Source organism: Kribbella sp. NPDC006257 (assembly GCF_040613535.1).
In the GTDB taxonomy this organism is placed as follows: Bacteria; Actinomycetota; Actinomycetes; order Propionibacteriales; family Kribbellaceae; genus Kribbella.
In genome coordinates this window covers 1-42446 of the sequence record NZ_JBEXSJ010000058.1, presented here as the reverse complement: position 1 = coordinate 42446, position 42446 = coordinate 1, and the positions used below count along the sequence as shown (strand labels likewise).

Annotated in this window: 36 protein-coding genes; 24 read left to right on the top strand and 12 right to left on the bottom strand. The window is 68.2% G+C overall.

Going from position 1 to position 42446, the window contains the following annotated elements; all coding sequences use genetic code 11:
• The 10 genes from ABZ004_RS39120 to ABZ004_RS39075 all read left to right on the top strand — a co-directional run.
• A partial coding sequence (locus ABZ004_RS39120) for a toxic anion resistance protein (protein ID WP_355687152.1) occupies positions 1 to 1128 on the top strand: 1128 nt, incomplete at its 5' end.
• Positions 1129 to 1150: 22 nt separating this feature from the next.
• On the top strand, positions 1151 to 1735 hold the full coding sequence (locus ABZ004_RS39115; protein ID WP_355687150.1) for a hypothetical protein: 585 nt from the start codon (positions 1151 to 1153) through the stop codon (positions 1733 to 1735).
• A complete protein-coding gene (locus ABZ004_RS39110; protein WP_355687149.1) occupies positions 1732 to 3111 on the top strand; it encodes an AAA family ATPase in 1380 nt (459 codons plus the stop codon). The genes ABZ004_RS39115 and ABZ004_RS39110 overlap by 4 nt, the downstream gene beginning before the upstream one ends.
• Positions 3108 to 4424 carry a hypothetical protein gene (locus tag ABZ004_RS39105; RefSeq protein WP_355687147.1) on the top strand — a complete coding sequence of 439 codons (1317 nt, stop codon included), beginning with the start codon at positions 3108 to 3110 and terminating at the stop codon, positions 4422 to 4424. The genes ABZ004_RS39110 and ABZ004_RS39105 overlap by 4 nt, the downstream gene beginning before the upstream one ends.
• On the top strand, positions 4421 to 5377 hold the full coding sequence (locus tag ABZ004_RS39100) for a glutamate ABC transporter substrate-binding protein (RefSeq protein ID WP_355687145.1): 957 nt from the start codon (positions 4421 to 4423) through the stop codon (positions 5375 to 5377). The genes ABZ004_RS39105 and ABZ004_RS39100 overlap by 4 nt, the downstream gene beginning before the upstream one ends.
• A complete protein-coding gene (locus tag ABZ004_RS39095) occupies positions 5374 to 6540 on the top strand; it encodes a hypothetical protein (protein ID WP_355687143.1) in 1167 nt (388 codons plus the stop codon). Before ABZ004_RS39100 ends, ABZ004_RS39095 begins: the two co-directional genes overlap by 4 nt.
• Complete coding sequence (locus tag ABZ004_RS39090; RefSeq protein ID WP_355687142.1) at positions 6537 to 8879, top strand: tetratricopeptide repeat protein; 2343 nt, start codon at positions 6537 to 6539, stop codon at positions 8877 to 8879. Before ABZ004_RS39095 ends, ABZ004_RS39090 begins: the two co-directional genes overlap by 4 nt.
• Complete coding sequence (locus tag ABZ004_RS39085) at positions 8876 to 9937, top strand: PP2C family serine/threonine-protein phosphatase (RefSeq protein WP_355687140.1); 1062 nt, start codon at positions 8876 to 8878, stop codon at positions 9935 to 9937. Before ABZ004_RS39090 ends, ABZ004_RS39085 begins: the two co-directional genes overlap by 4 nt.
• 33 nt (positions 9938 to 9970) lie before the next feature.
• Entirely contained in the window at positions 9971 to 11248 is a 1278-nt protein-coding gene (locus ABZ004_RS39080; RefSeq protein ID WP_355687139.1) for a VWA domain-containing protein, read from the top strand.
• Complete coding sequence (locus ABZ004_RS39075; RefSeq protein WP_355687137.1) at positions 11245 to 11955, top strand: FHA domain-containing protein; 711 nt, start codon at positions 11245 to 11247, stop codon at positions 11953 to 11955. Before ABZ004_RS39080 ends, ABZ004_RS39075 begins: the two co-directional genes overlap by 4 nt.
• Before the next feature lie 71 nt (positions 11956 to 12026).
• Here the strand turns inward: ABZ004_RS39075 and ABZ004_RS39070 are convergent, their stop codons facing one another.
• The 4 genes from ABZ004_RS39070 to groL all read right to left on the bottom strand — a co-directional run bounded on the left by ABZ004_RS39070 (position 12027) and on the right by groL (position 17185).
• On the bottom strand, positions 12027 to 13934 hold the full coding sequence (locus tag ABZ004_RS39070) for a S9 family peptidase (RefSeq protein ID WP_355687135.1): 1908 nt from the start codon (positions 13932 to 13934) through the stop codon (positions 12027 to 12029).
• A 27-nt stretch (positions 13935 to 13961) separates the two neighbouring features.
• Positions 13962 to 14402, bottom strand: coding sequence for a hypothetical protein (locus tag ABZ004_RS39065; RefSeq protein WP_355687133.1), 441 nt, complete (start codon positions 14400 to 14402; stop codon positions 13962 to 13964).
• A 95-nt stretch (positions 14403 to 14497) separates the two neighbouring features.
• A complete protein-coding gene (locus ABZ004_RS39060; protein WP_355687131.1) occupies positions 14498 to 15430 on the bottom strand; it encodes a GNAT family N-acetyltransferase in 933 nt (310 codons plus the stop codon).
• 129 nt (positions 15431 to 15559) lie between these two features.
• Positions 15560 to 17185: a chaperonin GroEL gene (groL, locus tag ABZ004_RS39055; RefSeq protein ID WP_355687129.1), complete on the bottom strand. Its 1626-nt coding sequence runs from the start codon at positions 17183 to 17185 to the stop codon at positions 15560 to 15562.
• Between the two features lie 288 nt (positions 17186 to 17473).
• On the opposite strand from groL, the gene ABZ004_RS39050 reads away from it, so the two are divergent.
• Positions 17474 to 18037: a GNAT family N-acetyltransferase gene (locus ABZ004_RS39050; RefSeq protein ID WP_355687127.1), complete on the top strand. Its 564-nt coding sequence runs from the start codon at positions 17474 to 17476 to the stop codon at positions 18035 to 18037.
• Here the strand turns inward: ABZ004_RS39050 and ABZ004_RS39045 are convergent.
• The gene (locus ABZ004_RS39045; protein WP_355687125.1) at positions 18034 to 18462 is read right to left on the bottom strand and encodes a Rid family hydrolase; all 429 of its coding nucleotides are present in this window, start codon (positions 18460 to 18462) and stop codon (positions 18034 to 18036) included. The genes ABZ004_RS39050 and ABZ004_RS39045 overlap by 4 nt on opposite strands.
• A gap of 122 nt (positions 18463 to 18584) precedes the next feature.
• Between ABZ004_RS39045 and ABZ004_RS39040 the strand changes: the two genes are divergently transcribed.
• The 4 genes from ABZ004_RS39040 to ABZ004_RS39025 all read left to right on the top strand — a co-directional run bounded on the left by ABZ004_RS39040 (position 18585) and on the right by ABZ004_RS39025 (position 21597).
• Entirely contained in the window at positions 18585 to 18770 is a 186-nt protein-coding gene (locus ABZ004_RS39040; protein ID WP_355687124.1) for a hypothetical protein, read from the top strand.
• Positions 18746 to 19501 carry a helix-turn-helix domain-containing protein gene (locus tag ABZ004_RS39035; protein ID WP_355687154.1) on the top strand — a complete coding sequence of 252 codons (756 nt, stop codon included), beginning with the start codon at positions 18746 to 18748 and terminating at the stop codon, positions 19499 to 19501. Before ABZ004_RS39040 ends, ABZ004_RS39035 begins: the two co-directional genes overlap by 25 nt.
• 339 nt (positions 19502 to 19840) lie before the next feature.
• Positions 19841 to 20161: a PspC domain-containing protein gene (locus tag ABZ004_RS39030; protein ID WP_355687122.1), complete on the top strand. Its 321-nt coding sequence runs from the start codon at positions 19841 to 19843 to the stop codon at positions 20159 to 20161.
• A gap of 230 nt (positions 20162 to 20391) precedes the next feature.
• Complete coding sequence (locus ABZ004_RS39025; RefSeq protein ID WP_355687120.1) at positions 20392 to 21597, top strand: M48 family metallopeptidase; 1206 nt, start codon at positions 20392 to 20394, stop codon at positions 21595 to 21597.
• Here the strand turns inward: ABZ004_RS39025 and ABZ004_RS39020 are convergent.
• Entirely contained in the window at positions 21594 to 22559 is a 966-nt protein-coding gene (locus ABZ004_RS39020) for a glycerophosphodiester phosphodiesterase family protein (protein ID WP_355687119.1), read from the bottom strand. The two genes, ABZ004_RS39025 and ABZ004_RS39020, sit on opposite strands and share 4 nt — an antisense overlap.
• Before the next feature lie 186 nt (positions 22560 to 22745).
• Between ABZ004_RS39020 and ABZ004_RS39015 the strand changes: the two genes are divergently transcribed.
• Entirely contained in the window at positions 22746 to 24467 is a 1722-nt protein-coding gene (locus ABZ004_RS39015) for an ABC transporter ATP-binding protein (protein WP_355687117.1), read from the top strand.
• Positions 24464 to 26200 carry an ABC transporter ATP-binding protein gene (locus ABZ004_RS39010; protein ID WP_355687115.1) on the top strand — a complete coding sequence of 579 codons (1737 nt, stop codon included), beginning with the start codon at positions 24464 to 24466 and terminating at the stop codon, positions 26198 to 26200. The genes ABZ004_RS39015 and ABZ004_RS39010 overlap by 4 nt, the downstream gene beginning before the upstream one ends.
• A gap of 98 nt (positions 26201 to 26298) precedes the next feature.
• Here the strand turns inward: ABZ004_RS39010 and ABZ004_RS39005 are convergent, their stop codons facing one another.
• Positions 26299 to 26829 carry an rRNA adenine N-6-methyltransferase family protein gene (locus ABZ004_RS39005; protein ID WP_355687113.1) on the bottom strand — a complete coding sequence of 177 codons (531 nt, stop codon included), beginning with the start codon at positions 26827 to 26829 and terminating at the stop codon, positions 26299 to 26301.
• A gap of 141 nt (positions 26830 to 26970) precedes the next feature.
• The gene (locus ABZ004_RS39000) at positions 26971 to 28134 is read right to left on the bottom strand and encodes a CapA family protein (protein ID WP_355687111.1); all 1164 of its coding nucleotides are present in this window, start codon (positions 28132 to 28134) and stop codon (positions 26971 to 26973) included.
• 146 nt (positions 28135 to 28280) lie between these two features.
• On the opposite strand from ABZ004_RS39000, the gene map reads away from it, so the two are divergent.
• Entirely contained in the window at positions 28281 to 29048 is a 768-nt protein-coding gene (gene map / locus ABZ004_RS38995; protein ID WP_355687153.1) for a type I methionyl aminopeptidase, read from the top strand.
• A 52-nt stretch (positions 29049 to 29100) separates the two neighbouring features.
• Here the strand turns inward: map and ABZ004_RS38990 are convergent, their stop codons facing one another.
• Entirely contained in the window at positions 29101 to 30234 is a 1134-nt protein-coding gene (locus ABZ004_RS38990) for an Rv2578c family radical SAM protein (RefSeq protein ID WP_355687109.1), read from the bottom strand.
• Positions 30235 to 30341: 107 nt separating this feature from the next.
• On the opposite strand from ABZ004_RS38990, the gene ABZ004_RS38985 reads away from it, so the two are divergent.
• The 6 genes from ABZ004_RS38985 (at position 30342) to ABZ004_RS38960 (ending at position 37531) form a co-directional block, all read left to right on the top strand.
• Positions 30342 to 31229, top strand: a complete 888-nt coding sequence (locus ABZ004_RS38985) for a hypothetical protein (protein WP_355687108.1) — start codon at positions 30342 to 30344, stop codon at positions 31227 to 31229.
• 90 nt (positions 31230 to 31319) lie between these two features.
• A complete protein-coding gene (locus ABZ004_RS38980; RefSeq protein WP_355687106.1) occupies positions 31320 to 33107 on the top strand; it encodes an HSP90 family protein in 1788 nt (595 codons plus the stop codon).
• Entirely contained in the window at positions 33104 to 35758 is a 2655-nt protein-coding gene (locus tag ABZ004_RS38975; RefSeq protein WP_355687105.1) for a hypothetical protein, read from the top strand. Before ABZ004_RS38980 ends, ABZ004_RS38975 begins: the two co-directional genes overlap by 4 nt.
• A gap of 37 nt (positions 35759 to 35795) precedes the next feature.
• Positions 35796 to 36329: a sigma-70 family RNA polymerase sigma factor gene (locus ABZ004_RS38970; protein ID WP_355687103.1), complete on the top strand. Its 534-nt coding sequence runs from the start codon at positions 35796 to 35798 to the stop codon at positions 36327 to 36329.
• Positions 36330 to 36331: 2 nt separating this feature from the next.
• Positions 36332 to 37096, top strand: coding sequence for a hypothetical protein (locus tag ABZ004_RS38965; RefSeq protein ID WP_355687101.1), 765 nt, complete (start codon positions 36332 to 36334; stop codon positions 37094 to 37096).
• 15 nt (positions 37097 to 37111) lie between these two features.
• Complete coding sequence (locus ABZ004_RS38960; RefSeq protein WP_355687100.1) at positions 37112 to 37531, top strand: ASCH domain-containing protein; 420 nt, start codon at positions 37112 to 37114, stop codon at positions 37529 to 37531.
• A gap of 71 nt (positions 37532 to 37602) precedes the next feature.
• On the opposite strand, the gene guaA is transcribed toward ABZ004_RS38960, so the two are convergent.
• Genes guaA through ABZ004_RS38945 form a run of 3 tightly spaced genes read right to left on the bottom strand, consistent with a single transcriptional unit; the run spans position 37603 to position 42223 of the window.
• Positions 37603 to 39198 (bottom strand): glutamine-hydrolyzing GMP synthase, encoded by a 1596-nt coding sequence (gene guaA / locus ABZ004_RS38955; protein ID WP_355687099.1) that lies wholly within the window; start codon positions 39196 to 39198, stop codon positions 37603 to 37605.
• Positions 39195 to 41519, bottom strand: a complete 2325-nt coding sequence (locus tag ABZ004_RS38950; protein WP_355687098.1) for an FtsX-like permease family protein — start codon at positions 41517 to 41519, stop codon at positions 39195 to 39197. The genes guaA and ABZ004_RS38950 overlap by 4 nt, the downstream gene beginning before the upstream one ends.
• Entirely contained in the window at positions 41516 to 42223 is a 708-nt protein-coding gene (locus tag ABZ004_RS38945) for an ABC transporter ATP-binding protein (protein ID WP_355687096.1), read from the bottom strand. Before ABZ004_RS38945 ends, ABZ004_RS38950 begins: the two co-directional genes overlap by 4 nt.
• Positions 42224 to 42446 lie beyond the last annotated feature (223 nt).

Genomic DNA, 42446 nt, shown 5'->3' with positions numbered 1-42446 from the left:
GCGACCGCCGCGCCGAGCCTGGCGCCCGCGGTCGACCCGGCCGCGCTGCCCGGGCTGGACTCGAAGGTCGACTCGTTCCTGACCTCGCTGATGGAGGCCGCGCCGCGCTCCCCCGAGTTCGCACAGAAGGCCGGTGACGTCCGCAGCATGGGTGACGTGGACATCCGGCACGCCGCGGAGAGCTCGAACCGGCTGCTGCAGTCGCCGGTGAAGGCGTTGACCAGCGGTGGGCTGTCGGAGGGATCCACGGTCGGCAAGACGCTGCTGGAACTGCGCCGGACGGTCGAGAACCTGGACCCGAAGGAAGCGACGGGTGCGAAGAAACTGCTCGGGATGATCCCGTTCGGGGACAAGATCGAGGACTACTTCCGCAAGTACCAGAGCGCGCAGAGCCACCTCGAAGGCATCCTGCACTCGCTCCGCGACGGCCAGGACGAGCTCGGCAAGGACAACGCCGCGCTGAACATGGAGAAGCAGCAGCTCTGGGACGCGATGGGCCGGCTGAACCAGTACGTGTACGTCGCCGAGCGGCTGGATGCCCGGCTGTCCGCGACCATCGCGGAGCTGGAGGCGACCGATCCGGAGAAGGCCCGCGCACTGCGTGAGGACGTGCTGTTCTACGTCCGGCAGAAGCACCAGGACCTGCTCGTCCAGCTGGCCGTGTCGATCCAGAACTACCTGGCCATCGACATCGTGATCAAGAACAACATCGAGCTGATCAAGGGCGTCGACCGCGCCTCCACCACGACCGTCTCCGCACTCCGTACCGCGGTCATCGTGGCGCAGGCCCTCGGCAACCAGAAGCTGGTGCTGGACCAGATCACCGCGCTCAACACGACCACCAGCGGGATGATCGAGCGCACCTCGCAGATGCTCCGGGACAACTCGGTCGCGATCCAGCAGCAGGCCGCCTCGGCGACCATCGGGCTGCCCCAGCTGCAGGCGGCGTTCGCGAACATCTACGCCACGATGGACGCGATCGACACCTTCAAGGTGCAGGCGCTGGACAACATGGCCGCCACCATCGGCACGCTGGAGAACGAGGTGACCAAGTCCCGCAGCTACCTGGACCGGGTCGCCCAGCAGGACCAGCGGGTCGTCGCCGGCACCCTCGACCTCGGTCGCTAGAGCTTCCAGACAAGAGGATTGCATGGCATTGGGTGACTTCTTCGCGCGGCTGACCGGCCGCAAGGCGGAGCCCGAGCCTGCCCCGATCCCCCGCGCACCGAGCAACGACGATCTGCTGGCGGCGCTGGTCCGGGTCGAGCAACTGGTCGCCGACGGCGCGGTACCGGCCGTCGTCGCCTCCCGGGTCAACCGGGTCGTGCGGATCGTCCGGGAGACCATCCCGCGGCTCGGTAACCTCGGCGGCAGCGTCGAGGCCTACAACGTGATGGCGACCGCGACGGACTACCTGCCGGAGGCGATCGGTGGCTACCTCCGGCTCCCGCGGCACTGGGCGGACAGCCGGCCGGTCGACCGCGGCAAGACCTCGCTGATGATCCTGATCGACCAGTTGGACCTCTTGGGCGCAACGATGGACAAGGTGTTCGACGCGGTGAACCGGGCCGACGCGGCGGCGCTGATCGCTCATGGCCGGTTCCTGCAAGAGAAGTTCGGGACCGGTTCGACCGGTGGGAGTCTTGCCCTCGGCAACACGCCTTCCACGCCGGCACCCGACGTACTGCCGGGACCAGGACCACTAGAACCACCGCCAGGACGAGGAGGGGGATGACCAGCGTGGGGGGTACTTCACTGCAGGACGCGCTGTCGGCCCTGCTTTCTGTCGCTGCACGTGCTGGCGTGCCGGAAGAAGCTGCACGAGCAGAGGGCCTTTCACTCGCCGCTGCCTTGGCCGAGTCTGCTCCTGGCGCTCCGGCCGACTGGGCCGCCGTGACACCTGGCAGTGGCACACAGGAGTTCTTCGACGCCGCAGTGCGCGGCCGGAGATGGCGTGGCGCGCCTACCGCAGTACTGACTGATTTGATCGCGCAGGGCTCAGCAGAGAAAGTCCCGTACGCCGAGGCGCTGGCGGAGCTGGCCTCTGCGGCATGCAATCTCGGTGAGCCGACTATGCGCGTCGTGGGCAACGCCTCCGTCGCAGCAGCTGCCCAGCTTCAAGCCGCTGGTGCACGGCAGTTCCAGGTCGGCACCAGTCCGCTTGCCAAGCCGGCTGCGAGCACACCGGCGCCCGCAGTACAGGTAGAAGCCAAGGTCGAGACGGCGCCTGCTGAGCCAGAGCGGACAGTAGAAGAGCTGTTGGCCGAGCTGGACGAGCTGACTGGCCTAGCAAGCGTCAAGCGCGAGGTGCACCGACAGGTCGCCGTACTGCGGGTCGAGAAGCTCCGGGTCGAGGCAGGACTCAAGAGCCCGACCATCACCCGGCACCTGGTGTTCGTAGGCAACCCCGGCACCGGCAAGACGACTGTCGCCCGGCTGGTCAGCGGGATCTACAAGGCGCTCGGCCTGCTCTCCAAGGGCCAGCTGGTCGAGGTCGACCGCTCCGAGCTGGTCGCCGGCTATTTGGGGCAGACGGCAACGAAGACCGCCGAGGTGGTCGCGTCCGCGGCCGGTGGGGTGCTGTTCATCGACGAGGCGTACAGCCTGACCGCCGGTGAGCTGGGTGCGGACCAGTACGGGCGGGAAGCCGTCGACACGCTGGTCAAGGAGATGGAGGACCGGCGCGACGACCTGGTCGTCATCGTCGCCGGGTATCCCGAGCCGATGGAGGACTTCATCGCGGCGAACCCGGGCCTGGCCAGCCGGTTCCGGACCACGATCGCGTTCGAGGACTACACCGACGAGGAGCTGACCGGCATCCTGACCAGGCTGGCCGCGGCGGCCGACTACGAGCTGACGCCGAACGCGCTGGACCAGTTCAAGGTGATCCTGGCCTCGACGCCGCGGAACCGGTCGTTCGGCAACGGGCGGTTCGCCCGGAACACCCTCGAGGCCGCGATCGGCCGGCACGCCTGGCGACTCCGCGACGTGACGGCACCGACGACCGAACAACTGCGTCAGATCCTCCCTGAGGACCTGACCGATGAAGAACCGACCGAACCAGCCGAGCCCGAGCAGCCGGTCGAGCCCGAGCAAGAGGAGCAGGCGTGACACAGACAACGAGCGCGCCCCCAGCCACCTGGTCGCCGCCGGCTGCACAGCCGGCAGCCGGTACGCCGGCCGTCGCGCCGCGACGCACCACCCCACGCGGCGCGGTCCAGTCCTGGTTCGCCGGTACGCCGGGCCGCATGCGCACCATCCTCATCGTGTCGGCCGCGATCGCCGTGGTGTTCGGCCTGGCCGCGGCGCAAGGGTTCCGCGAGTCCGACGGCGCTCTGAAGCGGGCCGAGGCGAACACCGCCCAGCTGGTCCGGATCCAGGCGATCCACACCAGCCTGGTCAGCGCGAACGCCGACGCCACCAACGCCTTCCTGGTGGGTGGCCTCGAGCCGCCCGCGCAGCGCCAGCACTTCGTCGACTCGATGGCTCAGGCGGCGAAGCTGATCGCCGAGGCAGCCACCGCGCAGCCCGCCGACCAAGCGGTGCTCGGCCAGTTGAACACCACGCTGCTCACCTACCAGGGCCTGATCGAGCAGGCACGGGCGAACAACCGGCAGGGCCTGCCGATCGGTTCGCAGTACCTGAAGGACGCGAGTGCGACGCTGCAGGACGACTCACTGCCGTTGCTGGACCAGCTGGTCAAGTCCAACGAGGCCCGGGTCGACACGGAGTTCGACGGCATCAGCTACGGCAACTACTGGCTGATCATCGCCGGCCTCATCACGCTGGTAGTGCTCATCTACTCCCTGTACTGGCTGGCCAAGCGAACCCACCGCTACCTGAACGTGCCGATCGCAGCCGCGGCTGTGCTGGTGCTGCTGACCATGCTGGTCGGCGGAGCTTCGCTGGCGAGCGCAGGCAGTCATGCGAAGGACACCCGCAGCCACGCGTACGCCGACACGCTCGCGCTCTCGCGGGCCCGGATCGCGGCGTACGACGCCAAGTCCAACGAGAGCCTCACGCTGATCGCGCGCGGTTCGGGTGACGCGTTCCAGACGGCCTGGCAGCAGTCCGCGGCCGAGGTCGACAAGCAACTCGCGATCGTCGCTGGGACGACTCCTCAACTGCAGGCTCCTTGGGGTCAGTACAAGACCATCCACGGCACGATCCGCGACCTGGACAGCAAGCAGGGCAACTGGCAGAGCGCGGTGAACATGTCGATCGGCAACGCCTCGACGACCTTCGGTGCCTTCGACAAGGGATCCGCCGACAGCATCGGCGAGACCAGCAAGAAGGTCGGCAGTGAGCTGTCCGATGCCCGCAACGGCCTGCCACCGATCGGCTGGCTCGGACTGCCGATCGGCATCGTCGCCGCGCTACTCGTGGCCTGGGGCATGTCTCAGCGACTGGGGGAATACCGATGAAGAAGCAGCTGATCGCCGCCGGTATCGCGGCTGCCCTGTTGACCGTGGCCGCTTGCGGTTCGAGCACCTATGCGGCGACCCCGTTCCCGACGAAGCCGACGGAGGCGCCGGCCACGCCGGCCAAGCCCAAACCGCAGCCCAACTGTGGCAACCCGGTGGCGTCATTCGCTCCGGAAGGTCCACTCCCCTCACCTGACAACCTGCCGGCCGGTTCCTTCATGGAGACCATCAAGAAGCGTGGCCGGCTGATCGCCGGCGTCTCGGCCGACAGCCTGAACCTCGGTTCCCGCAACCCGATCACGGGTGCCATCGAGGGCTTCGACATCGACATGATCAACTACGTCGCCGCTGCGCTCGGCGTCGATGTCGAGCTGCGGGTCATCTCCAGCCCGCAGCGACTGCCGGTCATCATGAACAACTCGGTCGACATCGTCGCCCGCAACATGACCATCAACTGCGACCGGTGGAGCCAGATAGCCTTCTCTGCCGAGTACTACCACTCCGGCCAGAAGTCGCTGGTGCCACGCACCTCCGAGGTGAAGAGCCTGGGTGACCTGCCCAAGGGCACCACGATCTGCACCCCGACCGGCTCGACCAGCTACGCGAACCTGCGGGCGAGGTTCCCAGACCTCACGGCGATCACCGCTGACACCGACGGCGGCTGCCTGGCGCTCTTCCAGTCCGGCAAAGCCTTCGGCATCAGCGGCGACGACACCGTGCTGGCCGGCGACGCCGCGCAGGACCCGTACGCGCGGGTGATCCCGGGCGAGCAGTTCAGCCAGGAGCCGTACGGCCTCGGCATCTCGCTGCAGCACAAGGATTTCGTGCGTTTCGTCAACGGCGTACTCGAGCAGATCAAGAGTGACGGCCGCTGGAAGGCGTCGTACAACAAGTGGTTTGCGGCCGCGCTCGGACCGGCACCAGCACCGCCGAAGGCGGTTTACGGTCGATGACAGTTCGTACTCCGACGGCGGTCGCGCCGGCCCCGCCAGGGCGGATCGGCAGCAGCATCCCCGCGAAGGAGCTGCTGTCGTTCCTCGATGCCCTGGGGACCTGGCGGGACCGGCGGCGGGCCGAACTGGACGAGCTCGACCAGGCCGCCCTGCAGGCCGAGGACGCCGACGCGCTGAGCGGCGACGTGGTGCTGGCGATGGCGGTCTGGAAGGCGGTCTCGGACCGGTACGAGCTGATCCTGGTCACCTGGGACTCCGGCCGGGTCGGACCGACCGAGACCGAGCGGATCTCCACCCTGATCTGGGGCGGCCTGGACACCGGTGGCGCCAGCGGCTCGCTCGCGGTTTCGTTGCCTGAGGCATGCACTTTGTCGGATGCGCTCGCCGCCACGCTCCGGGCCAAGCTGGCGCTGGAGCCGGGCGACGCGGATCTGGCCGCGCGGCTGCGGCAGCTCCGGGCGACGGTGGAGCGGATCAGCGACCAGGTCAAGAACGAACCGGCGATCACCAGGAACGAAGCGATCGCGACCCATCACGACCTGGACCGCCGGGTCACCGATCTGACCGAGCGGGCCAAGCGCGGTGCGGATATCGGTGGGCTGATCGGCTCGCTCGAGATGGATGCCGCGCGCACCGAACGGGACCTGATCGTCGGCGGTGCCACCCGGCGGGAGCGTGCTGCCGACGTGGCTCGCGCCCGCGCGGTGCGGACCGAGCTGGAGGCGCAGGGCGTCGCAGTACGGGCTCTGGCCGATCGCTGTGTCGCTGCGGTCACCCCGGCGCCGCGCCTCGGCGTACCGGATGTCACTGCGCTCGGTCCGGTGCCGAACACTCCGGCTGAGCTGGAGAAGTACCTGACAAAGCTGGACGCAGTACGGCGTGCGCTCGGGCAGGCCCAGTCGGCGTACGGCGGCGCGCTGGAACGCCGGGACGAGCTGGCTGCCCGGCTGGACGCATACCAGGTGAAGGCTGGCAGCGTTGCCCGGACCAGCGGAACCACCGATGACCTTGCCGAGCTCTACCGGCGCGGCCACGACGTGATCGACACCGAACCAGTGGACCTGATCCGGCTCGGTGCACTCGTAGCGGCGTACCAGACCTATCTGGACACCAGTCTTGCCGCCGACCCGCACTCCGGTCGCGCCAAAGGAGGGACGACATGACGAACATCGCCTGCACCGAGCCGGGCTGCACCGGCTCGATCGTGGACGGCTACTGCGATGTCTGCGGAACACCTGCTTCCACATCTCCGAGTGCTGCGAGTGCTGCGACCGGTGCGCCGGCCACGGGTGCGTGTGCGCAACCTGGTTGCTCCGGCACGATCGTGGACGGCTACTGCGACGTCTGCGGTACGCCGGGAGGCTCAGCCGCAGCAGCGCACGAGCAGATCAGCTCGGTGTCGACAGTGTCGCGCGCCTCCAACCGCCTTGCCTCCACACCACTGGGCTCGGCTCGCGCGACCCAGGCCGGCTCGAAGCTGACCCGCAAGCTCGGTACTTCGTCCACCCGGCTGCGTGGAGCCCGACTGGGCGCCGGGCTGACCCACGTGCCGCCGATCCCGGCGATCGACGCCAGCAAGGCGATCCTGGCGAACCCGATGGTTCCCGAGGACCGCCGCAACTGCCCGAACTGCGGTAACGCGGTCGGCCGGTCCCGTGGCGACCAGCCGGGCCGCACCGAAGGCTTCTGCCCCAAGTGCCGCAGCCCGTTCTCCTTCTCGCCGAAGCTGAAGGCAGGCGACCTGGTCGGCGGCCAGTACGAGGTAGCCGGCGCCCTGGCGCACGGCGGCTTCGGCTGGATCTACATGGCCCGCGACCTGAACGTCCAGAAGCGCTGGGTGGTCCTCAAGGGTCTGCTGAACTCCGAGGACCCGGACGCCGTCGCGGCCGCGATCGCCGAGCAGCAGTTCCTGGCCCGGGTCGAGCACCCGCTGATCGTGGAGATCTACAACTTCGTCACCCACGAAGGCGCCGGCTACATCGTGATGGAGTACGTCGGCGGTACGTCGCTGAAGACCCTGCTCAAGCAGCGGATGGAGGCCAACGGCGGCCGGTACAACCCGCTGCCGATCGACCAGGCGATCGCCTACATGCTGGAGATCCTGCCGGCGTTCTCCTACCTGCACGACCTCGGCCTGGTCTACTGCGACTTCAAGCCGGACAACATCATCCAGGTCGGCGACGCGGTGAAGCTGATCGACCTCGGCGGCGTCCGCCGGATCGACGACATGGACTCGGCCATCTACGGCACGGTCGGCTACCAGGCCCCCGAAGTACCAGAGGTCGGTACGTCGGTCGCCTCGGACATCTTCACCCTCGGCCGCACGCTCACCGTGCTGGCGATGGAGTTCCGCGGCTACCAGTCGACGTACCTGTCCTCACTGCCTCCGGTCGCGGATGTCCCGCTCTTCCAGCAGCACGACTCCGTGTACCGGCTGCTACTGAAGGCCTGTGCGAAGGACCCGGCCGACCGCTTCGTATCGGCCGACGAGTTCCGCGTGCAGCTGCTCGGCGTACTGCGTGAGGTGGTCGCGTCGCAGCAGAAGGGCGGCGCTGCACAGCACTCGGCGTCGTCGCTCCTGTTCGGCAGCCCTGGCGACCTGTCGGCGAGTCTGGGCGAAGCCGCTCCCCCGTGGATGCGACTGCCTTCCCTGCTGCCGGACGAGACCGACAAGATGGCCGGCTGGCTCAAGACGGTCAGTGTTCCGGACCCGGCCGCGCGGCTGGAGCTGCTGGTCAACGCACCAGAGCAGTCGGCACAGGTGCTGCTGGAGATTGCTCTCGCCGCTCTGCAGTCCGGTCAGTTCGACATGGTCGACACTGCAGTCTCGGACTTGCTGGCGGAGGACCCGTGGGAGTGGCGCGCGGTCTGGATGTCCGGGCTGGTCGCTCTGGCACGTGACGATCACGCAGCTGCGCAGTCCGCTTTCAACGCGGTCTACGGCCAGGTGCCTGGTGAGCTGGCGCCCAAGCTGGCACTGGCGCTGGCCTGTGAACTCAGTGGCGAGTACGACGTGGCGGAGGGGCTCTACATCACCTGCGCCCGGACCGACGCCAACTACATCGCGCCGTCCGCCTTCGGGCTGGCCGCGATCCGCTCGTCCCGCAACGACCTCGACGGAGCCATCGCCGCGGTCGACCTGGTACCGCCGACCAGCGGCGCGTACATCCGGGCTCGCCGCCAGCGAGCCGGTCTGCTGGCAGGATCAGGGCGTGGACTCCCCGCCCTCGCGGAGGCCATGGGCAGTATCGAGGCGCTGACGATCGACCCGGCCGACCGGGCTCAGTTGTCGGCGAACGTGTTCCGGACCGCCTTGACCGAGGTACTCGGCAGTGGCCCGCAGCCCGGCGTACACATCGCCGGACGGGCCGCCACCGAACCGGAACTGCGGGACGGCTTGGAGGCGGCCTACCGTGAGCTGGCTGGGCAAGCGCCCAGCCGGGAGGAACGGATCGCCCTGGTCGACCAGGCCAACGAGGTTCGAGGATGGACATTGCGATGACGTCAACGACCGGCACGACGAGTACGGCCTGTCCGAGCTGCGGCGGGCCGATCTCCGACGCCGACCGGTACTGCGAGGCCTGTGGCGCCGAGCTGAATCCTGCTGCCGCGCCGGCCACGGCCGCGATCGACACCGACACCGAGCCGACGATCGAGCTGAACCCCTCGGCGGCCGCGGTGGCCGGTCCCTGTCGCTCCTGCGGAGGCAAGATCGGCCCCGACCAGTACTGCGAGACCTGTGGCACCAAGGCGACCAAGCCGCGCGATCACTTCAGTGAGCAGCCGGCACCCTGGGTTGCGGCCGTCTGCGATCGGGGGATCCGGCACAGTCGCAACGAGGACGCAGTAGCGATCTCTGCTGACCCGGAGCCGGGCAGTAGGGCGCAGCTGGTGGTTTGCGACGGGGTGAGCTCGTCGCTGGACTCCGATGTGGCCAGCCTTGCCGCTGCGCGGGCCGCTCGCGAAGTACTGGCTGCCGGTCATGCGCAGGGCATCGGGACCGAGTCGTCACGGATCAGTGCCGTCGTGGCGCGCTTGAAGGCCGCAGCGGATGCAGCTAGCGACGCAGTGCTGGCCAACACCAGTCCGGACAGCCCCAACCCGGCTTCCTGCACCTTCGTTGCTGCTGTGGTGGAAGGCGATCTGGTGGTAGCCGGTGTAGTCGGCGACAGCCGCGCGTACTGGTTGCCGGACAACGCAGAAGCAGTCGGGCTCACCGTGGACGACTCCTGGGCAGCAGAGCTCATCGCTACCGGCGTACCGCGGCAGCAGGCCGAGACCGGACCGCAGGCGCATGCCATCACCCGCTGGCTGGGCAAGGATGCTCCGGACCACACGCCCCGGACGACGACCCTCAAGGTCGACGGCCCGGGCTGGCTGCTGGTCTGCTCCGACGGCCTGTGGAACTACTGCTCCGAGGCGGCACCACTGGCCGACCTCGTACGTCAGACCGCTGCCGCCAACAATGGCGAGCCACTGGCCACCTCGTCCGCTCTGGTCGACTGGGCGAACGCCCAGGGCGGCCAGGACAACATCACCGTCGCACTGGCTCGCCTGTGATCGCCCGCCAGCACTGTAGAAAGGACGCCTGAGATGGCCGAGTTCTCCGCCACCGTGTACCAGAACGAGTTCCTGCCCGACGGCGGCACCGACGTGCACGCGATCGTGACGGTGACCTGCACCGGCGCGGGCGCGGCCGGCCAGTCGGGCAGCGGTGATGCCGGCGAGATCATCATCGTCGACACCTCCGGCTCGATGGGTGCCGACGGCATCCGGGCCGCCGTGCACGCCGCGCAGACCGCGATCGACCAGATCCTCGACGGGGTCTGGTTCGCGGTCATCTCCGGCAACGACCGGGCCCAGCTCGCCTTCCCGCCGTCACCCGAACCGGTGATGGTGAAGATGGACCAGTTCACCCGGCAGGCCGCCAAGGACGCGGTCGCCCGCTTCTACGCCGACGGCGGTACGGCGATGGGCACCTGGCTGCGGCTGGCCGCCCGGGTCTTCGCGACCGTCCCGTCGCTGTCGCAGAAGCACGCGATCCTGCTCACCGACGGCGAGAACCAGCACGAGACGCCCGAGGTGCTCTCGGCAACGATCCAGGCCGTCACCGGTCAGTTCCAGTGCGACTGCCGCGGTGTCGGCGTGAACTGGCAGGTCGCCGAGGTCCGCCGGATCGCCACCGCGTTGCTCGGCACGGTCGACATCATCCCGGCGCCGGACCAGTTGGCGGCCGAGTTCTCCCGGCTGATCCAGCAGGCGATGAGCAAGGGCGTTGCCGGTGCTGACATGCGGGTCTGGGCTCCTCAGGGCGCACAGGTGCTGTTCGTGCGCCAGGTGGCTCCGACGGTCGACGACCTGACTGCCCGGCGTACGGAGGTGAACGCTTTGACGAGCGCCTACCCGACCGGCTCGTGGGGCGACGAGTCTCGCGACTACCACGTCGCGATTCGCCTTGCAGCGAAGGGAATCGGGCAGGAGCAGCTCGCGGCCCGGGTGCAGCTGGCGATCGGCGACCAGGTCGTCGCGCAAGGTCTGGTGAAGGCGCTGTGGTCCAACGACGAGGCGCTCACCACCCGGATCAGCCCGGAGGTCGCGCACTACACCGGCCAGACCGAGCTCGCCGACGCGATCCAGGAAGGTTTGGCCGCGAAGGCTGCCGGAGACACTGCAACGGCGACCACCAAGCTCGGCCGCGCGGTCCAGCTCGCCGCCCAGACCGGCAACGAGGAAGCCACCTCGCGGCTGCGCAAGGTGGTCGAGATCGACGACCAGGAGACCGGCACCGTGCGACTCAAGCGCAGCGTCGAGAAGGCGGACGAGATGGCGCTCGACACGGCGTCCACCAAGACCACCAGGGTGAAGAAATGAGCTCAGTCACGTGTCCGAGTGGACACCCGTCCGTCTCCACCGACTACTGCGACGTCTGCGGCCTCCCGATCGGCGCCGCGGCCACCCCGGCTGCGGCATCGGTGCCCACGCCTGCTGTCGCTGCACCGGCACCGGCCACGCAGGCGTGCCCGAACTGTTCCGAGCCGGCCGCACCTGATGCCTTGTTCTGCGAGAACTGCGGCTACGACTTCACCACCGGCACCATGCCGCGGCCGGCCTCACCACTGGACCTCGGTACGCCGCCCCCGGTCCCACCCGCGCCGCAGGAGGTCGCCGACTGGGTGGTGGAACGCTGGGTCGACCCCGACTGGTACGCCGTACAGCAAAGCGACGACCCGTGCCCGTCCCCCGGGCTCCCGGTAGTCATCCCGATCACCGCCAAGAGCGTGCTGATCGGCCGGCCTTCGAAGAGCCGCGGCATCACTCCCGAGATCGACTGCGGCGACGACACCGGCGTCAGCCGCCGCCAGGCCCAGCTCACCACCGACGGCCAGCGCTGGTGGGTCGAAGACCTCCAGTCCTCCAACGGCACCTTCGTAGGCCAGGCCTCCGACCCCCTCCCCGACGACCCCATCCCGCCAGGCCAACGCCGAGAACTCACCGGCGACGACCGGGTCTACGTAGGCGCCTGGACCCGCCTGGTAGTCCGCAAATCCACCCCCGAAGAACAAGCAGGCCAGGCCTAGAACTGGGCCGGCCGCTGGCGCGATGTTCGGCCGATACCGCGAATTGATCCCGCCAGCGGCCGAAAACGCCGTCAGCCGCGAGGTTTGGTGAGGTACTTGGTTAGCCAGGTGGAGACTGTTTGGTACCAGAGGCGGGCGTTGGCGGGTTTGAGGATCCAGTGGCCTTCGTCGGGGAAGGAGAGGTAGGCGGACTCGACGCCGGCGAGTTGGAGTTCGGTCCAGAGCTGGAGGGTCTGGTTGATCGGGACTCGTTGATCGCGGCTGCCGTCGGTGACGAGGATCGGGGTGGTGATGCGGTCGAGGAAGCGGCGGGGTGAGCGTTCGGCGTACCGGGCGGGGAACTGTTCCTGCGGACCCCATTCGGCGCGGAAGTAGCCGGGCATGTCGCTGCTGGCCCAGAAGTCCTCCGCGTTCCAGACGCCGGCCATGGAGACGAGGCACTTGAAGCGGTCGGTCTGGCCGGCGATCCAGTTGATCATGTAGCCGCCGAAGGATGCTCCCATCGCGGCGGTGCGCTCGGCGTCGATCTCGGATCGGGCCGCGACCGCATCGGTGATCGCCATCAGGTCTTCGTAGACCACCTCGGCCCAGCGGTCCCACGCCCGTTCGATCATCTGCTGGCCGTAGCCGACCGAGAGAGCAGGATCGGGCAGCAGTACGGCGTATCCCTTGGCCGCCATCACCCATGGGTTCCATCGCCAGCTCCAACCGCCCCAGGAACTCAGTGGGCCGCCGTGGACCCACAGCAGCAGGGGCGCAGGCTCATCGGAACGCGGCAATACGAGCCAAGCCTCGACGGTCGTGCCGTCGGCGACTGTGGTCTGGACGCGTTTCAGGGTGCCAGGCAGTCCTGCTCCCTCGGGAAGCAGTCGCGTGACGTCGCCAGTGGCGAGATCGATCCGCACCGGATGCGGCGGCGCGTCGTACCCGGCCTGGATCGCGTACAGCGACGAACCGTCCGGTGCCACCTGCAAAGCACTGAAGGAGCCTTCGCTTACCTGGCTGACCTCGCCAGTCGCCAGCTCGAGCCTGAAGATCGGATGCCGGCCGTGATGGAAGGCACCGAAGAAGATGGCCTGATCGTCGGCGCTGAAGGTCGCCAGCTCCGGCCAGACATCGGGAGTGACCAGGTCGCGACTCTCCCCGGTCTCGAGGTCAACCAGCAGCAGCGAGACCGTGGGCAACCTGTCGTGCGCCTGGTCGTGCCAACGAGTGCTGACGGCGTACCGGCCGTTGTGCGACACAGCCGGTTCGGAGAATCCGGCGCCCTCGACGTCGGCCAGGACTCGCCGCTTGCCCGTCTCGACGTCGATGGCGACGAGCGTCGGCCGGTTCCAGCCGACCCGGCTGACCTCCCACTTGGCGATCACGGTCTTCCCGTCCGGCGTGACCACGAATTCGGTGTCATCGAGAGCGCGACCGGGCGTCGGCGTGAGGTCGAGCCCGTCGACGAGCTGGAGCCGGACCTCGTCGGGTCCGAGTTCGCTGTCCCAGAGCCGCACCGGCGAGGAGGTGTGCAGGATGCCGCTGACCCCGGCGTCCTTGCGCTCCTTGCGAAGTTTCTCGTCCTCGGCCGCATCCGTCGCGTCGGGCATGACGCTGGTGGCGACGACAACGGTGCCCGCAACGGCGGCTACGCGGACAGCCGAGATACCTCCCGGCGTACTGGCGATCTTCTCGGCCTCACCGTTGACCGGGAGGCGCCAGAGCGCGGGGATGTCCTCGTTCGAGCGACTGGAAACGAACAGCAGTGAGCCGTCCGGCGCGAACACCGGCTGGCTCTCGCCCTCGTCCGACCGGGTCAGCCTCCGCGGCTCGCCGGCGCCCGATGGGTCGAGCTCCCAGAGCGCACTGACCAGCTTCGCCTTCTCCTCGTCGTACTCCGCGATCGCGGCCACCAACCGGCTGCCGTCGAGCGAGAGGGCGAGGGCGTTGACCCGCGGAACAGCCAGGAAGTCGTCAAAACTCGAATAGTCCACGGCCGACCGTAACCCGGGATCAGGCCATCAGCTGTTCATCCAGGCAGTGGCCGGACGGAAGCAGAGCCACTCGATGACGACGGATCCGAGCACGATCGGGATGGCCCAGGTCCAGGGGTGATCCGGGAGGTTCACCACCAGGAACGCGGTCCACAAGGCGATCCAGCCGCCGCCGTAGCCACGCAGCACGCCGCGGTACCAGAGTCCGCCGGCCTCCTCCGCCGCGCGCTGGCCGAAGTACACGAAGAGGTACGTCGCGACGGCGATCGGCCAGAAGACCCAGAGCTTGGCCCAGTCGTACGGGACCATCACCAGCGCCGTCAGGCAGACCAGCGCGACGGCCCAGTGATAGGTCTCGCCGGCCCAGTTCAGACGTCGGCGGCGGAGGGCGAGGACGATCGCCAGCGGCCCGAACACGAGCGCGACGATGGAGGAGGCAACATGCAGAAGCAGAGCGATGTCACGCATCGCCGGCCCCCTTGCGCCCCTGACCTGTTCGGCCAGAGCTTTCTGACATGTCAGGGAAGCATAGGGGTCCGAGCGGCTGCCGTCTGTACCTCGGATCAGGCGATCGGGTAGCTGGCCACCATCCGTACGGCGTGGTTGCGGTATCCCTGCCGCTCGAAGCTGGCCGCCATCGGCCTGTTCGTCAGATCCGTATCGGCTCTGATCCGGTCGGCACCGGCCTCCACCAGCAGATGGGTGATCTCGGCCAGCAAGTCGTCGCTGTACCCGTGACCGCGCTGCTCCGGGACCACGCCGAGATAACCGACGACGGGTCCACCGTTGTTGGCCGAAGGCATGGCGAAGCCGACCAACTTGTCGTCGGCGTCATACGCCAGCCGCCACCAGGCGCGGTCGCCCGGCATCGACTTGTAGATCGCGAGTTCTTCCCGCGCGGTGCCCTCGACGCCGATCCGGGCGACATCGCGTGCGGTCGACGCGTCGAGGCTGCCCTCGATCACCCGGATGAACGCGTCGACGAATGCCTCGTCGTCGGCCGGCTCGAAGCGCAACCGGGTCGACCGAGGCGGCAACCCGTCGGACGGCGTCCATTCGTACCGCAGTCGCTCGGTCAGCCCGGACAGCCCGGCCGCCGCGGCCGCTTCGAGTCGCGGCTCCAGCTCGGCGACGATCTCCGGCTTCTCCCGCCAGCCGTTGGGCAGGAAGATGTGGTACTCCGGTTGCGCGGCCTCAGCGGGAAAGGTCGCCAGCGCAGCCCGGATCAGCTCGGTCCAGACGGCGACCCGGTCAACTTCCGGTACGGCGTACAGGCCATCGATGCTGAACGGGCGCTCCTGCTCCTCCATCCCCCACCAGATGGCCGCCCCGATGATCCTGCCGTCGACCTCGGCGACCCAGATCCAGTCGTAGCGGTAGGCCCCGGACGCCAGGTACTCGTCGAAGCGCGGCCTGGTGACGGTGTTGATCGACTGCTCTGCAATCAGCGCGTGAATGGTGTCGAGGTCAGCCTCAACGGCGGTACGAATCTTCAAATCTCCTCCATGCGGCGGACCCTAGGTCGCACATGAGGTCATAGTCCACCGAGTATTTTCGAGCCAACGCGAAGCGGTCCCAGCCTTTCGGCTGGGACCGCTTCTTTGTCTAGCTAGGACTTCAGGGGATCAGAAGTCCATGCCGCCCATGTCGGGGGCGCCGCCAGCGGCGGCACCGGCCTTCTCGGGCTTGTCGGCGATGACTGCCTCGGTGGTGAGGAACAGCGCCGCGATCGAGGCTGCGTTCTGCAGCGCCGACCGGGTGACCTTGGCCGGGTCGATGATGCCGGTCTTGATCAGGTCCACGTACTCACCGGTCGCGGCGTTCAGACCGTGACCCGGCTCGAGGTTGCGAACCTTCTCCACCACGACGCCACCCTCGAGGCCGGCGTTCACGGCGATCTGCTTCAACGGTGCCTCGACCGCGGACCGCACGATGGCGGCACCGGTGGCCTCGTCACCCTCGAGCTCCAGCTTCTCGAACGCGATCACCGACGCCTGCAGCAGCGCGACGCCACCACCCGCGACGATGCCCTCCTCGACGGCCGCCTTCGCGTTGCGAACGGCGTCCTCGATGCGGTGCTTGCGCTCCTTCAGCTCGACCTCGGTGGCCGCGCCGACCTTGATCACCGCAACGCCACCGGCCAGCTTGGCCAGCCGCTCCTGCAGCTTCTCGCGGTCGTAGTCGGAGTCCGACTTCTCGATCTCGGCGCGGATCTGGTTCACCCGGCCGGAGATCTGGTCGGCGTCACCGGTGCCTTCGACGATGGTCGTCTCGTCCTTGGTGACGACGATCTTGCGGGCCTGGCCGAGCAGCTCCAGGTCCACGGAGTCCAGCTTGAGGCCGACCTCCTCGGAGATCACCTCGCCGCCGGTGAGGACGGCGATGTCGACGAGCATGGCCTTGCGGCGGTCACCGAAGCCCGGCGCCTTGACGGCGACGGTCTTGAAGGTGCCCTTGATCTTGTTCACGACCAGGGTCGCCAGGGCCTCGCCCTCGATGTCCTCGGCGATGATGGCCAGCGGCTTGCCGGTCTGCATCACCTTCTCCAGCACCGGGACCAGGTCCTTGATGCTGGAGATCTTGCTGTTCACGATCAGGATGTACGGGTCGTCGAGGACCGCTTCCATCCGCTCGGTGTCCGTCACGAAGTACGGCGAGATGTAACCCTTGTCGAAGCGCATGCCCTCGGTGAGCTCGAGCTCCAGACCGAAGGTGTTGCTCTCCTCGACGGTGATGACACCTTCCTTGCCGACCTTGTCCATCGCCTCGGCGATGATCTGGCCGACCTGGGTGTCCGCGGCGGAGATCGAGGCGGTGGCCGCGATCTGCTCCCGCGTCTCGACCGGCTTCGCCAGGGCCAGCAGCTGCTCGCTGACAGCCTCGACAGCCTTCTCGATGCCCTTCTTCAGGCCCATCGGGTTGGCGCCGGCGGCGACGTTGCGCAGACCCTCGCGCACGAGCGCCTGGGCCAGCACGGTCGCCGTGGTCGTTCCGTCACCAGCGACGTCATCCGTCTTCTTGGCAACTTCCTTGACGAGCTCGGCCCCGATCTTCTCGTACGGGTCCTCGAGCTCGATCTCCTTGGCGATGGAGACACCGTCGTTGGTGATCGTGGGGGCGCCCCACTTCTTCTCCAGGACGACGTTGCGGCCCTTGGGGCCAAGCGTCACCTTGACGGCATCGGCGAGGGTGTTCATACCCCGCTCGAGGCCGCGGCGCGCCTCTTCATTGAAAGAAATCAGCTTGGGCATTCTCCGCGAGTCCTCCCGCGTCGAGTTTTTTGTTCAGCCGGCCGGATGCCCGCGACGGACGGTGCTTTCGGTGCGGCGGTCACGTCCCGCCACCTCTCCGGCACCTCATCGAGGCCGTCTATGGTCACACCGTCCGGGCGGCGAGCAGTTATCACTCTCGCCCTTCGAGTGCTAACCAAGTATTAGCACTCGACCCAACCGAGTGCAAGCCAGCCCTCCCCCGCACGCCTCACCTGACGCCCGCCCTCGCGTCCCGGCGCACTCCGCCCCTCGGGTTACCTTGGCGAGGTGAGTCTCGACGTGCGCCCCGCCACTGCGGACCGGTGGGACGACGTGCTCCAGGTGATGGGCGAGCGCGGCGACCCCTCGCGGTGCTTCTGCCAGTACTTCCGCCTCCGCGGCAAGCAGTGGTCCGATGCCTCCACCACTTCCCACCGCGACGCCCTCCGCTCCCAGGTCGAGCAGGGCCCGCCACCCGGCGTACTGGCGACCGACAGCTCCGGTAGGCCGGTCGGCTGGTGCGCCGTCGCGCCACGGTCGGCCTACCCGCGGGTGCTCGCCTCACCGAACTGGCGAGGCGGCGACCCCGACGCCTGGGTGGTCACGTGCTTCGTCGTACCGGTCGGCCACCGCCGCCAAGGCATCGCCGGCGGACTCCTGACCGGCGCGATCGACTTCGCTCGCAGCCAGGGCGCCACCACCCTCCAAGCCTGTGCCGTAGACACCGCCCAGACCGGCAAGACCCCATCGGCCGACCTCTACCGAGGCCCAATCTCCGTCTACCTCGACGCCGGCTTCACCGAACTCTCCCGTACGTCGCCGTCCTGGGTCCTGGTCAGCCGCCAGCTCTAGACCTTGGCGACGAACTTGATCTCGATGAGCTGCTCAGGGAACGCCAGCCGGGTCACACCGACCAGCGTGCTGGCGACTTGCGGATCCTCCCGGCCGTAGGCGTCCTTCCGCACGGGACCGGCCGCCGCGAAGGCCGCGTCGATGTCCAGGACATACAGCACCTCCTCGACCACGTCGTCGAGCGAGGCGCCGAACCGGGCGAGCACCTCGGCCGTGTTCGCGTAGGTCTGCCGCATCTGGTCGGCCATCGCGGCGAAGTCCGTCACCACACCCGCCGCGTCGACCGGCGCGGGCGCCAACAGCTCACTGCCCTTGTTGGCCAACTGCCCGGACACATAGATCGTGTCTCCGTGCTGGACGGCCTGCACATACCCGTACGCCGACTCCCACGGCACCCCGAAGTTCTCAACCCGTCGCTCGGCCATCCACGCTCCTCCGAAAAATGAAGATTGAACTACCTGTGCCACGCTAGATCCGTACGCCGAGCACCCACCAGCAGCTCCCATGCCAAAACCACCACGAATCGTGCCTAGGCGAGGAGGACGGAATGACCGATCAGCCAATGACGGTGGCGATCCTGGCGGTGCCGGGTGTGATTCCGCTCGACTTCGGGATTCCGGCGCACATCTTCGGCAACCACGGTGGTTACCGGGTGATCGTGTGCGGTGACGGTTCGGCGGGATCGCGGCGGACCGGCCGTTGTCCGACGTGGCGGCCGCCGAGCTCCTCGTAGTACCGGGGTATGAAGAGCCGGAGATCGCCCTGCCCGCGCTTTATCTCGAGGCGATCCGGGCGAGTGCGGACCGGGGTGCGCGGTTGGTCGGCATCTGCACCGGGACCTTCGCGCTCGCGGCGGCCGGCGTGCTCGACGGGCGGGACGCGACGACCCATTGGCGGTACATCGCTCAGTTACGGCAGGCGCATCCGGCAGTGAACGTCCTCGAGAACAGGTTGTTCGTCGAGGACGCCAAGTTCCTCACGTCCGCGGGTGGCGGCGCCGGGATCGACGCCTGCCTGCACGTGATCCGTTCAGACTTCGGTGCTGCTGCCGCGCACGACGCCGGCAAGGAGGTCATCGCCGCGTCGGTACGTGGTGGTGGGCAGCGGCAGTACGTCGATGTGTTGACGCCGCCCCGGTCGGATCTGTCGGCGACTCGTTCCTGGGCGATGGAAAACCTTGGCGAAGCACTGAATTTGCAGCGATTGGCAGCGCACGCCAATCTGCCGCGCCGGACGTTCATCCGCCATTTCGAGAGCGAGACCGGGATGCCGCCGATGCAGTGGGTGACGCTGCAGCGCGTCCTGAGCGCCCGCCGCCTGCTGGAGACCTCCGACTGGTCGATCGAACGAATCGCCGCCACCACCGGCTTCGGCAGCGCCACCAACTTCCGCACCCACTTCCGCCGCGAAGTAGGCACCACCCCCACCACCTACCGCCGTACAACTCCCACCCCTGACCCCTGACAACCGCGCGTACGGCGTACTGGTTGGCTGAAGCCCGGCACGTGGGAGTCAGCTCGCGCCTCGGACCTACCGAGGGCTGAGGCAGGGTAGTGGCGCCAGTTTGCGCGGGTGGGGCGTGTCGACCGACATGAGGTGTCGCCCGAAAACAGGTTCCTCGCGGGCAGCGTGAGCGCGGCGGGTCAAGCGCCAACTGGACACCTCATGTCCGTCGGCACGCCGGTTGGGCGTAGACGAAAGTTGTCAGGGGCGGGGGTGGAGGTGGGGGCAGGGGTCGGGTCAGGGGTGGGTGGGGTCGGATCCCGATGTGGGAGTGGGGTGTGCGGGGGCAGAGTTGGGGACATGACGAACTCCAGTGCACCTTTCTCGAATCTGTCCGGCAAGGTTCTTCGCCGCTCGCGTAACCAGCGCATGCTGTCCGGTGTTTCCGGCGGCCTTGCGGAGTACCTCAACATCGACGCGACCCTGGTTCGCCTGGGCATCGTCGGACTCACCCTGATCACCGGCGGTACCGCGCTGATCGGCTATGTCATCGCGTGGATCGTGATGCCGGAGGCCGACGGCAAGGCGGTCTGGCAGAACGTTCAGCAGAACGTGAACCAGCCGACCCCCGAGGCGGACATCGCCGCCCGCATCTACGACGACAAGCCGCCGGCCGCATGACCCCGGCCGCCCGGGCCACCCTGGTCCGGCGCCGGCGCCGGCGGGCGCTTCTGCTGCTGAAGCTCCGCACCCAACGCCGGCAGCACGGTGACAGTCCTCCTCGGTAGGCCCCGACGACCTGCCACCGTGCTGCCGCACCCCTCTACTGACACACTCCCCAGGTGCAGACCGAAGCCGGGGTGTCGCGTTGTCCGCAGTGCTCCCAACAGATCCCTGTAGATCCACGGTTCGTGACGTGGTGCGACAAGTGCGACTGGAACGTCGACCCGACGCCTCGTGACCACCCCCAATCGGCCCGGCGCCTCAAGCTCGAGCATCGTCTCGCGGAGACGCTTTATCGTGAGCTGGAGACCGGCGCGGTACACCGAGCGGGCTGGGATGCAGCCCGCCTCACGGCCTACCTGTTATCAGGACTGCTTCTCCTCCTGCCGCTGACAGCTCTAGTCGGCGGCATTGCTCTACTGCTCTTCTATAGACCGCTCTGGCTCAGCATCATCATCGCCGTACTCGCCTTCTGTCTGGTGTTCTTGTTCCGCCCGCGCGCCAGCCGGCTGAGCGGCGAGGACGCCCAGCTGGTCCACCGCGCCGACGCCCCCAGCCTGTACGGCGTACTGGATCGCATCGCCGACGGCATCGGCACCCAGCGGGTGCACCTGGTCGCGGTGACCTCCGCCCCGACCGTCTGGTTCACCCGGATCGGCTGGCGGTTCCGGCCCGTCCTCGGGATCGGCCTGCCGGCCTGGATCACCCTGGGACCCCAGGAACGGGTCGCTGCCCTCGCGCACGAACTCGGCCACGGCAAGCACGGCGACGCCCGGCACGGCTTCGTCGTCGGCGCGGCAGAGACGATCCTGGCCGAGATCCAGGCGACCTTCAGCACCCAGCCGCTGGACGGCATCCGCCGGGACGTCGGCGCTGCTTGGACCATGGACCCCACCGTCGGCATCCTGACCAGGATCCTCAACACCACGATCGGCGCCCTCGCGCGCGGCTACGGGTGGCTGCTGACCATGGCAGCGCTCCGCAGCAGCCAGCGAGCCGAGTATCTGGCCGACCGCAAGGCGGGCGAGATCGCCGGCTCCGCAACGGCTGCGACCATGCTCGAGCGGACCTTGCTGTTCGAGACCTCCTACTTCGCGCTCGAGCGGACCCTGCGCTTCGCCCCGGAGGTGGAGCCGGTTGCGGCCGTCCGGCAGGAGCTCTCCGCGATCCCGGCACGCGAGGTGGAGCGCCGGGTCCGGGCCAGCCGGATCCGGGAGACCCGGACCGACTCGAGTCACCCGCCGACGTACCTGAGGACACGGCTGATCCGGACGAGGCCGGCCACGACCGCGCACGTCGTACTGGGTATCGACGAGAACCGCGCGATCGATCGTGAGCTGGCAGGAGCGACCGCAGCGGCTCTGAAGCAGCTGCGGCACGCCGTCCAGACCTAGACCTTGAGGGTGGTTCTGGCGGTTGCGGCTACTGCTATGTCGGGGTGGTCGGCGAAGACGCCGTCGATGCCGGTGGTGGCGAAGCGGGCGAGTTCGCCGGCGAGGTCGAGGCCGGTCGGGGTGAAGCGGCGTTCGGCGCGGAAGGTCCAGACCTGGACGGCGAGGCCGGCGCGGTGTGCCTGGTCCACCAGTCTGGTGGGCTCGCCCAGAGAGCCGTCGGCGGTTCTGGGGATCACCAGGTCCTTGTGCGGCGCCAGGATCTGCGCGTACGTCGAGATCTCGCGCAGGCCGGCCGGTTCGATCAGGTCCAGGAAGGTCCGGGCGTCGCCGGTCCGGAGGAAGTCGTTCGGCGCGTTCTCGGAATCGACCAGCTGGACCAGCGGCACGCTCGTCATCACCGAGAGGCGACGGAGGCTGGTCGGCTCGAACGACTGGACCATCGCCTCGCCCTTGTGCAGCCCGAGGGCGGACAGCCGCTCTGCGAGCAGCTCCTCCAGCGGCAGCCCGAGGCGCCGGAAGTACGCCGGGTGCTTGATCTCCGGGATCACCCCGATCGGGCGGCCGAGCCGGGCGGACTCCTGCCGGGCCAGCGCGACGACCTCGTCGAAGGTCGGGATCTGCTCACGACCGTCGTACGCCGTGTTGGCCGCCCGCAGCCCGGGCATCCGCTCCTTCGCGCGGAGCATGCAAAGCTCGGCGTAGGTGAAGTCTTCGACGAACCAGCCGGTGACGGCGGTCCCGTCGACGATCTTGGTGATCCGCCGGTCCGCGAACACCGCGTGATCCGCGATGTCCGTCGTACCGGAGATCTCGTTCTCGTGCCGGGCCACCAGGACGCCGTCGAGCGTGGCGACCAGGTCGGGCTCCAGGTAGTCGGCCCCCAGCGCCGCCGCCAGGCGGTATGCGGAAGGTGTGTGTTCCGGACGGTAGCCACTCGCTCCACGATGCGCGATCACCAGCATGAAATCAGGACAGGCGGTGCAGATGGCGCCCCGGGAACTCGTTGCCCAACGCAAGATGAAGTCAGCAGGTACTGCGTAGTCCGGGCCGCCCCCCGACCCCGCCTTCCTTCCTTCCCCTGTCCTTTGGTCCCGGGGCTTTTTAATCACATGCGGGCTGTCGGTGGCGGCGCCTAGCCTGAGAGTCCTATGAAACAGCTACCTCTTGCCGATCCCGGTACGCCGGATCACCGTTCGCCTGCCCGCTATCTGTGGTGGGTGGCGCGCGGTCAGAAGAGCACGCTCCTGGGCGGGATGTCGTTCGGGATCCTGTGGATGGGGTCGCAGGCGTTCATCCCGGCGATCCTGGGCAAGGCCGTGGACCAGGGGGTCGCGGCGCGTGACGGTGAGCGGTTGCTGGTGTGGACCACCGCGCTGGCCGCGGTCGGCATCGTGCAGGCGCTGGCCGGGATCATGCGGCACCGGTTCGCCGTGTCGAACTGGCTCTCGGCGGCGTACCGGACGGTCCAGGTGGTCACCCGGAAGTCGGCCGACCTCGGCGCGACCCTGCCGAAGAACCTGGCCACCGGTGAGGTGGTCAGCATCGGCGCGGGCGACCTGTCCTACATCGGGAACCTGATGGAGGTCTGTGCCCGGTTCGCCGGTTCGATCGTCTCCTTCGTCGTGGTGGCCGTGATCCTGCTGCAGTCGTCGACCGTGCTCGGCCTGGTCGTGCTGATCGGCGTGCCGGTGATGCTGTTCGCCCTCGGCCCGATGCTGCGGCCGCTGCACAAGCAGCAGTTCGCCCAGCGCCAGGCGGTCGGCGAGCTGAACTCGCTCGGCTCCGACATCGTCTCCGGTCTGCGCGTACTGCGCGGCATCGGCGGCGAGGAGTCCTTCTCGCGCCGCTACCGCGAGGAGTCGCAGGAGGTCCGGCGGACCGGGGTGAAGGTGGCCCGGATCCAGTCCGTCCTGGACGCGACCCAGGTCCTGCTGCCCGGCATCTTCGTGGTGAGCGTCGTCGGGCTCGGTGCCCACTTCGCGCTGCGCGGCGAGCTGAGCGCAGGGACGCTGCTCGCCTTCTACGGCTACGCCATGTTCCTGGTGCTCCCGCTGCGGACCGCGACCGAGTTCGCCAACGCGCTGATGCGCGGTCTGGTCGCGGCCGGCCGGGTGAACCGGGTGCTGTCGCTGACCACCGACATCGTGGAGCCGGCCGAGCCGGTCCGGCTGCCCGACCGCGGCGACCTGGTCGACCCGGTCTCCGGCATCCGCGCGCGGAACGGGCTGCTGACCGCGATCGTCTCCGCCGAGGCCGACCGCGCCGCCGAACTGGCCGACCGCCTCGGCCGGTACGACGCGAGCAGCGAGGTCCGGTACGGCGGGGTGACGCTGGCCAGTGCGACCAGGGCCGACCTGCGCGACCGGATCCTGGTGAGCGACACGGGTACCCAGCTGTTCACTGGCACCCTGCGCGACGAACTGGACCCGGCGCACCGGCGTACGGACGAGGAACTGCTGGCAGCGATCCGTACGGCGTCCGCCGAGGACGTGTTGGTCGCGCTGCCGGACGGCCTCGACTCCGATGTCGAGGAGAAGGGCCGGTCGTTCTCCGGTGGGCAGCGGCAACGGTTGATCCTGGTCCGCGCGCTGTTGGCCGACCCGTCTGTGCTGGTGCTGGTGGAGCCCACCTCCGCAGTGGACGCGCACACCGAGATGCGGATCGCAGAACGGCTGGCGGATTACCGGGCCGGCCGGAGCACCGTCGTACTGACTTCCAGCCCGCTGCTGCTGGACCGCGTCGACGAGGTGATCTTCGTCGCCGCCGGAAGAGTGGTTGCTGTCGGCAAGCACCGGCAGCTGCTCGAGGAGCAACCGCAGTACCGCAACACCGTGACCAGGCAGACCGAGGACGAGGAGGTGCGCGCGTGAGACAGATCCTGCCCGTCGCGAGTTCCACCGACGTACGCCGGTATGCGCGCAGCCTCGCGCGACGCCACCCGCGGGCCCTCCTGATCGCACTGGGTCTGCACGCACTGGCCGCGGTGTCGGGGCTGATCGCGCCACGGTTGATCGGTGGGCTGGTCGAGGACGTTCAGAACGGCACGACCGCGAGCAAGGTCAACCAGGTGATCTTTGTGATCGCCGTGTTCGTGGTGGTCCAGTCGCTGCTCACCCGGTGGGCGCGGTATCGGTCGTTCGCGCTGGGTGAGCAGGTGCTCGCCGAGCTGCGCGAGGACTTCGTCGACAACGCGCTGGCGCTGCCGATCGGCACGGTGGAGAGTGCCGGCACGGGTGACCTGCTGACTCGTACGTCGCGGGACGTGGATGCGCTGTCGAAGACGGTGCGGCTGGCGATCCCGGAGACGATCGTGGCGTTCGTGACCGTGCTGTTCACGGTCGGCGCGGCAGTGCTCGTCGGTCCATGGGTGCTGCTGCCGCTGCTCGCGATGGTTCCGGTGCTCGCGTTGAGCACCCGGTGGTACCTGCGCTATGCCAAGGACGGGTATCTCCGCGAGAACGCGGCGTACGCGCAGATGACCAGCTCGCTGGCCGAGACGGTCGAGGGTGCTCGCACTGTCGAGGCGCTCCAGCGGTACGACCAGCGCGTGCGGCAGAGCGACAAGGACATCCGCGGTTCGTACGACGCCGAGCGGTACACGTTGGGCCTGCGGACCGTCTACTTCCCGGTGGTCGAGATCGGATACCTGGTGCCGATCGTCGGAACCCTGCTGTTCGGCGGCTGGCTGCACCTCGGCGGGCACGTCTCGCTCGGTGCTGTCACAGCCGGCGTGCTCTATGTGAACCAGCTGATCGATCCGGTGGACCGGTTGATCTCCTGGATGGACGAGCTGCAGATCGGTGGCGCCTCACTCGCCCGGCTGCTCGGCATCACCGACGTACCGGATGACCGGACGCCCTCCGGCCGGGAGCCGTCGGGTGAGGTGGTGGCGGCACGCGACGTGCGGTTCTCGTACGTCGACGGGCGCGATGTCTTGCACGGTGTGGATCTGACGGTTCAGCCGGGTGAGCGGATCGCCATGGTCGGGCCGTCCGGAGCGGGGAAGTCGACGCTCGGGCGGTTGGTCGCGGGCATCCATCCGCCACGCACCGGATCGGTGACGGTCGGCGGGGTCGGGATGACCGAGCTGCCGTTGGACGAGTTGCGCCAGCAGGTGGCGCTGGTGACGCAGGAGCACCACGTGTTCGTGGGCACGCTGCGCGACAATCTGGCGATGGCGAAATCGGATGCTTCGGATGAGGAGCTGTTGGCTTCGTTGGAAGCAGTCGATGCTCGGGAGTGGGCGTTGGCGTTGCCGGACGGTCTGGATACGCGAGTGGGGTCGGGGCAGCTCGCGTTGACGCCGGCTCAGGCGCAGCAGCTGGCGTTGGCCCGGCTGGTGCTGGCGGACCCGCACACGTTGGTGCTCGACGAGGCGACGTCGCTGATCGACCCGCGGGCGGCGCGGCATCTGGAGCGCTCGCTGGCCGCCGTACTGGAGGGCCGGACCGTGATCGCCATCGCTCACCGCCTCTACACGGCCCACGACGCCGACCGAGTCGCTGTAGTAGAAGACGGCCGCATCACCGAACTAGGCAGCCACGACGAGCTGGTAGCCCAAAACGGCTCCTACGCCGCCCTCTGGCGCTCCTGGCACGCCTAACCCCCACCCGTTCATTGGTCCCTTGTTCCCCGGCGTGTCCTCGTTCATCGGTCCTTGAAAACAAGTCTGGCCCACCTTGAGGGTGGGCCAGAGTTGTTTCATTTCCGGGTTGTTCGGCGGATGAGTAGGACTGCTGAATCGACGTGTGGCGGTGGGGTGAAAGCCTTGCGGGGAAGGCGAATCCCGATCGAAAGGTCGTAGTACCGGGTGGGGCGGGCCGTCCACCGGTTCACTACCGCGCGCTGCAGCACGAGGTCGGCCGAGACCAGGCGTGAGCCCGGCGCGAGCAACCTCTTCAGCAACGCGGTGGAGATACCGTACGGCGGACTGGAGACGACCCGGAACGGTCTGCGGGGCAACCGCAGATCGGCCGCGTCGGCGCGGACCACCGTCACCGGCGCGTCCGCGAACCGCCGGCGCAACCGGTCGGCCCGGCCGGGGTGGAGTTCCACGGCGACCACCTGAGCCCCGGCCCGGACCAGCGGCGCGGTCAACGCACCGAGGCCGGCTCCGACATCGAGGACGAGTTCCCCCGGAGTGATGCCGGCGGAGTCGACGATGCGCTGGGCCCAACGACTATCGAGCGGATGCCATCCCCAGGCACCCCGCGCCTGCCCGGAGCCGGGCACGACGGACCATCACGAAGTAGTTGATAGACATGGTCCGACTGTAGAGGCTGGAACTTCCTACGCTCAAAGGGTTTTCTTCGCCAGCGGTTTCCGGAGTGGCGCCCAGTTCCTCAGAGGCTTTCCGGAGTGGCGCCCAGTTCCTCAGAGGTTTTCCGGGGTGGCGTCGAGGGAGCGGACGGCGTCGCGGGTGCGCTCTTCGGCGAGCTCCAGCCGCGCCTTCTTCGCTGCCGACAGGTCCGGCTTCGCGAGCTCACGGCGTACGTCGAGAACGCGCACCGGAATCGTGTCGGTCACGAGCAACGGCAGATAGGCAGCCTGCTGGACCTTCCAGTGATCGCCGGTTCGTTCGAAGGTGAAGCGGACCAGCAGACCTTCCGCCTTGCGACTGTTCGGCTCGCGATGGGCGGCCGCAAGATTTCCGAGCCCGTAGACGACCCACTTGCCATCGATCTCCTGCATCGGCTGTACGACGTGAGCGTGGTGGCCGATGATGAGGTCGATGTTGCTATCGGCAAGGAGTTCGGCGGCGATCTTCTTCTGCTGCGGGTTGATCTTCTGCGAATACTCATCGCCCCAGTGACAGCTGACCACGACGATCTGCGCGCCCATCTCGCGCGCCTTCGCCGCCATCGCCTTGATGGCGGGCACCTCGAGTTTGCCGGCGCGCCAGGTCTCGCCGTTCGGGTACGGCAATCCGTTGAAGCCGAAGGTGTAGCTGAGCAGCGCGACCTTCACACCTTGTACTTGGACGATCGTGGGTGTCGCGGCTTCCTCGGGGGTTCTGGCCGTCCCCATGTGCCGGAGGCCGGCCTGGTCCATGGCGTCGAGGGTGCGGTCGACTCCCTTGGCGCCAGCGTCGAAGCTGTGGTTGCTGGCGGTCGAACACGCGTCGTACCCGGTCTGTTTGAGCGCGGCAAGGATCTGCGGCGGGCCCTGGAAGAGCGGGTATCCGGAGTACGGGCCGCCCTTCGGAGCGAGCGGGGTTTCGAGGTGGCAGATCGCCAGGTCGGCCGACTGGACGAGCGGTTTGACGCCGCTGAGGAGCGGCGCGAAGTCCCAGGTGCCGTTGGTGCCATCGCGCTTCGCGGTGGTCCAGAGGCGTTCGTGCAGGAGGACGTCGCCGGTCGCGACGAGGGTCAGCTTGTCGGGCGCTTTGCTTGGCTCGCTGCCCCCGCTCCGCTGGTTGTTGCCTTGGCTCTGCTTGCTGTTGTCCTGCTGCGCAGGCACATCTGCGCAACTGGACAACATGACCAGCGCCCCCACGCCGGCCAGCAACAACGGCAGGCGTCCCCGAATACCGCGCATCGTCTTCCCCCACTCAACCCCGGCAACCTGCTTGGAAGACGCCCTGCCAGGCAGAAAGGTTGGGTCTCGATCGGGTGACGGAAGGCAAACCCTCAGCGTGATAAAAGTACCGGTATAACTATCACGTGACGTTGAGGAAGAAGCTGATGGTCGAACTGAAGACGGCGAGCGATATCGAACAGATGCGCGCCGCCGGCAAGGTCGTCGCCGCCGCACTCACCGCGGTGAAGGCCGAAGCCACGATCGGCGTCTCGCTCCGCGAACTGGACGAGGTGGCGCGTGGCGTACTCCGGTCCGCCGGCGCCGTGTCGCTCTTCGACGGGTACCAGCCGGGGTTCGCGACCATCCCGTTCAGCGGCGTGATCTGTACGTCGGTGAACGACGCCGTGCTGCACGGGTTGCCGAGCGACCTGCGCCTCGCCGACGGTGATCTGCTGAACGTCGACTGCGGTGCTTCGATCGACGGCTGGTGCGCCGACTCCGCGACCAGCTTCGTCGTCGGCACGCCTACTGCTGAGGACCTCGAGCTGATCGCGACCACGGAAGAGGCGTTGGCTGCTGGTATCGCGGCCGCTGTTCCAGGTGCTCGTCTGGGTGACATCGGTGCGGCCATCGGCACGATCGGGCACCGGGCTGGTGTCGGCACGAACCTCGACTTCGGTGGGCATGGCATCGGGCGGCGGATGCACGAAGACCCGCACGTGCCGAACGGCGGGCCGCCCGGTCGCGGTCTCAAACTCCGCCCCGGGCACGTGATCGCCATCGAGCCTTGGTTCTGGCACGGCCCCGGCTCCACCTACGTCATCGACGACGACGGCTGGACCCTCCGCTCCGCCGACCACACCCGAGGAGCCCACGCCGAACACACCGTAGCCATCACCGAGTCAGGCCCCGAAATCCTCACCCAACGCTGATCTGCAGGGACCGGAGGAGGCGGGAGCACCGTGGCGGGAGCGCTGCGGCAGGCTAGAAGAGGGTGTCCTGGGATATGTCGGGGGTGATCGCCGGAACGGGGGCCCGGCGTTTGCGGGGTGGGCGGCGGAAGCGGGTGTGGGTGGGGTCTGGTTCGCCCCAGCCGGATTCTGAGCCGTTGCCCGGGGCGTCGACGATGCCTGGGGGTTTGAGTGGGGCGGGGTTCGAGCGGTGGCGGGATGATTTGCCGAAGCCGTGTTTGTCCAGCAGCGGCCGGACTTTGCCTTCGAAGGCTCGGTGGAAGCTCGGAGCCGCGTTGGTGCCGCGGGCATAGAGGGCTTCGTAGCGTTTGACCAGGTCCGGGCGTTCGTCGGCCAGCCAGCCCATGAACCATTCCTTGACACCGGGGCGCAGGTGCAGGACGAGGGTGGTGACGCCCGTCGCGCCGGCATCGGCCAACTGGGCAAAGAGATCATCGAGCTGATCTGCGGAGTCGGTCATCCACGGCAGCACCGGCGCAACCATCACCCCGCAGGGCAAGCCGGCTTCGCGAACGGCGCGGATCAGGTCCAGCCGGCCGCGCACCGACGGCACGCCCGGCTCCAGCGTCTTGCGCAACTCCTCGTCGCCGAGCGCAAGGGAGATGCCGATCCCCACCGGCACCCGTTCGGCGGCAGCCGTCAGCAGCGGCAGGTCGCGTTTGAGCAGCGTTCCCTTGGTGAGGATCGACAGCGGCGTACCGGAATCGGCCAGCGCCTCGATGATGCCCGGCAGCAGCCGATAGCGCCCCTCGGCCCGTTGGTACGGATCAGTATTGGTGCCGAGAGCAACTTGTTCACGACCCCAGGACGGTCGCGCGAGCTCACGGCGCAGTACGTCGGCGACGTTCGTCTTCACCACGATCTGCTGATCGAAGTCCAGCCCCTGGTCGAGTTCGAGATAGCGATGACTCGGCCGGGCGAAGCAGTAGCGGCAGGCGTGCGTGCAGCCGCGGTACGGATTGACGGTCCAGTTGAACGGCAGACCGGTGCCCGGCACCGAGTTCAGCGCGGACCGCGCGACCACCTCATGGAACGTCACGCCACGGAACTCCGGCGTCGTCACGCTCCGCACCAGACCCGCGATCAACCCGAGCCCCGGCAACGTCCCCGGAGTCTCCACGTCGATCTGCTGACCTGCCCATCGCATGAACGACAGTCGAACACATGTTCGGCCAGCTTTCAAGTCAGCCCGACATCTTCCACCCAGAAGTTTCGTGACCTAGAGTCACAATCACCGGGACCGGGGGGTTCGCAATGAAGGTCATCGCGCGGGGAATCATCGTGCTGCTCGCACTCAGCCTGACTGCGGCCTGCGACAACAACGACGACGACGGTCGGCCATCAACGCCGACGACAAGCTGGAGACTGCCACCACCGAGTTCGCCCACGCCGGCAGAACGCGCGACCTACCAGGTCCCGGATGCCGACTGCCCGACGAACTTCCATCACGGCCTTCTCATCGCCACCGAGACCCCTGCGGAGCTGCAGTACGTCGACAAGATCGTCGCCTGCACCACCGACCAAGGCACCGAGACCTACCTGCGGAACGAGAGCGACGCAGTCTGGACACTCCACAACACTCTGGACGCCAACTACTTCACCTGGTCCGACAGCGCGCGCATCAAGTCGTTCCGGAGCATCTTCGAGTCCGACCAGGTGCTGCTCACCCCGAAGGGTGTCATCACAGCCACCGTGCCACCGAGCGCATTGACCTGGTCGATCGACCTCCTGCACAGCCTCGACTGGGAGGCCCACGAGCTGTTCGCGGACAAGCTCGTGGAGTACGGCGAGCTGGCTCTGGTCCGCCAAGCTGGCCGCGTGCATCCGGCCGGTAAGGCGCTCGTTCAATGCACCTTGGCAATCCACGCCTATGGCAAAACCCTCGACGCGCTGGCCGAAGAAGACCTGACCGACGTGGTTTCCACCGGCCTTGCCACCGGTGTCGCCGGGAGCAAGTGCCGGCAGGAAGGAGCCAACCTGCGCCTCTCGAGCGACCCCAACCGTTCGATCGTGCTGACCGAGGACCTGGACCATCTCAAGAGTCAGACCAAGTTCCTCGAAACTTTCGAGACGCACTGGGGCCGAGCCACCCAGGGCAGCCGGGTCGTGAAGTTCTTCGGCCTCCTCCTTCGCCATACCTGACCGCTCACCTCCCGCAAGGCGCAAAAACAAAAGACAAGGGGAAGGAAGGAAAGCGTTGGGGGTTATGGCGTAGCGTGGCCCAGCCGGGGGGTGGACGAGAGGCTGGGGATGGGGAGCGAGAACTTTCAGGTCGATCTGCACGGGATCGTCGATCTGCTGAGCAATCATCTGTACAGCAGTCTGCGGGTCTACCTGCGGGAGCTGCTGCAGAACGCCGTCGACGCGATCACCGCGCGGCAGGCGAAAGAACCGGATGCGCCCGGGCGGATCGACGTACGGACCGGGCCGGGCGAGCTCAGCATCACCGACACCGGCATCGGCCTGCGGCCCGACGAGGTACGCGAGCTGCTGGCGACGATCGGGCGCAGCTCGAAACGGGACGAGATCGGCTTCGCGCGAACCGAGTTCCTCGGCCAGTTCGGCATCGGCCTGCTGTCCGCCTTCATGGTGTCGGACGAGATCGAAGTACTGACCCGGCCCACTGACGGCCCCACCACCAGATGGGTCGGTACGGCGGACGGCCGCTACTCGATCACCGAGGCAGCACCACAAACAGAAACCGGTACGACGGTGACGCTCACAGCGCGCCGTGGTGCCGAGCAGTGGTTCAAGCAGGCCACGGTCATCGAGCTGATCAAGCTCTTCGGCGCGCTCCTCCCCCTGGAGATCCGTGTCGACGGCGAGCAGGTCACCGAAGGCAAGGCGCCCTGGGAGAGCACCGGCGCGACCCAACGCGCCGAGCTCGTCGGGTATGCGCAGGACAAGCTCGGCTTCACCCCGTTCGATGTGATCCCACTCAGCAATCCGGGAGCCGGGCTGACCGGCGTCGCCTTCGTGCTGCCCTTCGCCGCGAACCCGGCCGAGCGCGCCACCCACCGCGTGTACCTCAAGCGCATGCTGCTGGCCGAAGGTGTCGAAGGACTGCTGCCCGACTGGGCCTTCTTCGTCCGGGCCGTGATCGACACCTCCGAACTCCGCCCGACGGCGAGCCGCGAGGCACTCTTCGACGACGGCAACCTGGAGATGACCAGGGCGGCCCTCGGCGCGCAGCTCAGAGGCTGGCTGGTCCGCCTCGGCAGCACCGATCCGCAGAAACTGGACCGTTTCCTCGGCATCCACCAGCTCGGCGTGAAGGCGCTCGCGCTGCACGACGACGAGATGCTGCGGCTGGTCCACCGCTGGCTCAGGTTCGAGACGAACCACGGCCGGATGACCTCGGCGGAGCTGCACGAGCGCACCAACGAGATCCGGTACGTCGCCACGATCGAGGAGTTCCGCCAGCTGGCCGCGGTCGCCGCTGCCCAGCAGCTCACCGTCGTGAACGGCGGCTACACCTACGACACCGAGCTGCTCGAACGGCTGCCCGAGGTGGTCCCCGGCCTCACCGTCAGCCGGTTCGACCCGACCGAGCTGAGCACCAGCTTCGACAGTCTGGCCCCGGAGACCGAGCTCGAACTGCGGCCGTTCGTCCGGCTCGCCCAGGAGGCCCTCGACGCGGTCGGCTGCGAGGTCGTCGTACGGGCGTTCGATCCGGCCGGGCTGCCCGCGATCTACCTGGTCGACCGGTCCGCGCAGTTCGCCGCCGAGTTGCGTTCCACCAAGAGCAAGGCGGACGCGCTCTGGTCCGAGGTGCTCGGCGCGCTCGACACCCACGACGACAGCCGCCCGCAGCTCGTCCTGAACCACCGCAGTCCACTCGTACGCCGGATGGCCGGCCTCGTCGATCCCGAACTCGCGCGCCTCGCGGTCGAAGGGCTCTACGGGCACGCCCTGATGCTCGGCTACCACCCGATCAGCCCGGCGGACTCCGCACTGGTGAACCGCTCCTTCCTCGGCCTGCTCGACCAGGCTGTCCCGAACCAGGAGGATCCGCGATGACCGAAGACGAGCTGATCGAGCGGCTCAACGCGGCGATGAGTACGCCGTACGGGAAAGCGCGTTCGGCCTTGCTGGAGGACGTCGTACGCCGGGCCGACGCGTCCACCCACCAGGAGCTGGCCTTCTATGCGCGGCTCGTCCTGGTGACCGCGTACATCATGGGTGCGGAGCCGCGGAAGTCGCTGGTGCCGTTCACGCGGTGTGTCACCGACTGGGATGCGGACCCGGCGAAGTACCAGGCGCATGAGCACACGTTCTTGTGGTGCTTCAAGTACGTGCCGAGCACGCTCTCGAAGTTTCCAGAGGTGTCGCTCGACCAGACGTACGCAGTAGTGGACGACATGGAGCGACGCTGGCGTGCCGGTGGGCACAGCATGCAAACCGTGCACCATTATCGCTGGCTGGTCGCGGACCACATCGGTGACGCGGCGACAGCGGCCGAGGAGTTCCGGCTCTGGTCGACCACACCGCGCGACGACTTGTCGGACTGCATCGGGTGCGACCCGACAGCGAAGGCTCAGCACCTGATCGAGGTCGGGCAGCCGGCCGAAGCAGTGGCGCTCGCGGCCGGCGTACTGGACGGCCAGCTGACCTGCAACGAGCAGCCGCAGCAGATGCTGACCGCGCTGCTCCCCGCTTATGTTGCCGAAGGCATGTACTCCGAAGCGGCCGAGGCGCATCGCCGGGCCTACCGCAAGCTGCGGAGTCTTCCCGGCGAACTGGCGACGTACGCCGATCACATCATCTTCTGCGCCCGCACCGGCAACGAGACCCGCGCGGTCGAGTTGATCGAGCGGCATCTGGGTGAGCTGGCCGATCCGCCGACGACGTTCGCCGAGATGCGGTTCGCGGCCGCGGCGGCGCTGGCGCTGAGCCGGGTCGACCTGATGATCCGGCGGCCTCAGGAGACCGACATCGCCTCGGGTGAGTTGTCCGCCCAGTTGGCGGCGAGAGCACTGGAGTTGGCGGCGCAGTTCGACGTACGGAACTCGACCGGCCATCAGAGTGCCGTGATCCGCTCGATCCTCGACGCCGAGCCGTGGGTGGAGTATCTCCCGTTGTCCGAGACCGCGCGGCGCGCCTATGTCCGCGCCCAGGCGTCGGCACCTGTCTCCGAAGAAGTGGTTGCCGTGGGCCCCGATCCGGTCGGCAGCGGCTGGCTCGACAAGGCCGAGGAGGACTGGCAGAACGACCGTCGCGACCAGGCGATCGCCGCCTGGCAAGCTTTCGCTGACGAGGTGCCCGAACAGGAGCGTTCCAAGCTCGACCAGGCCCGTCTGCTGGACGGCCGAGGGCTGTCATTGCTGGGCCAGGGTGAAGCGGCGCTCGACGCCTGGCGCGAGGCGCTTGCCTTGTACGCCGAACTCGGCGAGGAGGTCCGGTTGCTCCGCGACCGCGGCCGGATCGCCAGGGCGCTCGGCGAGCTCGGGCAGATCGCGGAGGGGCTGGCGACCGGTGAGGAGCCGCTGCGCCGGCTGATCGCGAACGACGAGCCACGACGCCGCGGAGGCTGGCAGTACTCGCTCGCGACGTTGCTCGCGCAGGCTGACCGAGTCGAGGAAGCCCTGCAGGAGTTGGCGAATCTCCGTTCGGCACCGGACACCGAGGACGAGTTGCGCGCGGCCGCTGGGATCCTGCAGTGCAACCTGCTCGTCCCGCTCGAGCGGCTGGAAGAGGCGGAGAGTGCGGCGACGGCCGGCCTCGCGACGAAGCACGACGTACCGAGGTCCTTCACCTATCGCCAGCGCGGCTGGATCCGGATCGCGCTGGATCGTCCGGACGAGGCCGTCCCCGATCTCGAGGAAGCGATCGCGCTGGCGATCGGCGATCCCGACGCCGAGATCCACATCGGACTCTGCCGCCTCGAGCTCGCCCGTGCCTACCTCTTCACGGGCCGCGCGCTGGAGGCCGCCGAGACCGGCGAAGAGGCACTGCCCGTACTGCGGGATCCGGCGCTCGCGAGCTTCGAGGCCGACGTCCGCGGCGTACTGATGGATGCTTATCGGGCGCTCGGTGAACTCGACCAGGCACTCGCGCAGGTCCGGACACTGCTCGCCGCTACACCCGAGGATGTACATCCGCAGTGGCTCGGCAATCTCCGGCAGGACGAGGGTCTGCTGCTCGAACGGATGGACCGCGACAAGGAGGCGGTCGATGTGTTCCTCGCGGCCGCCGAGCACTTCGAGACCGCCGAGCTGCCGGTGGCCTATGTCCAGGCGGTCCGGTTGGCTGCTCAGTCCGCGCGGTACTCCGGTGACTTCGACCTGGTGGTCCAGTTGCTCGACCGGGCCCGTCCGGTACTCGAATCGCTTCCGTCGGCCGACGAGTCCGTGCTGTTCCAGCAGGCGGGGATCCACTGGGACCTGGCGATCCTGAAGATGCAGCAGGGTTCGGTGGAGGAAGCCCTCGCCGAGGCGCGCAGTGCAGCGCAGTACTACGAACGCGGCGGCTACGAGGGTCAGTTGACCAATGCCAGGCTGCTGATCGCCGAGCACGGCACTACCGACGAGGCGATGCTGCAGGAGATCTTCGAAGGTCTGCCGACCGGCGACGAGTCCTGGTACCGCGCCGGCTGGCTCCTGGTCGATCGCCTCCGCACTCTCGGCCGTCCGGCAGACGCCGACGCGCTGGAGAACCGCCTACAGGCCTGAGCGACACACTTGAGTCTGTGCCGGACAGGTTCGGAGTATGACCAACAGTTCCGAGGCGCGGTTCAGTGCGCTCTACCAGGCCTCCTATGCCGACCTGGTCAGGTTCGCTCAGCGCCGGGTCGAACACAGTCACGCCGAGGACGTCGCTGCCGAGACGTTCCTGGTGGCCTGGCGACGGCTGGACGACGTACCGGATGATCCCCTCGACGCCCGCGCTTGGCTCTTCGGGGTCGCTCGCCACACGCTCATGAACACCCGACGCGGCTCGGACCGGCGGCGTGCGCTCGCCGTACGGCTGGCCGCGATCACCTCGGGCGCGACTGACGGTGACGCGGATCTGGTGATCCAGCAGGTCGACCTGACCACGGCCTGGAACCAGCTGTCGGAGATCCACCAGGAGGCGCTCGCCCTCGCCGTACTGGACGGTCTCGCGGCTCCGCAGGCCGCGGTGGTGCTGGGGATCTCGCCGGTCGCGTTCCGGTTGCGGCTCAGCCGCGCCCGGCGCGCGCTGCGAGCACGCCTCGACCACCTGCCCGAACCCACACCCTCTCTGGCCGAAAGGCACTCCTGATGATGATCACCGACGAATTCCCCGTACTACGGACGCTCGACCCCGCCGATCGCGAGATCGACCCGAACAGCCCCCGGGCCCGCGCGGATCTCGAGCGCATCCTGGCCAGCGACCCCGGCGTACCGGCGACCGGTCTCCGGAAGAGTCGCCGCCGCGAGTTCTCCTTCGCGGTCGGGGCGGTCGCCGCGGCCACGGTTGCCGCGATGGTGCTGCCCTCCGCACTCGGCGGCGACAAGGCCTTCGCCACCTGGACCGCGACCCCGAGCGGGTTGTCGGCATCGGAGCGGGCGGACGCCGCGAGCTCCTGCCGCGACGTACGGAAGTCTGCGGGCTACGCCGATCAACTGAAGTCGGCCGGTACGGCGATCGCGGAGAAGCGCGGCGCCTGGACGCTCGTCGTACTGGCGGGCCAGAACGGTTTCTCGGCGCTCTGCATCACCGACGAATCGACCCGGTTCTTCAAATCGAACTTCGGCTCGGTCGGTACCGCGGTGGATGTCGACCGCCCGAACAGCCGCGGCCTGTCCGCCACCGACCTCGGCACCGGCTCGATCGACGGCCACGACCTGTCCGTCGCCGTCGGCACCGCCAGCCCTGACGTCACCTCGGTCACCTACACGAGCCCCACCCGAGGCACCGTCGCCGCCACCATCGGCGGCGGCCACTTCGCCCTCTGGCTCCCCGGCAACGAAGTGTCCTCAAAGGGCACTCCTGTGCACGCCACCTATCGCGACGGCACCTCAGCCACGGTCGTCCTGTCCCTCTGAAGCTATCGTCGCCGGATGACCGACGAGCTACCCAAGTTCGAGTTCGCCTTCCCGGGCCCGCTCCGCGACCAACTGGTCGCGGCGGTCCTGGACGGCTCCAAGACGACCACCACGGGCCTGGTCGCCGACTACGAACACGAAGGCGACCCCCTCCCGACCGCCGGCGACCGCTCGGTCGTCGTCGACTCCTCGGATCACCCGGTCGCCGTGATCGAACTGACCGAGGTCCGGATAGTCCCCCTCGGCCAGGTAGACCTCCAACACGCCATCGACGAAGGCGAAGGCGACACCACCCTCACCACCTGGCGCCAGAACCACGAGTCCTTCTGGCACAGCCCAGAAATGCGCGCCGTCCTCTCCGACCCCACCTTCACCGTCGACGACACCACCCTCGTGGTCCTCCAACGCTTCCAGGTGATCGAGCACCTCGGCTGATGGCCCTGCCCAGGAAACTGGGGTGTCGGACAGGTAATAGCCGCAGTTTCTTGTCCATGCCAGCTACCTGGCTACTCCCACTCGATGGTGCCTGGGGGTTTGCTGGTGATGTCTACGGTGACTCGGTTGATCTCGTCGACCTCGTTGGTGATGCGGGTGGAGATCTTTTCGAGTACCTCGTACGGGAGGCGGGCCCAGTCGGCGGTCATGGCGTCTTCGCTGGTGACCGGGCGGAGTACGACGGGGTGTCCGTAGGTGCGGCCGTCGCCCTGGACGCCGACCGACCGGACGTCGGCCAGCAGGACGACCGGTAACTGCCAGATGTCGCGGTCCAGCCCGGCCGCGGTCAGCTCGGTGCGGGCGATCAGGTCGGCCGCGCGGAGGATCTCCAGCCGGTCCTTGGTGACCTCGCCGATGATCCGGATCGACAGCCCGGGCCCGGGGAACGGGTGCCGGTAGACCAGCGTCTCCGGGAGACCCAAAGCGATCCCGAGTTCCCGCACCTCGTCCTTGAACAGCGTCCGGAGCGGCTCGATCAGCGAGAACTGCAGGTCGTCCGGCAGCCCGCCGACGTTGTGGTGCGACTTGATGTTCGCCGTACCGGTCCCGCCGCCCGACTCGACCACATCCGGGTAAAGCGTCCCCTGCACCAGGAATTCGATGTGCCGGTCCGCATCCAGCTTGCGAGCGGTCGCCTCGAAGGTCCGGATGAACTCGCGTCCGACGATCTTCCGCTTCTGCTCCGGATCGGTCACCCCCGCCAGCGCGCCCAGGAACTGATCCTCAGCGTCGACCACCTCGAGCCGCGTCCCGGTGGCAGCGACGAAGTCCTTCTCGATCTGGTCCGACTCACCCGACCGCTGCAGCCCGTGGTCGACATACACACAGGTCAGCTGATCGCCGATCGCCTTGCTGACAAGGGCTGCGGCCACAGCCGAGTCCACCCCGCCGGACAGCGCGCAGAGCACCTGCTTGTCACCGACCTGCTGGCGGATCAGCTCGACCTGCTCGTCGACCACGTTCGTCGTCGTCCAGTCGCCGCTGCAACCCGCGATGTCGTAGAGGAAGTGCTCGAGCACGGCCTGCCCGGCCTGCGAGTGCAGCACCTCCGGGTGCCACTGGACGCCGGCGAGCTTGCTGTCCAGGTTCTCGAACGCGGCCACCGGCGCGCCCGACGAAGCAGCCAGTACTTCGAAGCCGACCGGCGGCGCGTGCACCGCGTCACCGTGCGACATCCAGACGTTCAGCTCGGCGGGGATCCCGGCGAGCAGGGTGCCCGCCTCGCCCACGGTGACCGGCGTCCGGCCGAACTCGCGCAGTCCCGTACGGCGTACGTCGCCGCCCAGGGTCTGCGCCATCGCCTGGAACCCGTAGCAGATCCCGAAGGCCGGCACCCCCGCCTCGAACAGCGCCGAATCGACCCGCGGCGCCCCCTCGGCGTACACCGACTGCGGCCCGCCGGAGAGGATGATCGCCTTCGGCCGACGGGCCAGCAGCTCCTCGACCGGCATCGACGACGGCACGATCTCGGAGTACACCTTCGCCTCGCGCACCCGCCGCGCGATCAACTGCGCGTACTGCGCCCCGAAGTCGACGACCAGAACCAGCTCATGCTCAGTCACGCCCAAAGGGTATCGGTGCAGGTCAGCAAGGCTGTAATCGCTCATTCGTTGTGCAGGACCTCGGCGATGGTGAGATTGGCGGCGGAGCGGGCCGGGAGGAAGGCTCCGAGGGCCGAGATCGCGATGCCGGCGAGGACGAGCAGCGCGAGCAACGGGAGCGGGAACACGTCGAGCATGAAGCCGGGGATCTCGACCTGGGCGCCGTTGGCCATGGCCGGGACGACCAGGCGGTGGGCGACGATGCCGAGTGGGATGCCCAGGAGACCGCCGAGTGTGCCGAGCGCGGCCATGGACGTCACCACCATCACCACGACCTGGGCGGGCGTCATGCCGATCGACTTCAGCATCCCGAGGTCCCGGCGGCGTTCGCGGGTGTTGAGGACGACGGTGTTGAAGACGCCGAGCGCGGCCACCGTCCCCAGCATCAGGGTCAGCAGTACGACGGTCGCCAGGACGATCGCGACGAAGCTGCCCGCCTCCTGACCGGGAGTCTCGATCAACCCCGAGTCGCCGACCTGCACTGCCTTGACGTAGCTGTCCAGGTCCGTGCCCGGCTTCACGTTGATCTCGTACAGCGAGGCCCGCAGACCCGGTGCGACCAGTGCCAGCGTCTGCCAGTTCGACAACACCTCGTCGCCCGAGTTGTAGAGCGCCTTCCCGACGATCCGCACCTGAACGCTCTTGCCCTTCGACTGCAAGGCGATCGTGTCGCCTACCGCCAGCGCGCGCTGGCGAAGGAACCGCTCGGACACGACCACCTGCCCCGGCCCGTCGAACCACCGCCCGTCGAGAATCCGATAGCCGAGCTGCGCGAAGTCCCCGCGATAGAAGGACACCCGCAGATCCGTATTCGTCCCGGCCAGCCGCATCTGAAGCTCGGTGCTCGCAGTCACCGACGAAGCGCCCGGAGTCGATCGCAGCAAGGCCTCGTCCTCCGCATCAGTCAGCTTTGCAGCGGGAGGCGCACCCGCACCTTCGGGCGGCGGACCGTTCTCGCGGGTTCCCGCGAACATCGCCAGGTCAACAGCACCGACCCGGCTCGCAGCAGTCTGGTAGGTGGTCAACGACTTCCCGAGTCCGACCGCCAGCGTCACGCTGGTGACCCCGAGCACGACGGCCGCCAGCGTCAACGCCGTACGCGCTGGTCTGGCAAACGGAAGCCCGAGGCCAAGGCTCACCGACCGCGGCAGCCGCGTGCCGCTCAGCCACCGCTGCACCCGCAGCCCACGCCCGGCCCGCGGCGCACTACCTGCGCTGATCGCCTCAGCCGCCGAGAGACTGCGCGCTCGTAGCGCAGGAACCAGAGCGGACAGCGCCACCAGCGCCGGTACGCCGAGCATCGTGGCCACGTCCACCCAGATCGGTACGCCGACGCCGCCCGCGCCGTAGTTCTCGAAAGCCCTTGTCAGCAAGGACTCCGCGAGCACGTTGCCCAGCACAGTGCCGATGGCGCAACCGACGATCGCCGGGATGGACACCATCGCCAGATAGACCGTCATTACCTGTGTAGGCGTGAAACCCAAAGCCTTGAGTACGCCGATGTGCTTGAAGCCGGACACCACAGCGCCACTGACCACGTTGGCCACGATCAGTACGGCGACCGCCAGCCCCAGCCAGCCGAACACCATCAGGAACGGCACGAACGTATTCGGTTCGCCGGTCGCGAGCGCCCGCAGCTGAAGGTAGGACTGAGAACCCACCAGCGCACCGGACGGCAGACCGGCGACCACCGCGGACTGACCAGCCGACACCTGCTCGTTGGTTGCGGCCTGGGCGAAGCGGTAGAGCATCTGCGTGGACGTCGGCTTCAACGACGTCATCTGTGCCGGCGCGACCCAGGCATCAGCCGATCCGCTCACGCTGTAGGCGAACCCGACGATGGTCAGCCGGTGACTGCCGCCCACGGTGACCGTCCCACCCAGCGTCGGCGTACCGCGCCCTTCGGAGTCGGTCGGATTCCGGTTCAGCACGATCTCGCCCGGCTTGTCCGCCCAATGTCCCTTCCAGACGTTGAGCCGGTCGACGGTGCCGCCGGGGTCCGCACGTCCCACCACTACCAGAGACGTCTGTGGTCCACCGGAGTCCAGGTCGAGCGTCGCCTGGCCGAACGGCCCGGCCACGGCGGCGGCACTCCGCGCCGCCTCGGTGAGCTGGCTGTCGCTGACCTTGGTCCGGTCGTACGACGCGACCAGGTGGGCACCGCTCTGCCGCGCGTACGCCTGGTCGAACGGACCACTCGACGCCGCCAGCAGTCCCAGCGCCACGACGATCATCGTGGTGGACAGCATCACGACCACTCCGATGACCACGGTCTGCATCCGGCGCCGGCGTACCGCTGCTCGCGATACCGGCCACACCGCGCTCACAACGCACGCTCCAGGCTGCGCTCGCCCGCGATCTGCCCGTCCACGAAATCGATCACGCGGCTGGCGCACCGGGTCGCGAGTTGCTGGTCGTGCGTCACCAGCAGCAGCGTCTGGCCGATCTGGTTGAGGTCCAGCAGGAGGTCCATGACCTGCTCGCCGGCGCGGGTGTCCAGTGCACCGGTCGGCTCGTCGGCCAGCAGCACCGCCGGCCGGTTCATCAGCGCCCGGGCGATGGCGACGCGTTGCCGCTCGCCGCCGCTCAGCTGCGCCGGGTAGATGTTGCGGCGGTCGGCGATGCCGAGCTCGTCGAAGAGTTCCTCGGCGCGCTTGCGGGCGGCCGAGGCCGGCGTACCGGTCAGCTGCGAGGCCAGTGCGACGTTGTCGAGCGCCGACAGGTCGTCGAGCAGGTTGAAGAACTGGAAGATCATGCCGATCCGCCGGCGCCGGTACAGCGCCAGGCCCTTCTCGTCGAGCTTGCCCAGGTCATCGCCGTGCACCACGACGGACCCCGAGGTCGGCCGGTCCAGCCCGGCGACCATGCTGAGCAGCGTGGACTTGCCACTGCCGGACGGTCCCATCACCGCGACCGCCTCGCCGGCGCGGATCTCCAGCGACACCCCGTCCAGTGCAACGGAGTCGCCATACTCTTTGCGTACGTCGGTGAGCCGTACGACCGCCTGTCCGTTGCCTTCGTCATCCGTCATGCGTTCACGCTAGGACCGCCGGGCCGCGCCGGACGTCAGCCTGCCGGTGTAATGTCCGCGCCCGGTCATCCCGGAGATGTACGGCGTGGCCCTCGCGGATGATGCGAAATCCCGAGCGCCACTGGGACAGTGGTTCCTGTGACTACGATCTGGCTGCTCGTCGCCCTGGTGGCCTGCCTGGCCGCCGTGGCGCTCGCGGCGGCCCTCGTCCGGGCGCGACGGG

Coding starts and splice junctions, on each gene's coding strand:
- ABZ004_RS39115 (WP_355687150.1), top strand. CDS start 1,151: ATGGCATTGGGTGACTTCTTCGCGCGGCTGACCGGCCGCAAGGCGGAG.
- ABZ004_RS39110 (WP_355687149.1), top strand. CDS start 1,732: ATGACCAGCGTGGGGGGTACTTCACTGCAGGACGCGCTGTCGGCCCTG.
- ABZ004_RS39100 (WP_355687145.1), top strand. CDS start 4,421: ATGAAGAAGCAGCTGATCGCCGCCGGTATCGCGGCTGCCCTGTTGACC.
- ABZ004_RS39095 (WP_355687143.1), top strand. CDS start 5,374: ATGACAGTTCGTACTCCGACGGCGGTCGCGCCGGCCCCGCCAGGGCGG.
- ABZ004_RS39090 (WP_355687142.1), top strand. CDS start 6,537: ATGACGAACATCGCCTGCACCGAGCCGGGCTGCACCGGCTCGATCGTG.
- ABZ004_RS39085 (WP_355687140.1), top strand. CDS start 8,876: ATGACGTCAACGACCGGCACGACGAGTACGGCCTGTCCGAGCTGCGGC.
- ABZ004_RS39080 (WP_355687139.1), top strand. CDS start 9,971: ATGGCCGAGTTCTCCGCCACCGTGTACCAGAACGAGTTCCTGCCCGAC.
- ABZ004_RS39075 (WP_355687137.1), top strand. CDS start 11,245: ATGAGCTCAGTCACGTGTCCGAGTGGACACCCGTCCGTCTCCACCGAC.
- ABZ004_RS39065 (WP_355687133.1), bottom strand. CDS start 14,402: ATGCGTGACATCGCTCTGCTTCTGCATGTTGCCTCCTCCATCGTCGCG.
- groL (WP_355687129.1), bottom strand. CDS start 17,185: ATGCCCAAGCTGATTTCTTTCAATGAAGAGGCGCGCCGCGGCCTCGAG.
- ABZ004_RS39045 (WP_355687125.1), bottom strand. CDS start 18,462: ATGGCCGAGCGACGGGTTGAGAACTTCGGGGTGCCGTGGGAGTCGGCG.
- ABZ004_RS39040 (WP_355687124.1), top strand. CDS start 18,585: ATGACCGATCAGCCAATGACGGTGGCGATCCTGGCGGTGCCGGGTGTG.
- ABZ004_RS39030 (WP_355687122.1), top strand. CDS start 19,841: ATGACGAACTCCAGTGCACCTTTCTCGAATCTGTCCGGCAAGGTTCTT.
- ABZ004_RS39020 (WP_355687119.1), bottom strand. CDS start 22,559: ATGCTGGTGATCGCGCATCGTGGAGCGAGTGGCTACCGTCCGGAACAC.
- ABZ004_RS39015 (WP_355687117.1), top strand. CDS start 22,746: ATGAAACAGCTACCTCTTGCCGATCCCGGTACGCCGGATCACCGTTCG.
- ABZ004_RS39000 (WP_355687111.1), bottom strand. CDS start 28,134: ATGCGCGGTATTCGGGGACGCCTGCCGTTGTTGCTGGCCGGCGTGGGG.
- map (WP_355687153.1), top strand. CDS start 28,281: ATGGTCGAACTGAAGACGGCGAGCGATATCGAACAGATGCGCGCCGCC.
- ABZ004_RS38990 (WP_355687109.1), bottom strand. CDS start 30,234: ATGCGATGGGCAGGTCAGCAGATCGACGTGGAGACTCCGGGGACGTTG.
- ABZ004_RS38985 (WP_355687108.1), top strand. CDS start 30,342: ATGAAGGTCATCGCGCGGGGAATCATCGTGCTGCTCGCACTCAGCCTG.
- ABZ004_RS38975 (WP_355687105.1), top strand. CDS start 33,104: ATGACCGAAGACGAGCTGATCGAGCGGCTCAACGCGGCGATGAGTACG.
- ABZ004_RS38970 (WP_355687103.1), top strand. CDS start 35,796: ATGACCAACAGTTCCGAGGCGCGGTTCAGTGCGCTCTACCAGGCCTCC.
- ABZ004_RS38965 (WP_355687101.1), top strand. CDS start 36,332: ATGATCACCGACGAATTCCCCGTACTACGGACGCTCGACCCCGCCGAT.
- ABZ004_RS38960 (WP_355687100.1), top strand. CDS start 37,112: ATGACCGACGAGCTACCCAAGTTCGAGTTCGCCTTCCCGGGCCCGCTC.
- guaA (WP_355687099.1), bottom strand. CDS start 39,198: ATGAGCGATTACAGCCTTGCTGACCTGCACCGATACCCTTTGGGCGTG.
- ABZ004_RS38945 (WP_355687096.1), bottom strand. CDS start 42,223: ATGACGGATGACGAAGGCAACGGACAGGCGGTCGTACGGCTCACCGAC.